The 57,279-nt window shown below is 63.2% G+C and carries 49 protein-coding genes, 2 tRNA genes, 1 other RNA gene and 3 pseudogenes; 31 read left to right on the forward strand and 24 right to left on the reverse strand.

Going from position 1 to position 57,279, the window contains the following annotated elements; genetic code table 11:
- Positions 1 to 26: 26 nt before the first annotated feature.
- A complete protein-coding gene (locus LPW26_RS04360) occupies positions 27 to 260 on the reverse strand; it encodes a hypothetical protein (protein ID WP_238733064.1) in 234 nt (77 codons plus the stop codon).
- Here LPW26_RS04360 and LPW26_RS04365 point away from each other — a divergent pair.
- The 11 genes and pseudogenes from LPW26_RS04365 to LPW26_RS04415 form a co-directional block, all read left to right on the forward strand.
- The gene (locus LPW26_RS04365; RefSeq protein WP_238733065.1) at positions 244 to 1,497 is read left to right on the forward strand and encodes a PQQ-dependent sugar dehydrogenase; all 1,254 of its coding nucleotides are present in this window, start codon (positions 244 to 246) and stop codon (positions 1,495 to 1,497) included. The genes LPW26_RS04360 and LPW26_RS04365 overlap by 17 nt on opposite strands.
- A gap of 228 nt (positions 1,498 to 1,725) precedes the next feature.
- Positions 1,726 to 2,316 carry a c-type cytochrome gene (locus tag LPW26_RS04370; RefSeq protein ID WP_238733066.1) on the forward strand — a complete coding sequence of 197 codons (591 nt, stop codon included), beginning with the start codon at positions 1,726 to 1,728 and terminating at the stop codon, positions 2,314 to 2,316.
- 136 nt (positions 2,317 to 2,452) lie between these two features.
- Complete coding sequence (katE, locus tag LPW26_RS04375) at positions 2,453 to 4,555, forward strand: catalase (RefSeq protein ID WP_238733067.1); 2,103 nt, start codon at positions 2,453 to 2,455, stop codon at positions 4,553 to 4,555.
- A gap of 18 nt (positions 4,556 to 4,573) precedes the next feature.
- Positions 4,574 to 5,449 carry a formate/nitrite transporter family protein gene (locus LPW26_RS04380; protein ID WP_238733068.1) on the forward strand — a complete coding sequence of 292 codons (876 nt, stop codon included), beginning with the start codon at positions 4,574 to 4,576 and terminating at the stop codon, positions 5,447 to 5,449.
- 59 nt (positions 5,450 to 5,508) lie between these two features.
- Entirely contained in the window at positions 5,509 to 6,324 is an 816-nt protein-coding gene (locus LPW26_RS04385; protein WP_238733069.1) for an alpha/beta fold hydrolase, read from the forward strand.
- A 164-nt stretch (positions 6,325 to 6,488) separates the two neighbouring features.
- Complete coding sequence (locus LPW26_RS04390) at positions 6,489 to 7,535, forward strand: acyl-CoA dehydrogenase family protein (RefSeq protein ID WP_238733070.1); 1,047 nt, start codon at positions 6,489 to 6,491, stop codon at positions 7,533 to 7,535.
- Entirely contained in the window at positions 7,532 to 8,479 is a 948-nt protein-coding gene (locus LPW26_RS04395; protein WP_238733071.1) for an AAA family ATPase, read from the forward strand. Before LPW26_RS04390 ends, LPW26_RS04395 begins: the two co-directional genes overlap by 4 nt.
- Positions 8,479 to 9,867, forward strand: a complete 1,389-nt coding sequence (locus tag LPW26_RS04400; RefSeq protein ID WP_238733072.1) for a vWA domain-containing protein — start codon at positions 8,479 to 8,481, stop codon at positions 9,865 to 9,867. The genes LPW26_RS04395 and LPW26_RS04400 overlap by 1 nt, the downstream gene beginning before the upstream one ends.
- 206 nt (positions 9,868 to 10,073) lie before the next feature.
- Positions 10,074 to 10,721, forward strand: coding sequence for a hypothetical protein (locus LPW26_RS04405; RefSeq protein WP_238733073.1), 648 nt, complete (start codon positions 10,074 to 10,076; stop codon positions 10,719 to 10,721).
- A 705-nt stretch (positions 10,722 to 11,426) separates the two neighbouring features.
- Positions 11,427 to 12,686 (forward strand): hypothetical protein, encoded by a 1,260-nt coding sequence (locus LPW26_RS04410; RefSeq protein ID WP_238733074.1) that lies wholly within the window; start codon positions 11,427 to 11,429, stop codon positions 12,684 to 12,686.
- A gap of 68 nt (positions 12,687 to 12,754) precedes the next feature.
- Positions 12,755 to 13,495, forward strand: a pseudogene (locus LPW26_RS04415) (VWA domain-containing protein); the annotation flags it as partial.
- 79 nt (positions 13,496 to 13,574) lie between these two features.
- On the opposite strand, the gene LPW26_RS04420 reads toward LPW26_RS04415, so the two are convergent.
- The 8 genes from LPW26_RS04420 to LPW26_RS04455 form a co-directional block, all read right to left on the reverse strand.
- Positions 13,575 to 15,752, reverse strand: coding sequence for a putative bifunctional diguanylate cyclase/phosphodiesterase (locus tag LPW26_RS04420; RefSeq protein ID WP_238733075.1), 2,178 nt, complete (start codon positions 15,750 to 15,752; stop codon positions 13,575 to 13,577).
- 134 nt (positions 15,753 to 15,886) lie between these two features.
- Positions 15,887 to 16,093, reverse strand: a complete 207-nt coding sequence (locus tag LPW26_RS04425; RefSeq protein WP_238733076.1) for a hypothetical protein — start codon at positions 16,091 to 16,093, stop codon at positions 15,887 to 15,889.
- Between the two features lie 305 nt (positions 16,094 to 16,398).
- On the reverse strand, positions 16,399 to 17,628 hold the full coding sequence (locus LPW26_RS04430; RefSeq protein WP_238733077.1) for a hypothetical protein: 1,230 nt from the start codon (positions 17,626 to 17,628) through the stop codon (positions 16,399 to 16,401).
- A complete protein-coding gene (locus LPW26_RS04435; RefSeq protein WP_238733078.1) occupies positions 17,625 to 18,047 on the reverse strand; it encodes a hypothetical protein in 423 nt (140 codons plus the stop codon). Before LPW26_RS04435 ends, LPW26_RS04430 begins: the two co-directional genes overlap by 4 nt.
- 63 nt (positions 18,048 to 18,110) lie before the next feature.
- The gene (locus LPW26_RS04440; protein WP_238733079.1) at positions 18,111 to 18,293 is read right to left on the reverse strand and encodes a hypothetical protein; all 183 of its coding nucleotides are present in this window, start codon (positions 18,291 to 18,293) and stop codon (positions 18,111 to 18,113) included.
- Between the two features lie 852 nt (positions 18,294 to 19,145).
- Positions 19,146 to 19,220, reverse strand: a tRNA-Arg gene (locus tag LPW26_RS04445).
- Complete coding sequence (locus LPW26_RS04450; RefSeq protein WP_238733080.1) at positions 19,198 to 19,674, reverse strand: winged helix-turn-helix domain-containing protein; 477 nt, start codon at positions 19,672 to 19,674, stop codon at positions 19,198 to 19,200. The genes LPW26_RS04445 and LPW26_RS04450 overlap by 23 nt, the downstream gene beginning before the upstream one ends.
- Before the next feature lie 106 nt (positions 19,675 to 19,780).
- The gene (locus LPW26_RS04455; protein ID WP_238733081.1) at positions 19,781 to 21,412 is read right to left on the reverse strand and encodes a sigma-54 interaction domain-containing protein; all 1,632 of its coding nucleotides are present in this window, start codon (positions 21,410 to 21,412) and stop codon (positions 19,781 to 19,783) included.
- Between the two features lie 705 nt (positions 21,413 to 22,117).
- Here LPW26_RS04455 and nifH point away from each other — a divergent pair.
- The 6 genes from nifH to LPW26_RS04485 all read left to right on the forward strand — a co-directional run bounded on the left by nifH (position 22,118) and on the right by LPW26_RS04485 (position 27,465).
- Positions 22,118 to 22,945 carry a nitrogenase iron protein gene (nifH, locus tag LPW26_RS04460; RefSeq protein ID WP_238733082.1) on the forward strand — a complete coding sequence of 276 codons (828 nt, stop codon included), beginning with the start codon at positions 22,118 to 22,120 and terminating at the stop codon, positions 22,943 to 22,945.
- A gap of 50 nt (positions 22,946 to 22,995) precedes the next feature.
- A complete protein-coding gene (anfD, locus tag LPW26_RS04465) occupies positions 22,996 to 24,564 on the forward strand; it encodes a nitrogenase iron-iron protein, alpha chain (protein WP_238733083.1) in 1,569 nt (522 codons plus the stop codon).
- 12 nt (positions 24,565 to 24,576) lie between these two features.
- Positions 24,577 to 25,017 (forward strand): Fe-only nitrogenase subunit delta, encoded by a 441-nt coding sequence (gene anfG / locus LPW26_RS04470; protein WP_238733084.1) that lies wholly within the window; start codon positions 24,577 to 24,579, stop codon positions 25,015 to 25,017.
- Between the two features lie 12 nt (positions 25,018 to 25,029).
- A complete protein-coding gene (gene anfK / locus LPW26_RS04475) occupies positions 25,030 to 26,415 on the forward strand; it encodes a Fe-only nitrogenase subunit beta (RefSeq protein WP_238733085.1) in 1,386 nt (461 codons plus the stop codon).
- A gap of 82 nt (positions 26,416 to 26,497) precedes the next feature.
- Positions 26,498 to 26,899, forward strand: coding sequence for a Fe-only nitrogenase accessory protein AnfO (gene anfO, locus LPW26_RS04480; protein ID WP_238733086.1), 402 nt, complete (start codon positions 26,498 to 26,500; stop codon positions 26,897 to 26,899).
- Positions 26,900 to 26,934: 35 nt separating this feature from the next.
- Positions 26,935 to 27,465, forward strand: coding sequence for a pyridoxamine 5'-phosphate oxidase family protein (locus LPW26_RS04485; RefSeq protein ID WP_238733087.1), 531 nt, complete (start codon positions 26,935 to 26,937; stop codon positions 27,463 to 27,465).
- A 536-nt stretch (positions 27,466 to 28,001) separates the two neighbouring features.
- Here the strand turns inward: LPW26_RS04485 and LPW26_RS04490 are convergent.
- The 4 genes from LPW26_RS04490 to LPW26_RS04505 form a co-directional block, all read right to left on the reverse strand.
- The gene (locus LPW26_RS04490; RefSeq protein WP_238733088.1) at positions 28,002 to 28,739 is read right to left on the reverse strand and encodes a class I SAM-dependent methyltransferase; all 738 of its coding nucleotides are present in this window, start codon (positions 28,737 to 28,739) and stop codon (positions 28,002 to 28,004) included.
- 311 nt (positions 28,740 to 29,050) lie between these two features.
- The gene (locus LPW26_RS04495) at positions 29,051 to 33,643 is read right to left on the reverse strand and encodes a glycoside hydrolase family 99-like domain-containing protein (RefSeq protein ID WP_238733089.1); all 4,593 of its coding nucleotides are present in this window, start codon (positions 33,641 to 33,643) and stop codon (positions 29,051 to 29,053) included.
- Between the two features lie 165 nt (positions 33,644 to 33,808).
- The gene (locus LPW26_RS04500) at positions 33,809 to 35,269 is read right to left on the reverse strand and encodes a BNR repeat-containing protein (RefSeq protein WP_238733090.1); all 1,461 of its coding nucleotides are present in this window, start codon (positions 35,267 to 35,269) and stop codon (positions 33,809 to 33,811) included.
- 90 nt (positions 35,270 to 35,359) lie between these two features.
- Positions 35,360 to 35,812 carry a hypothetical protein gene (locus tag LPW26_RS04505; protein ID WP_238733217.1) on the reverse strand — a complete coding sequence of 151 codons (453 nt, stop codon included), beginning with the start codon at positions 35,810 to 35,812 and terminating at the stop codon, positions 35,360 to 35,362.
- On the opposite strand from LPW26_RS04505, the pseudogene LPW26_RS04510 reads away from it, so the two are divergent.
- Positions 35,720 to 35,985, forward strand: a pseudogene (locus LPW26_RS04510) (IS5/IS1182 family transposase); the annotation flags it as partial. The gene LPW26_RS04505 and the pseudogene LPW26_RS04510 sit on opposite strands and share 93 nt — an antisense overlap.
- Positions 35,986 to 35,990: 5 nt before the next feature.
- Positions 35,991 to 36,266 (forward strand): annotated as a pseudogene (locus tag LPW26_RS04515) (transposase); the annotation flags it as partial.
- Positions 36,267 to 36,309: 43 nt separating this feature from the next.
- On the opposite strand, the gene LPW26_RS04520 reads toward LPW26_RS04515, so the two are convergent.
- A tRNA-Arg gene (locus LPW26_RS04520) sits at positions 36,310 to 36,386 on the reverse strand.
- A gap of 211 nt (positions 36,387 to 36,597) precedes the next feature.
- Positions 36,598 to 38,076: an ATP-binding protein gene (locus LPW26_RS04525; RefSeq protein ID WP_238733091.1), complete on the reverse strand. Its 1,479-nt coding sequence runs from the start codon at positions 38,074 to 38,076 to the stop codon at positions 36,598 to 36,600.
- A 374-nt stretch (positions 38,077 to 38,450) separates the two neighbouring features.
- On the opposite strand from LPW26_RS04525, the gene rpmH reads away from it, so the two are divergent.
- The 8 genes from rpmH to LPW26_RS04565 all read left to right on the forward strand — a co-directional run bounded on the left by rpmH (position 38,451) and on the right by LPW26_RS04565 (position 45,064).
- Positions 38,451 to 38,585 (forward strand): 50S ribosomal protein L34, encoded by a 135-nt coding sequence (gene rpmH / locus LPW26_RS04530; protein ID WP_008542748.1) that lies wholly within the window; start codon positions 38,451 to 38,453, stop codon positions 38,583 to 38,585.
- 23 nt (positions 38,586 to 38,608) lie between these two features.
- Positions 38,609 to 38,950 carry a ribonuclease P protein component gene (rnpA, locus tag LPW26_RS04535; protein WP_238733092.1) on the forward strand — a complete coding sequence of 114 codons (342 nt, stop codon included), beginning with the start codon at positions 38,609 to 38,611 and terminating at the stop codon, positions 38,948 to 38,950.
- Positions 38,951 to 38,966: 16 nt separating this feature from the next.
- Entirely contained in the window at positions 38,967 to 40,853 is a 1,887-nt protein-coding gene (yidC, locus tag LPW26_RS04540) for a membrane protein insertase YidC (protein ID WP_238733093.1), read from the forward strand.
- A 165-nt stretch (positions 40,854 to 41,018) separates the two neighbouring features.
- Positions 41,019 to 41,669: a ribosome biogenesis GTP-binding protein YihA/YsxC gene (yihA, locus tag LPW26_RS04545; RefSeq protein WP_238733094.1), complete on the forward strand. Its 651-nt coding sequence runs from the start codon at positions 41,019 to 41,021 to the stop codon at positions 41,667 to 41,669.
- Entirely contained in the window at positions 41,669 to 42,040 is a 372-nt protein-coding gene (locus LPW26_RS04550) for a DUF423 domain-containing protein (RefSeq protein WP_238733095.1), read from the forward strand. Before yihA ends, LPW26_RS04550 begins: the two co-directional genes overlap by 1 nt.
- Positions 42,041 to 42,180: 140 nt before the next feature.
- On the forward strand, positions 42,181 to 43,077 hold the full coding sequence (gene argB, locus LPW26_RS04555) for an acetylglutamate kinase (protein WP_238733096.1): 897 nt from the start codon (positions 42,181 to 42,183) through the stop codon (positions 43,075 to 43,077).
- A 287-nt stretch (positions 43,078 to 43,364) separates the two neighbouring features.
- Positions 43,365 to 44,369, forward strand: a complete 1,005-nt coding sequence (locus LPW26_RS04560; RefSeq protein WP_406676991.1) for a DUF1036 domain-containing protein — start codon at positions 43,365 to 43,367, stop codon at positions 44,367 to 44,369.
- Entirely contained in the window at positions 44,366 to 45,064 is a 699-nt protein-coding gene (locus LPW26_RS04565) for a pyrimidine 5'-nucleotidase (protein ID WP_238733098.1), read from the forward strand. The genes LPW26_RS04560 and LPW26_RS04565 overlap by 4 nt, the downstream gene beginning before the upstream one ends.
- Positions 45,065 to 45,136: 72 nt before the next feature.
- Here the strand turns inward: LPW26_RS04565 and LPW26_RS04570 are convergent, their stop codons facing one another.
- The gene (locus LPW26_RS04570) at positions 45,137 to 45,439 is read right to left on the reverse strand and encodes a GIY-YIG nuclease family protein (protein ID WP_238733099.1); all 303 of its coding nucleotides are present in this window, start codon (positions 45,437 to 45,439) and stop codon (positions 45,137 to 45,139) included.
- A gap of 155 nt (positions 45,440 to 45,594) precedes the next feature.
- Here LPW26_RS04570 and dapD point away from each other — a divergent pair, with 155 nt between their 5' ends.
- Positions 45,595 to 46,440, forward strand: a complete 846-nt coding sequence (gene dapD, locus LPW26_RS04575) for a 2,3,4,5-tetrahydropyridine-2,6-dicarboxylate N-succinyltransferase (protein WP_238733100.1) — start codon at positions 45,595 to 45,597, stop codon at positions 46,438 to 46,440.
- Between the two features lies 1 nt (position 46,441).
- On the forward strand, positions 46,442 to 47,599 hold the full coding sequence (dapE, locus tag LPW26_RS04580) for a succinyl-diaminopimelate desuccinylase (protein ID WP_238733101.1): 1,158 nt from the start codon (positions 46,442 to 46,444) through the stop codon (positions 47,597 to 47,599).
- Between the two features lie 141 nt (positions 47,600 to 47,740).
- Here dapE and truA read toward each other — a convergent pair whose 3' ends face one another.
- From truA to def, 3 genes are all read right to left on the reverse strand, one after another.
- Positions 47,741 to 48,478 carry a tRNA pseudouridine(38-40) synthase TruA gene (truA, locus tag LPW26_RS04585; protein ID WP_238733102.1) on the reverse strand — a complete coding sequence of 246 codons (738 nt, stop codon included), beginning with the start codon at positions 48,476 to 48,478 and terminating at the stop codon, positions 47,741 to 47,743.
- Positions 48,479 to 48,675: 197 nt separating this feature from the next.
- Complete coding sequence (gene fmt, locus LPW26_RS04590) at positions 48,676 to 49,608, reverse strand: methionyl-tRNA formyltransferase (protein ID WP_238733103.1); 933 nt, start codon at positions 49,606 to 49,608, stop codon at positions 48,676 to 48,678.
- 75 nt (positions 49,609 to 49,683) lie between these two features.
- On the reverse strand, positions 49,684 to 50,211 hold the full coding sequence (def, locus tag LPW26_RS04595) for a peptide deformylase (RefSeq protein WP_238733104.1): 528 nt from the start codon (positions 50,209 to 50,211) through the stop codon (positions 49,684 to 49,686).
- Positions 50,212 to 50,360: 149 nt separating this feature from the next.
- Between def and LPW26_RS04600 the strand changes: the two genes are divergently transcribed.
- Positions 50,361 to 51,614, forward strand: a complete 1,254-nt coding sequence (locus LPW26_RS04600) for a DNA recombination protein RmuC (RefSeq protein WP_238733105.1) — start codon at positions 50,361 to 50,363, stop codon at positions 51,612 to 51,614.
- Between the two features lie 307 nt (positions 51,615 to 51,921).
- Complete coding sequence (locus tag LPW26_RS04605) at positions 51,922 to 53,295, forward strand: AmpG family muropeptide MFS transporter (RefSeq protein WP_238733106.1); 1,374 nt, start codon at positions 51,922 to 51,924, stop codon at positions 53,293 to 53,295.
- Positions 53,296 to 53,443: 148 nt separating this feature from the next.
- On the opposite strand, the gene LPW26_RS04610 is transcribed toward LPW26_RS04605, so the two are convergent.
- From LPW26_RS04610 to ffs, 5 genes are all read right to left on the reverse strand, one after another.
- Positions 53,444 to 53,869, reverse strand: coding sequence for a hypothetical protein (locus LPW26_RS04610; protein ID WP_238733107.1), 426 nt, complete (start codon positions 53,867 to 53,869; stop codon positions 53,444 to 53,446).
- 20 nt (positions 53,870 to 53,889) lie between these two features.
- Positions 53,890 to 54,495 (reverse strand): recombination mediator RecR, encoded by a 606-nt coding sequence (recR, locus tag LPW26_RS04615; protein ID WP_054164718.1) that lies wholly within the window; start codon positions 54,493 to 54,495, stop codon positions 53,890 to 53,892.
- A gap of 100 nt (positions 54,496 to 54,595) precedes the next feature.
- Positions 54,596 to 54,916, reverse strand: coding sequence for a YbaB/EbfC family nucleoid-associated protein (locus tag LPW26_RS04620; RefSeq protein ID WP_238733108.1), 321 nt, complete (start codon positions 54,914 to 54,916; stop codon positions 54,596 to 54,598).
- A 31-nt stretch (positions 54,917 to 54,947) separates the two neighbouring features.
- Positions 54,948 to 56,795: a DNA polymerase III subunit gamma/tau gene (locus tag LPW26_RS04625; RefSeq protein ID WP_238733109.1), complete on the reverse strand. Its 1,848-nt coding sequence runs from the start codon at positions 56,793 to 56,795 to the stop codon at positions 54,948 to 54,950.
- Between the two features lie 160 nt (positions 56,796 to 56,955).
- Positions 56,956 to 57,052: signal recognition particle sRNA small type (ffs, locus tag LPW26_RS04630), an RNA gene on the reverse strand.
- Positions 57,053 to 57,279 lie beyond the last annotated feature (227 nt).

Here is a 57,279-nt window from a genome sequence, read left to right on the forward strand (position 1 = left end):
ACTCACTGCATGTATCAAGGCGAGCATCAGTTCGGGCGATCGAACTTCACGTTGCACCGCATCGATCGCAATGCAGCGAACTCATCGACGTTCGTTTGTTGCGATTGATCATCAATCGTCTTCTCACCCGCCGCCATTGTGCTAGCCTTCGTCGGCAGGCGCACGAACGCCGCTGACGACGCATCAGACGTCGCAAAACAAACGAGCGGCTGCATCGTCGGCCGTGGCGAGGGAGTGAGCGCGATGAAGTCGGTCTTCACACGATCCGTTGTTGCGTGCGCCGCCGTCCTGGCGATCGGGGCGGCTCATCAGGCCAGCGCGCAGGGCCTCAAGAAGTACGAATCCGGCACCAAGGAATTCTGGACCAACCCACCGCCCGACTGGTTCCTCGGCGACGAGACCGAGGCGCAGAAAGGACTCGCGCCGCCGTCCGGTCCGCCGACCGGCGCGTCCGACGCCGAACTCGCCGCGACCATCAAGAAGATCAAGCTGCCGCCCGGCTTCAAGATCGAGGTCTATGCGTCCGGCGTGCTGTCGGCGCGGCAGATGGCGTGGGGCGACAACGGCACGTTGTTCGTCGGCTCGTTCGGCGTCGGCAGCGTCTATGCGATCACCGACAAGGACGGCAAGAAACAGGTCAAGACCGTGCTCAAGGGGCTGAAGATGCCGACCGGTCTGGCGTTCCAGAACGGCGCGCTCTACGTGGTCGATATCGACAAGCTGATCCGCTACGACAACGCCGAGGCCAATCTCGACAATCTCGGCCAGGGCAAGGTCGTCTACGACGACATGCCGTCCTATGTGGCGCACGGCTGGAAGTATCTGGCGCCCGACAAGGATGGCTGGTTCTACGTGCCGTTCGGCCCGCCCTTCAACATCGGCATTCCGCCGACATCGCTTTCGCAGATCCGCCGCGTCGATCCGAAGACCGGCAATGCCGAGATCGTCGCGCTCGGCGTGCGCAACTCGGTCGGCGGCGACGTCGATCCGCGCACCGGCAAATACTGGTTCACCGAGAACGCCCGCGACTGGATCAGCGACGACATGCCGAGCGACAAGCTCAACATGATCAGCAAGCTCGGCGAACATTTCGGCTATCCGCATTGCCACCAGGGCGACATGCCGGATCCGAAATTCGCGATGGGGCACCAGTGCTCGGAATTCACGCCGCCGGTGCTCAACCTCGGCGCCCACGTCGCGCCGCTGGGGATGAAGTTCTACACCGGCGATCAATTCCCCGCCGAGTACAAGAACAACATCTTCATCGCCGAACACGGCTCGTGGAACCGGCACAAATACACGGGCGCGCTGATCAAGCGGGTGATCGTCGATCCGGACGGCAAGAACGCCAAGCAGGAAGACTTCGCCACCGGCTTCATCGAAGGCGACCAGGGCTATCTCGGCCGGCCGGCCGACATCGTGCTGGCCAAGGACGGCTCGATGCTGATCGCCGACGACTGGGCCGGCGCGATCTACCGCATCAGCTACTCGAAGTGAGTTCGCGCTGATTGCACCAACGTTCGTCATTCCGGGGCGCCGCGCAGCGGCGAACCCGGGCTCCATACGCCCGGTGCCCGCGTTTCCGCACGACCGCTGTCGACCTGCTCCACCGCGAGCACAGTGGTTATGGATTCCGGGCCTTCGCCCCGGCCGGCTGCGCCGACCGGAACGAATCCCGGAATGACGAACTTTAACGACAACTCTGAGCCAACAGAGAGACCACGCATGCCTCGCCTGCTTCCGACGCTGTCGCTTGTCCTCGGCTTTGCTCTTCTCACCACGCCGCTCGCCGCCGGCGACATCGAGGCCGGCAGACAGAAGGCCGTCATCTGCGGCTTCTGCCACGGTGCCGACGGCATCTCGCAGATGGAGTACACGCCCTCCCTCGCCGGCCAGCCCGACCTCTACATCCAGTGGCAGCTGGTTTTCTTCCGTGCCGGCACGCGGCAGAACGCCAACATGACCTCGGTGGTCGAAGACCTCAGCAACGAGGACATCCGCAATCTCGGCGCTTACTTCGCATCGCTGCAGCCGATGAAAAATCCCAAGCCCGATGAAAATCCGGAGCTGTCACGCAAGGGCGCCGAAGCCGCGGTCGGCCGGCGCTGCGCCTCGTGCCACACCGACAATTACGCCGGCATCAAGGGCACTGCGCGGCTCGCCGGCCAACGCGAGGAGTATCTGGTCAAGGCACTCAACGAGTTCAAATCCGGCCAGCGCTCCGGCGGCTCGATGGCGGCGATGGCCGACGTCGCCTACCCGCTCAGCGAGGAAGAGATCTACGCGCTGGCGCACTATCTGGCGCATTTGAACTAGGAACCATTCGGCGTTCTCGCCGTCATCACGGCGACGGACGAGTCTCGCGCATTGGTGTGGATCGGCTCATGGCAGCGACGGCATCCATCGCCGCGCGGGCGCTCGCCATTGTTTATCCCCCGCGCACGAGGTTCCCATGGCCGACAAACATCCCGATCTCAAATCCGCCAAGCTGGCCGACGCCTCGATCCATCGCGGCCCCGGCGGCGAGACGCATCAGGTGGCCGATAAGGATCATCCTGTGCTGACGACACGGCAGGGTGTGCCGGTCAGCGACGATCAGAACAGCCTGAAGATCGGCCCTCGCGGTCCGACGCTGATGGAAGACTTTCACTTCCGCGAGAAGATTTTCCATTTCGACCACGAGCGGATTCCCGAGCGCGTCGTTCACGCCCGCGGCTTCGGCGCTCACGGCTTCTTCGAGGCCTACGAGTCGCTGGCCGATATCACCGCGGCCGATCTGTTCCAGCGCGCCGGCGAGAAGACGCCGGTGTTCACGCGCTTCTCGACGGTGGCCGGCAACAAGGGCTCGGCCGATCTGGCACGCGACGTCCGCGGCTTCGCGGTGAAGTTCTACACCAAGCAGGGCAACTGGGATCTGGTCGGCAACAACATCCCGGTGTTCTTCATCCAGGACGCCATCAAGTTTCCCGATCTGATCCACGCCGCCAAGCAGGAGCCCGATCGCGGCTTCCCGCAGGCGCAGACTGCGCACGACAATTTCTGGGACTTCATTTCGCTGATGCCGGAATCGATCCACATGGCGCTGTGGATCATGTCCGACCGCACCATCCCGCGCTCGCTCCGGTTCATGGAAGGTTTTGGCGTCCACACCTTCCGGCTGATCAACGCCGAGGGCAAATCGACCTACGTCAAATTCCACTGGAAGCCGAAGCTCGGCATGCAGTCGGTGGTGTGGAACGAGGCGGTGAAGCTCAACGGCGCCGATCCGGACTTCCATCGCCGCGACATGTGGGATTCGATCCAGGCCGGCAACTATCCGGAATGGGAGCTCGGCCTGCAGCTGTTCGACGATGCCTTCGCGGACGAGTTCGAATTCGACATCCTCGATGCCACCAAGATCATTCCCGAAGAACGCATCCCGATCCGCATTGTCGGCCGGATGGTGCTCGACCGCACGGTCGACAACTTTTTCGCCGAGACCGAGCAGGTCGCATTCCAGACCGGCAACATCGTGCCGGGTATCGACTTCACCAACGATCCGCTGCTGCAGGGCCGCAACTTCTCGTATCTCGACACCCAGCTGAAGCGGCTCGGCAGCCCGAACTTCAACGACCTGCCGATCAACGCGCCGAAATGCCCGTTCCACACCCTTCAGCAGGACGGGCACATGACGCTGAACAATCCGCGTGGACGCGTCAACTACGAGCCCAACTCCTGGGCCGTCGATGGTGGACCGCGCGAGACGCCGAAGGGCTTCCGCAGTTTCCCGGCCGAAGACACCGGCGAGCGGCGCCGGGCTCGCGGCGAGTTGTTCGCCGATCACTACAGCCAGGCGCGGCAGTTCTTCGTCAGCCAGAGCGAGACCGAACAGACCCACATCAAGGACGCGTTCGTGTTCGAGCTCAGCAAGGTCGAGACGCCGACGATCCGCGCCCGCGTGGTGTCGCATCTCGTCAACGTCGACAAGGCGCTCGCCCAGTTGGTAGCTGACGGTCTCGGCATGAAGCTGCCGGCCGCGGCCGAGCCGGCCCGCAAGGTGATCACCGATCTGCCGCCGTCGCCGGCGCTGAGCATCATCAACAATGCGCTCGGCAGCTTCGAGGGCCGCAAGCTCGGCATTCTGGTCAGCGACGGCGCCGACGCCAAGCTGCTCGCGGCGCTGGAAGCGGCCGCCAAGCAGCACGGCGCGCTGGTCGAACTGATCGCCCCCAAGGTCGGCGGCTTCACCGCCTCGGACGGCAAGCTGCGCCCGGCCAAGCAGAAGGTGAACGGCGGACCGTCCGTGCTGTACGACGCCGTCGCGATCCTGCTGTCCGAAGAGGGCGCAAAGCAATTGCAGCAGGAGGCGACCGCGCGCGACTTCGTGGCCGACGCGTTCGCCCACGCCAAGTTCATCGCCACCACCAAGGAGGCGGCGCCGCTGCTCGAGAAGGCCGGCGTCGAACCCGATGGCGGCGTGATGAGCCTCGGCGGCGCCAAGGATGCCGAACGCTTCCTCGAGCTGTGCACACAGCTGCGGTTCTGGGAACGCGAGCCGAAGGTGCATGCGGTGTAAGCCTGCTTCGGCCGGCCGATGACCAACCGTCCCGACCGCGCCGCCGATCAGGCGGCCAAGACCCGCGATGCAGAGATGTCTGCATCGCGGGCGAATATTTCGAACCGCGAAGTCGAGGACGTCGAGGCGCGCTCCAGTCCGCGCACCCCCGTGATCTACGAAATCGTCCGCCGCTCCGGCGAGGAAGAGATGGAGCGCCCGCTCACCTCGCTGTGGTGGTCCGGCCTCGCGGCCGGCCTGTCGATCAGCTTCTCGCTGCTGGCGCAGGCGATCCTGCAGCTCCACATTCCCGATGCGCCGTGGCGGCCGCTGATCACCAGCCTGGGCTACTCGGTCGGCTTCGTCATGGTGGTGCTGGCGCGCCAGCAGCTGTTCACCGAGAACACCATCACGGTGATCCTTCCGGTGGTGGCCGAGCCGACCGCACGTAACTTCGGCCGTGCCGGCCGGCTGTGGGCGATCGTGCTACTCGCCAACCTGGCCGGCACGCTGTTCGCAGCGGCGTTCTGCAGCCTGACGCCGGCGCTGACTCCGGAACTGAAAGCAGAGGCGATCGAGATCAGCCGGGTGATCCTCAGCCACGGCGCGCTCGACACCGTGTTCAAGGGCGTCGCGGCCGGTTTTCTGATGGCCACCATGGTGTGGCTGCTGCCGAGCGCGGAGAGCGGCCAGCTCGGCGTGATCGTGATGATGACCTGGCTGATCTCGGTCGGCGGCTTCGCCCACATCATCGCCGGCAGCATGGAGGCATTCATGCTGGTGCTGAACGGCGCGGCGGGTCCGCTCGAAGTGACGACCGGCTTCCTGCTGCCGGCGCTGCTCGGCAACATCATCGGCGGCACCGCGCTGTTCGCGCTGCTGGCTTATGCGCAGGTGATGAAGGAGATCCGTTAGCCGGAACGCAGTCCTGTTCGTTCCGTTGTCGACACGATCAACGAGAGGGAAAATCACGAATGACGTATGTCGAGACCAACGGCGCCCGGATCCATGTCAAGACGGCAGGGAGCGGGCGCCCGGTTCTGCTGATTCATGGCTGGCCGCTGACCGGCGACATGTTCGAGTATCAAACGCTGGCGCTGCTCGAGGCCGGTTACCGCGTCATCACCTACGACCGCCGCGGCTTCGGCCTGTCGAGCCATCCGGCCACCGGCTATGACTACGACACGTTCGCCGACGATCTGGCCGCAGTGATCGAGAAGCTCGATCTGCAGGCCGTCAATCTGGTCGGCTTTTCGATGGGCGGCGGCGAGATCGCGCGCTACCTGTCGCGCCACGGCAGCCAGCGCATCGCCAAGGCCGCGCTGATCGGCTCGGTGGTGCCGTATCTGCTCAACACGCCCGACAATCCGGACGGCGTCGACGCCAGCGTGTTCGCCGACATGAAGGCGCAGATCCGCAAGGATCGCTTCGCGTTTCTGCAGAGCTTCGCCAAGCAGTTCTACGGCGTCGGCTTCGTCACCAGCCCGGTGAGCCAGGGCATTCTGGACTGGAGCTTCATCCTGGCCGTGATGGCGAGCCCGAAGGCCACGATCGATTGCGTCGACGCGTTCGGCAAGACGGACTTCCGGCCGGACCTCAAGGCCTTCACCATGCCGACGCTGATCATTCACGGCACCGCCGACAAGACGGTCCCGATCGACGCCGCCGGCCGCGCCGCCGCGCGCGGCATCCCCAACGCCAAGCTGATCGAATATGACGGCGAGCCCCACGGCCTGTTCGCGACCGCGCCGGACCGCCTCAACGCCGACCTGATCGAATTCATCGGCTGATCTACTTTTGCGCGGCGGCGGGCTCGCTTGGCCGCCGCGCATTCCACTTCCCGGAAATACAACAAACGCCTCGCCGTCGGCGCGCGCTTGTTCTACACAGCACGGTCATGACACGGCTTCAGGCACCCGGATCACCCTCGCGCGGCAGCAACGATGCCGTCGACATGCGTCTCGCGCGCTGGCGCGACATCATGGAAAAACCCGCGGGCGACGATCCGTTCGCGCCATTCGCACAAGCCGGGATGTTCGACATCGGCCTGCCCGGGGGCGACGCCGCGCTCGACAGCTACGCGGCGATCGCGCGCGCCGAGCAGGCGATCGTCGCGGCCACCGGCGAACTCGGCCTCGCCACCGCATTCGCCGGCCGGCAACTGATCGCGCGGTTCTTCATCGGCCAATTCGCCAGCGCGGCGCAGCGCAGTGATCTCTTGCCGCGGATCGCCGCCGGCCGCTGCTGGGCGGCGGTCGCGATCTCCGAGCCCGGCGCCGGTGCGCATCCGAAACATCTGCAGACCACGGCGCAACGCCGCGGCGACGAGATTGTACTTAACGGCCGCAAGGCGTGGATCACCAACGGGCCGGTCGCCGATATCTTCCTGGTGCTGACGATCACCAGCACCGAGGACGGCCGCAAGCGCTACGGCCTGTTCGCCGTGCCGCGCGATACGGCCGGGCTGACGATGACGCCGATGCCGTCGCTCGACGTGCTGAAGCCGGCCTCGCATTGCGAACTCAGCCTGGACAATTGCACGGTGCCGGCCTCGGCGCAGATCGGCGACATGAAAGACGCCTATCCGGCGATGGCGCTGCCGTTCCGCGATATCGAGGACACGCTCGGTAGCGCCAGCATGGCGGGCTTTCTCACCTGGCTGGTGCGCGCCGCCGCGACTCACACCGAACTCAACGACGATCATGCGTTGCGGCTCGGGCGTCTCGCCGGCCTGGTGGCGCTCGCCGGTGATACCAGCCGCGCGGCGGTCGCGGCGCTCGACGACGGCACGCCGCCGGTGCCGGCGCGGCTGATCGGCGTGCGGGCGCTCGCCGCCGGCATCGTCGACGACCTCCGCGCCCATCTCGCCGTCGCGCGCGCCGACGAACGCGTCAGCCGCGCGCTCGCCGCTTACGACGTGCTGGCGAATGTCGCCCGCGAGCCGCGCAAGCAGCGACAGATCAGCCTCGGCCAATCCCTTTGGAGCGAACCCCAAGAATGAGTAACGACCTGCCGATCGAATCCATCGACGCCGTCACCGCGGGCCTCGCATCGGTGGGCTATATCGCCAGCCGTCAGATCGCCACCGCGATCTATCTGGCCGAACGGATCGAGAAGCCGATCCTGGTCGAAGGCCCGGCCGGCGTCGGCAAGACCGAACTCGCCAAATCGCTCGCCGCCTGGCGCGGCCTGAAGATGATCCGGATGCAGTGCTACGAAGGCCTCGACGAGGCCAAGGCGCTGTACGAATGGAAATACGCCAAGCAGCTCTTGTACACCCAGATCCTCAAGGACAAGCTCGGCGAAGTGCTCGGCGACGCGCAGTCGCTGTCGGCCGCGCTCGACAAGTTGCATGATTTCGGCGACGTGTTCTTCTCCAAGGAATTCGTCGAGCCGCGCCCGCTGCTGCAGGCGCTGGAACAGCCGAACGGCTGCGTGCTGCTGGTCGACGAGATCGACAAATCGGACGCCGAGTTCGAATCGCTGCTGCTCGAAATCCTGTCCGACTATCAAGTCTCGATCCCCGAACTCGGCACCATCAGCGCCACCGTCAAGCCGCTGGTGCTGCTGACCTCGAACGGCGAGCGCGATCTGTCGGACGCGCTGAAGCGGCGCTGCCTGCATCTGCATATCGGCTTTCCGGAGCAGAAGCTCGAAGAGCGCATCGTCGAAAGCCGCGTGCCGGGCGCTTCGGAGACGCTGCGCAAGCAGCTGGTCGGCTTCATCAACCAGGTCCGCGCGCTGGACCTGAAGAAGCTGCCGTCGGTGAGCGAGACGATCGACTGGGCGCGCGTGCTGGTGCTGCTGCAATCGACCGAGCTCGACCATCAGACTGTGAAGGACACGCTCAACGTCCTGCTCAAGTACGAAGCCGATATCGAAACCACGATTCCGCAGGTCGCCGGCTTCGTCGCCAAGGCCGGCCGCTCCGGCACCTTCGGCTGATGCGCGAGGAGCTGCACCGCTTCTTCCGGGCGGCGCGCGGCGCCGGCGTACGCGTTTCGCCGGCCGAAAGTATCGACGCGATGCGCGCGGTCACGCAGGTCGGCTTCGCCGATCGCGGCCTGCTACGCGACACCCTGCTGGTGACGCTGGCCAAGAGCCAGGACGAGAAGCAGGCGCTGGCCGAGTGCTTCGACCTGTTCTTCAGCCGCCCCGAGCCGAAGCCGCCGCCGGACGAGAACGAGGAGTCATCGTCCGACGAGTCCTCGGAATCGCAGGCGCAGAATGCTGCGCCCGGATCGCCCGGCCAGGGCGGCGGCGACGGCGCGGCGCAGCCGGAGCTCGGCGAACTGGCGCAGATGCTGCTGGGGCAGGATCGCAGCGCGGTCGCCGCGGCGCTGTCCGGTGCCGCCGCCGCGGCCGAACTGTCCAACATCCGTTACTTCACCCAGCGCGGGCTGTTTCAGACCCGGATGATGGACGCGCTCGGCATCGGCCGGCTGCGCGACGATCTCGACGCGCTGAAAGCCGCCAACTCCGGCGAAGCCGAACGGCTCGCCGCGGCGCTCGACGGGCTTCGCGACAGCGTGCGCGAGATGGTGTCGCAGGCGCTGGTGCTGTACGGCCGCGAAGAGACCGAGAACCTGCGCCACGAAATCCTGCGCAACGCGCCGCTGGCGCGGCTCGAGCGGCGCCAGGTCGAGCAGATGAAGGCGCTGATCCGCGCCATCGCGCGGCGGCTGCGCGAGCGCTATTCCAAGCCGCGCAAGCGCCAGCGCCGCGGCCATCTCGACGTCCGCCGCACCATCCGCAAGAACGCCGCGTGGGGCAGCGTGCCGTTCCTCACCGCGTGGAAGCGCCGGCACCGCGACCGTCCGAAGATCGTGGCGATCTGCGACGTGTCAGGCTCGGTGGCGCAGGTCTCCGACTTCTTCCTGCTGCTGATCCACAGCCTGCACGAAGTGGTCGACGACGTCCGCTCCTTCGCATTCTCCGGCCACCTGATCGAAGTCAGCGACATCCTCGACCGTCAGGAGCCGGAAGCGGCGATGCGCGAGATCATGTCCAAGGTCGGCTTCGGCTCGTCCGATTACGGCAATTCCTTCGCCGATTTCGAAAAGCGCTATTTGCGCAGCGTCACGCCGAAGACCACCGTGATCGTGCTCGGCGACGCCCGCACCAACAATCTCGACCCGCGCACCGATTTGCTGCGCCAGATCTCCGACCGCGCCAAGCGCGTGGTCTGGCTCAATCCCGAAGGCCGCATGGGCTGGGGCTGGGGCGACAGCGAAATGCCCCGCTACGCGCCGTTCTGCAACGTCGTCCGCCAATGCGCGACGGCCAAGCAGCTGGAGCGCGCGGTGTCGGATATCGTGGCGTCGTATCAGTAGGGGAAAGGAATGCCGCATAGTCCCGCGGCGGGTGATGCCGAAAATCGAACATTATATGATCGCTTCAAGCGCCTTCAACGGCCCCGGCTGAACCACAACCATGCGTCCGCACCACACTTTTTGGCTGGCGCGGCAACGGGGCCCTTGTGGCCGCCGGCGAGAGACGCGATGAAGAGCACCATCGGCCGACGAGTCCCGCCGCACCGATGGCAGTTGTAGCCGGAGGAAAAGAGGGGCTCGCTCAGCTCGAGGAATGTCTGTTAATCTGGCCCGTCGAGATCGGTTGGCACAGTTTAATGTTCGAGACATCTATTGCATTGAAGTGGGACTACGAGACCATGAGGTTGGCCGCCGCCAGGGAGGCCGTCGCGGCTCTTGGCCTGCTCCTGCCCTCGACGGAGGGGCGCATCTACCATTTCTTAGACAAACGCCTAACTGATCACCCGACGGCCCGCTGCCGTGCTTGGCGCAAGCACGGAGAGCAGATGACGATGGAACAGAAGAAGGCTAACGGGATCAATCCGCGAACCTTCTATAGTCGCGCCGCCTTCGCTGAGTTGACCGAAGCAGGTCGCGGACGCCCGTTGGCTGCCCACGATATGACATTGCTGCGCGCACAATTCACAGTATTTCGGTATTCCGCAGTAATTGATTCGCGGCAGGTCTTGGAAGCATATCCAAATAGCTTCTACGAACACGAAACGCTCAATTCTGAATGCCCGGCGTGCAACCGACTCGACGGCCTACAGACGCCTGCAGATGCGATCGCGCTATTCCCCCCCGCGGGATGCATTTGCGAGACGGCGAACTACCGCGTCAAGCCACAGATCGATTGGCTCGAAGACATAGACTAACCGGTATCGGCTCGCTGATAAGCTGAGAACGATTAGTCCATCTTAGGACAAACTCCGCCCGAGCGACGTGGTCACCATCTCCATGATTTTGTGATCGATGCCAGGCCGGCGACCTAACCAATCGCGGGTTCCTATTAAAGCGGCTCTCGGTCGGGAGAAATGAAATCTGTCCAAAGCATATAGAGGCCGAAGAGCGCTGGAAACGCGCCTATTTTAAGAGCAAGCCCCTTGCCACCCTCGATAAGCCACTCGTAAGAGCACCAAAGTCCGCCAACGATGAGCGCTAGGTAAATTGTAAGAGCGAACCATTTCCTCATCGCACCCGCCTCCAGTTACGCTACGAGATTAATCGATGACCTTGAAGAGCGCATAGAAGTCGACGGACTTTCTGCCTCGACATCCGAACTAGCAGAGGACAACTTTGGTTGATTGGCGCGCGAGCCAAGGATGCGTTCGAACACTTCAACGAAGCGTCTCGATGAATCGTTCATCGACAACCAAATAGAATGCTTCTTTCTATGTCCCATGATTGATGATACTAACTCCTCAAATGAGGTCATGGGATAGATCTTTTGGATCGCGGTCCCCAAGACGCTGCAATTCGTCCTGCTGGGTGAGGTTTACTCATTCGGCGCTGTTCGCGAGATAGCCACAGAGATTGAACGTAGCTGCATCCGCAGCCTCACAGGCAGGTGGCAGGCTCTGATGGAATTATTTAAGCCCCTCGTCTCGAGTCGAGAACTTCACCCCAATTTTGTCAATACTTTACGCGCGCCGTCAGCGAGCGTGCGCAAGGTCCTATTGGAGTGGGCAAAAGGCTTTCCGGACCGCGATGGGAAGTTCATCAAGGAATTCCAAACGACATACAATTCGTCCTTTTGGGAGCTGTATCTCTTCGCCGTCTTGAAAGAAATTGGTATCAAAATCGACTTCGAATTCAATGCTCCGGACTTTGTCGCGGCCGATGAGCCTCTTGCGATAGAGGCAACGATTGCAAGCCACGCGCGCGACGACACTCCCGAATGGGAAAAGCGTTTCGAGGACATTGTCGATATGGATGTGTTCGACGCCCAAGCGAAAGCCGCCATTCGCGCATCCAACGCCTTCTGGGCAAAGTCGAACGCGTACCTGGAGCGTTATTCGAAATTGCCGCATATGGCCGGGCGCTCTTATGTCATCGCCATATCGAACTACGGCACACCAGACTTCAACTTGCTGGGCGATATTCCAATGCAGCACGTGCTGTATGACAACTTCGACCTTGGTCATTTGACGAAAGAGAACGGCGCAAGAGTGTCGCTAGGTCTATTCAAGACCGGTGAGTTCGCTCACGTCAGCGCTGTTCTGTATTCTTCCGTTGCGACTTTTGGGAAGGCGCGGGCGCTTTGCGTCGACGCGAATGAGTTCGTATTTGAGGCGTACCGCATCCGAAACAACATCGAGCCCATTCTTATCAGGGCCCACAAGAAGGACTATGAAGAATCTCTCACAGACGGTTTGCGTCTGTTCACGAACCCGTACGCGACTACACCGATCAACGTCAATCTTTTCGACGATTGGGGCGTTCGCACGTTTGAGGCGAACAAGAATGGCGACTTTCTTGTGTCGTGCCATCCGGATGGCGATCTTTGCGCAAGACAGACGTATCAGATGGTGGGGCCGGGAAAGGCCGTAACGCCAAATATGATCGAGATGCCGGCCTATGTGACGCATGCCAAAACGGCACGTATTGCGGCTGGCTTGTCGCAGAATGCCCTCGCGGCGATGGTGTCCGAGCGATGCGATAGGGGCTTTGAGTTCGATAAGGCTCTCGTAAAGCATATCGAGGCCTGTAAGCCGTTGTCCTTCATCGAGATTGAAAATTATGTAAGCGCGCTTCTGTCTCTGCCGCAGACGTCCTGCGTTCCAGATATAGTCTTCAGCCTTCGGAAGAGGCCGCGCCCTCCAGCGCGGGGGTTCCGATGACGGCGATAAATTTCGTGATTTGAAGACAGGGACTTGGTCCTTACGACGAGCAGGGAGCTTGTAAGCAATACGAAATCCTGCGCAACGCGCCGCTGGCGCGGCTGGAGCGGCGCCAGGTCGAGCAGATGAAGGCACTGATCCGCGCCATCGCCCGGCGGCTGCGCGAGCGCTATTCCAAGCCGCGCAAGCGCCAGCGCCGCGGCCATCTCGACGTCCGCCGCACCATCCGCAATAACGCCGCGTGGGGCAGCGTGCCGTTCCTCACCGCGTGGAAGCGCCGCCATCGCGACCGTCCGAAGATCGTGGCGATCTGCGACGTGTCAGGCTCGGTGGCGCAGGTCTCCGACTTCTTCCTGCTGCTGATCCACAGCCTGCACGAAGTGGTCGACGACGTCCGCTCGTTCGCATTCTCCGGCCACCTGATCGAAGTCAGCGACATCCTCGACCGTCAGGAGCCGGAAACGGCGATGCGCGAGATCATGTCCAAGGTCGGGTTCGGCTCGTCCGATTACGGCAATTCCTTCGCCGATTTCGAAAAGCGCTATTTGCGCAGCGTCACGCCGAAAACCACCGTGATCGTGCTCGGCGACGCCCGCACCAACAATCTCGACCCGCGCACCGATTTGCTGCGCCAGATCTCCGACCGCGCCAAGCGCGTGGTCTGGCTCAATCCCGAAGGCCGCATGGGCTGGGGCTGGGGCGACAGCGAAATGCCCCGCTACGCGCCGTTCTGCAACGTCGTCCGCCAATGCGCGACGGCCAAGCAGCTGGAGCGCGCGGTGTCGGATATCGTGGCGTCGTATCAGTAGGGGTGTCGCTTCGTGGAGCGCTTCGTCGATTGATCGAAGCGCTCTGGCTCGGTCGAGGCGTGGTTGAAGAGGCCACGATCTAAGACGCGGGCTTGGCCACGGGCAGGAACTTCTGCTCGAATTCGCGTGCCGTGACCGGTTTGCCGAAGAGATAACCCTGTGCCTGCGGACAGTTGTTCTCCTTCAGGAAATCGAGCTGAGCCTGGGTCTCGACGCCCTCGGCGATGACTTCCACGCCGAAGCTCTTTCCCAGATAGAGGATCGCGTTCACCACCGCGGCGTTTTCCGGGTCGGAGTTAACGTTGCGCAGGAAGCCTCGGTCGATCTTCAGGCGCGAGACCGGGTAGCGTTTGAGCAGGCTCAGCGATGCGAAACCGGTTCCATAGTCGTCGAATGCGAGACCGACACCAAGGGCGCGAAGATCGTCGAGCAGCTTCTGGGTCCCGGGCTCGTTGCGCAGGAAGACGTTTTCGACGATCTCAAGCTCCAGCGCCTCGGCCGGCAAGGCGGCTTCGGCGAGAACCCTACGCACGGCTGCAAGCAGCCCGGCATAGCGAATCTGCGCCTCGAACAGATTGACGCCGATGCGGAAGCCGGGGGCCCGTGAGCGCCACCTTGCGGCTTGCATGCACGCTGTACGAAGAATCCACTCTCCAATCTCGGGGGCGGATGCCTTGTTGGCCAGGACATCGATAAACGAAGCCGGAGTCAGCAAGCCACGTTCGGGATGGTTCCACCGGAGCAGCGCTTCGGCGCCGGTGAGGCCCCCGTCGATCGTCGAGACCTGCGGCTGATAGAACAGTTCGAATTCACCTCTCACGAAGGCCTGTTTGAGCTCCTGCTCGAAAGTCCGTCGCGCAACCGCATATTCGCGCAATGCCGGAGCGAAAAATTCATACCGCCCTTTTCCGGCGGCTTTGGCCCGATAGAGCGCGAGGTCGGCAGCCCCCAGCAATTCCTCGGGGCGCTGGCTGTGCTGCGGGGCGAGGGCGACGCCGATGCTGACGCTCACCTCGATGCGCTTGCCGACAAACTCATAAGGCTCGGAGATGGCCGACACGAGGTCGGTCGCGACTCTCCTGGCTTCGCGCTCATCATTCCCCGGCAGCAGCGCGACAAACTCGTCGCCCCCCAGCCGGGCCACCATGGTCGCGTGCCTGCAGGTTGCCTTGAGACGCACGGAGACCTCTTTCAACACGGCATCGCCGGCCGCATGCCCGAGCGTGTCGTTGACCTCCTTGAAGCCATCGAGATCGAGAAGAAGAACGGTGGATGCCTTGCCGGCCGCCAGCGCGTCTCCCAGGCATTGCCTCCAGACACCGCGATTGGGAAGGTCCGTGAGCGGGTCAAGCGAGGCAAGCCGGAACAGGCGCTCCTCGTTCTGCCGCCGTTCGGTGAGGTCTCGAACGATGGCACCGACGCTGGTCGTGTTGCCTTCCTGCCAGGTCGAGAGCGAGAACTCCGCCGGGAATTCGCTGCCGTCCTTTCTGAGGCCAGACAGTTCGATCGTCCGATCGGAGAGTTCCATCTTCTCTCCGTGACGTAGCCGGTCGAGTTCGGCCTCGTAGATGCCCAGCCAGCTATCGGGGACGATGATCTCGCCAGGATGATTGACCATCTCGTCCGCGGTGTAGCCGAAAAGCCGTTCGGCCGACCTGTTCCAGAAAGTGACCTCTCCTTCGGAATTGGAGCAGATGATGGCATCGGGCGATGTGGCGGCTATGTTCTCGAAGCGAGCCTGGCTGACCGTTCTGATATAATCCAGCCTGCGCGCATCCATGCGGTCCATGACCAGAGCCGCGACGTCGGTCAGATTTCGTCGGTCTTCAGCGGTGAAGCTCTTCCTCGGCTCGGTATCGATCAGACAGACCGTGCCGATCTTCTCCCCGGTCGGGGTTGCCAGCGGCTTGCCGGCATAGAAGCGGATAAAGGGAGGGCCCAGGACGAGAGGGTTGGACGCAAAACGTCGATCATTGGTGGAATCGAGGATCACGAAGATATCGTCCTGCATGATCGCGTGCGTGCAGAAGGATATCTCGCGGCTCGTATCACAGACATCGAAGCCGATATGGGCCTTGAAGAACTGGCGATCCCGATCGAGGAGCGAGACAAGCACGATCGGCACGTCGAACAATCGTGCGGCTAGCCTGGCCAGGCGATCGAAGTCCTCTTCCGCCGGCGTGTCGAGCAAACGATACTCGTTCAACGCCTTCAGGCGGATCTCTTCATTGTCCGGTATTGGGTAGGGCGTCGCCAAGCCCGTTTCTCCTCGATCCCTCCGGCATTCTCTCCACCGGTCCGATGAAGACTGAAACGCACGAAAATGAGATTTGTTGTCAAGCGGACGAGAAGTCTGCCTTACAAGATTAGCCGAACGTTATGAAGCCCGGCTTAACCGTTTGAACGCAGGCCCCGACGACGCCGCTCGACCGTCATCTCGGCGCTCTGCTCCCGCTCAAACTCTTTGCGCTCCCGAAGGTAGCCGAGACAGGAACTGATCGCGCACGGCATGAAGATGCCCGAACCGCCAGCACCGTTCGCCTCGATCGCGGCCGGATCGAAGCTGGTGCTCGCCTCGATCGCGCTCGTCATCACCATCAGATCGATGATCTTGCCTTGTTCATATCGAACTTTCGATCACATCCATGTTCGCAGTTTTATTCTGAATGGCGCGCCAGATAGTAGCGCCGGAACCGGCGCGGGTCGTCGGGCACAGCGCCCCCCGAACAGGTCATCGCAGGGACAAGCCGTCCCGGTGGCCGGTTTTCGTAATGCTGTCAGCAGCTGGCGCGCCATTCAGAACAAAACTGCGAACTCATATGTTATTGAAATTGCGTTACGATCTCATCGGTCAGCCTGAGGATATCAATCGCTCGATATCACCGCGGCGTTTACCCAGGACGCTAGTTCTTGATGGTAAGCCCTCCCCGAACATCGCGGACCCGCGTTCCGTTGCCCGGCAGGAGGCCGTCACGATAAGTGGCGCTCAGCGCAAATACACCGGCATCGTCGAGATTGTATGTCGCGTCGGCCTGGAAATAGCGAATATCCTTGTCCGCGTCGCCGCGGGCAAAGCTCGACAGATAGCGATACTGAACACCGAAGACGAAGTTTCGCAGGTAGCCATCCGCGAAGAAAATGTCGGCTCGCAGGATCGGCCCTCCGCGGGTGTAGAAATCTCCGGTATGAAGATTCGTGAGCGGACCGGCGTTCACGACCTTTTCCGATTCGACCCGAAGAATCGGTTGCCAGCGGAACTGCATCGGCGTGCCGAAGACCCTCGGCGCGACGCCGATGGCCCACTCGAGCTTGTACGGTTGCCATTCGGCGAATGCGCCGCCGATCCGGCTCTCCCCTCTGGAGTCGGTTTTCCAGTAACCGCCGTAGCGGACGTACTGCGAGGGGAAGAGTGAACCCGGCGCCTGTTCGATTTCCGTTTCACCGATGAATTTGAAAGCCAAGTAGTCGGTATCGGCTTTCTTGTTGGATCGGTTGCGGGTCTGATCGAATTCGAAGCCCGGTGCCCACAGCATGCGGGTGACGCCGAGATCCTGAAGCGGATTGTCGGAATCCGCCGACAGAGACAGCACGTTCCAGCCGATCAGGGCGCCTTTGCCGGAGAGCACACCGTTACGCTTCTCATAGTCTTCGGTGTAGCTGAACTGGGTGCCGTTTGCGCGCTCGCGCGGGGCAATCGGATTCAACAGCGAATAGGTTGAGTAGGCATCGCGGAACAGGACGGGCAACGATACGGCCGTCGGCTTGACGTAGCGCCTCTTGACCTCTTCTGCCGACACGGCCTGCGGACGCTCGGGTGTAGGGGCGCTGGCAATGTCTCTGAGGTCGACGACAATGCGGTCGGCCCGATCCTTCTTCGCCTGCTGGGAGAGCGCAATCGATTTGGCGAGCGCTGCTGGATTGCCGGCCTTACCCAGGCACTTGTCATCGAACTTTGCAAATTCTGGATCGGCGATGTTGTCCGCGAGCGCCTTAAATTTCTCAGGCGGGATCACATTCCGTCCAGCCAGCCGCACGCTGCATTTCGCGAACACATCGTCCTTCGCAGCAAAGACCGGCGTCGCCGCGAAATAGACAAGCGTGATCGCACTCCACAATGATCCAAGCTTGCTCATAGGCCAAACGCTTCGTTGATGAGTTCAGCGACGTCGCCGACGGTGTCGGCGCCCTGCATGGCGTTGCGATCCAGCTTCTTGGGTATCGGATAGCCTGCGCCCGCAAAGCACGCTTCGATGTTGCCGGCGAGTACACGCTTGCCTCCCAGGTCGAATTTGTACTTGTCTGCCAGGCTGTCGTTTTCGCTGATCTCACTGACTGGAAAGTGGGTGATCCGGCTGAGGCAGATCTTGAGCTGCGCGTAGACCTCCGGTTTCGTGTCGATCGGATCGTCATGCCTGATCGAGAGGCCCTCAAGCCGTTCGAGGAGGACAGCATTCGTGGGCTGCGCGGCTGCGGGTTTCTTCGCGGTCTTCGTGACTGCTTTTTTTGCCTTTTTCGTCTTCGAGGCAGCGCGCTTCTTTGCCGTTTTGGCCATCGAAATATCTCCAACATACTTGCATCAAAAAAGGCGAACGCCTGCGTCAACGGGCGTCAGAAATCATTTCTTCGTTTCAGCAGACTTCTGCTCGCCCTTTGGGGGCGACGCGGTAATGTCCTTCTGAGCCTGATGGGTCACGACGTAGACCGCGAATGCCATAAAGACGATGGATGCCGCCAGCGCAGTGACGGAAGGGCCGAGTTTGCCGAGTGCTTCGACGAGCTTCGGCAGCTTGTCGATCACCGCTATCGGGTCGAGGCTTTCGGCAGTAACTGTCTTCTAATTTACTGAGACACGCCGCTGGGCGCGTCGATCTGTTTTTGTTGCATAGACGAAGAAGAGATAGGCAACGGTCGAAAATACGAGACTAAGTCCGACAATAAATTCAGTGAATGTAATCATCGAACGCTCCACGCTCGGTGTCACGAGACCATCCTATGCGCGAAAATGGGAGGTCCGCAACCTTTATTCAAAAGGAATGTTATCCTCAGTTACTCAGGGCGCCGCTCCGGTCGCCGGCTAGAACCGCCGGCGCACTACTTCCATTCAAATCCCGCACCAGGCGTACCGGACGCTGGACGAGATCGTTCTGACTAACCTCAGGCAGCGCGTACTGGCTCCCCGACCGGATCGCCGATCTTCTGAAGTCGCCGATGGAGCGGCAAGCAACCAAGAGCGAGTCTGCAAACCGCAGGTTACTCGATCTGCAAGGCGAACTTAGCGATGCCGAAGACTTCCTAAGCGTCTTCACCGTTCGATCGAAGACGGCATCGTCGAGCATGACGACGTCCAGCGAGAACGTACTACCGCTCTCAGATCGCAGCGCGAACACGCCAAATCGGCGCTGGACAATGCCCGTGCGCGATGCGGTACCGCAGCCGTCATCGATCCAGGAAGATCCACGCCGTAGCGCGGCTATGAAATGAAAAGCTCAATGCCGGGGACATCAACACCGCGAAGGGCAACATCCACTCGATCATCGATGCCAACGAGGTCGATGATCAGGCCATCCGTATTGTCGGCTGCATGGATATCCTCCAGCCGCCATTGCCGATAACATACCCAGAACGGGAACGTTGGTGTCTTTGACTTGAATGGCGCGCCCGAAACGATTCGAACCTCCGCCCCAGATGCGTAGTCTGCTGCTCTATCCAGCCGAGCTCCGGGCGCGTCCCGGCGGGATCGCGCAGAGAGAGCCCGCCGCCCCCGAAGCATCCAGATCGCCGCCGCACTCCGCCGGACCCGACGCGCGCTCGATGATCGGACAGCCGGCTTCGGCGGCGCGCGGGGCGAGCAGGTAGCTCAGCGCTTCGAGATCCGACGCCAGCAGGATGCGGGCTTTGGCCTGCATCGACCGGAAGATGCTCAGCACCGCGCGGCCATTGTCGGTGAGGGCAGCGCCGCCGCCGCGCTTGCCGCCGACGATGCGGTCGACCAGTGGTTCGCCGAAATGGCTGTTGAGATCGTCGATCAGCTTCCAGGCGTTGGGATAGGCCATCCCCATGCTGCGCGCCGCGCCGGAGATCGAGCCGAAGCGCTCGATCGCTTCGAGCAGTTGCACCTTGCCCGGACCGATGATCGGGACGATGCGGAGCTGGATGCTGAGGTCGGCCTTGTCGGTCATCGCGTCCTCCACTCCGGCAACGGCGGCGAGCCCGTCCCGTATTCGGCCGATGATGCGGCAGCGGCGCGCCGCCGGTCCCTGCTCATTTCGGCTAACAGCGGCGCCATCACGGCTTCACCCTGGCGGCCTGCCTGGCCAGATAGGAGCGGCGGAACATCCGATAGTCGATGCCGTAGCGATCGAGCCGGAGCCCGAGCACGCGCCGCGTGAGCCCGAGCTCCCTGGCGGCCTCGGTCGTGTTGCCGTGATGCGTCTTGAGGGCATCGATGATCATCTCGTATTCGACCGCCTCGACCTTGGCTTCCAGGCTGCAGCCGAAATGGGTGCCGCTCTCGCCGGAGGTCTGCAGCGACGGCGGCAGATTGTAGCCGTGGATCACCGCATCGTCCGACATGATCACCGATCGCTCGATGACGTTCTCGAGTTCGCGCACGTTTCCGGGCCAGTGATACGCCATCAGCATGTTGAGCGCGGGCGTCGAGATCCGCTTGACCTCCTTGCCCGCCGCGACCGCGCTGCGCGCCACGAAATGATCTGCCAACAGGATGACGTCGCTGCCGCGATCGCGCAGCGGCGGCATGGTGATCGGAAACACGTTGAGCCGGTAGTACAGATCCTCGCGAAACGTGCCCTTCGACACCATGTCGAGCAGGTCGCGGTTGGTCGCCGCGATGATCCGCAGATCGACCTTCACGGGCCGGTTGCCCCCGACCCGCTCGAAGGTGCGCTCCTGCAGCACGCGTAGCAGCTTGGCCTGCATCGACGGACTGAGCTCGCCGACCTCGTCGAGGAAGATTGTGCCGCGATCGGCCAGTTCGAACCGCCCCTTGCGCATGCCGACCGCGCCGGTGAACGAGCCCTTCTCGTGACCGAACAGTTCGCTCTCGACGATGGTCTCCGGCAATGCCGCGCAGTTGAACTTGATGAAGGGGCCGTCGGCACTCGGGCTGTTGTAGTGAATTGCGTTCGCCGCGAGTTCCTTGCCGACGCCGCTCTCGCCCAGGATCAGCACCGTCGTCCTGGTCGACGCGACCTTCTGGATCAGATCGTACACCGCCTGCATCGGCTTGGAGTTGCCCAGAATGTTGGACGGCTTGAAGCGCTCCTTCAATTCGCCCTGCAGCCGCGAGTTCTCGTTCTCCAGCCGCACCTTGTCGACGTTCTCGATCAGATACAGCTCGACCGCGGAGGCGATCATCGACGCGATGGTCGACAGCACGTCGACGTCCTGCTTCAGCAGGCGGCGATTGCGGTAGCTGCGCTCGGCCCCGATGGTGCCGAGCACCTTGCCGGCGTGCACGATCGGCACGCAGACGAAGGCGGTGTTGGCCGAGCTGTCGCCATGCGCTCTGGTGCGATCGAGAAAGCGCGTATCCTCGCGCAGATGCGGCACGATGATGGTCTTGCCGGACGCTACCACTTGCCCGGTGATGCCTTCGCCCGGCGCATAGATGCCGCGCGCCTTCTGGTCCTCGGAGAGTCCGAAGCTTTGGTGAATGAAGATGGTCTGGGATTCCCGGTCGTAGAGCGTCACGACTCCGCGATGCACCCGCAGCTGCGTCCGCATGATCGACAGGATCAGCTTCAGCGTCTTCGCCAGATCCTCGCACTCGGTGATGATCTTGCTGACGCGGCACAGCAGCGGCAGCACGTTGACGCGGCACTCGCCGGTGAAGCAGTGGCTGAATTCTTCGGAAAGGTCGTCGACCTCGACCTGAACGGCTTCGTTTCGGCTCATCGCAATCGCCTCGGCTGCACCGCCTCAGCGGAGCAATATCGAGGCCAGACGTTGAAAGTCCTAACTCATTGATTTTACACGATAGCGCTATTGTTCGAAAACGGACAACGCGACATTGTTCGATGTCGGACGCGGCATGTTAGCGGCATGACGAACCAGCGAAAGCCTACGACAGGCGTGGATCTCCGCCTGCGAAACACTGCAACACGGTCGCCTGAACGGTGGTCACCGCTATAGTCCGATCGACATCATCAGATCGCACGCGCGCGAACGTTTGGGGTGGTGGGAATGACCGATTGGTCCGATCGGCGCACCGGCGCGCGTCGCCGCGCGAACTGACCGCAGCGTCGCTTTCGACTCCGGAACGCACACGACCGAACATTCTCGCCCGTCGATCGAGCGCCTGCCCTCCCTCGCCCCATCATAACTAACACATCGTCCGCGACGATCGGCATCGGGATTCGCCAACGATTCCACACGCGCTCAAAACGATCGTCGCTCGCTGCGACACGAACGACCGCGCGTCACCGCTCCCCGCTGGGTTCCAGCGCCTCGCGCTGCATGTCCGGAGTGATTCCGAACCGAATTGTTAGTTCCGACAGATCCATCACTTCGGACCGCCGCTGGCACGGTCGTTGCTGTTCCTGATGCCGAGGCGATGGATCACTCATCGTCCCGATCAATTCATCGCAGGAGCTTCGAACCATGACCCGCAAGGTGGCGATCTACGGCAAGGGTGGCATCGGCAAGTCGACGACCACGCAGAACACGGCGGCGGCGCTCGCCTTCTATCACGACAAGAACGTCTTCATTCACGGCTGCGATCCCAAGGCGGACTCGACCCGCCTGATCCTCGGCGGCAAGCCGCAGGACACCGTGATGGACACGCTGCGCACGCTCGGTGCCGAGAAGGTGACGCTCGAAAACGTGGTGAAGAGCGGTTTCAAGGACATCCGCTGCGTCGAATCCGGCGGGCCGGAGCCGGGCGTCGGCTGCGCCGGCCGCGGCGTCATCACCGCGATCGACCTGATGGAGGCCAACAAGGCCTACACCGACGATCTCGATTTCATCTTCTTCGACGTGCTCGGCGACGTCGTGTGCGGCGGCTTCGCGATGCCGATTCGCGACGGCAAGGCGCAGGAAGTCTACATCGTCGCCTCCGGCGAGATGATGGCGATCTACGCGGCCAACAACATCTGCAAGGGCCTCGTCAAATACGCCAAGCAGAGCGGCGTGCGACTCGGCGGCATCATCTGCAACAGCCGCAAGGTCGACGGCGAGCGCGAATTTCTCGAGGAATTCACCGCGGCGATCGGCACCAAGATGATCCACTTCGTGCCGCGCGACAACATCGTGCAGAAGGCCGAATTCAACAAGAAGACCGTCACCGAATTCGATCCCGCCGCCGACCAGGCCCATGAATACAAACAGCTCGGCGCGGCCATCATCGACAACAAGGACTTCGTGATTCCGAGGCCGCTGACGATGGATCAGCTCGAATCGATGGTCGTGAAATACGGCCTGATGGACTGACCTGCGCTCTCCGCGCCTGACGGCGTACTTCCCCGCACGAGGACACCACGATGCCATATCACGAGTTCGACTGTTCGAAATGTCTCCCCGAACGACAGAAGCACGCCGTCACCAAGGGGCCCGGCGATGATCTCGCCACCGCGCTTCCGCTCGGCTATCTCAACACCATCCCCGGATCGATCTCCGAGCGCGGCTGCGCCTATTGCGGTGCCAAGCATGTGATCGGCACGCCGATGAAGGACGTGATTCACATGAGTCACGGCCCCGTCGGCTGCACCTACGACACCTGGCAGACCAAGCGCTACATCTCCGACAACAACAATTTCCAGCTCAAATACACCTTCGCCACCGACGTGCGCGAAAAGCACATCGTGTTCGGCGCCGAAGGCCTTTTGAAGCAGAACATCGTCGAAGCGTTCAAGGCCTGCCCCGACATCAAGCGGATGACGATCTACCAGACCTGCGCCACCGCGCTGATCGGCGACGACATCAACGCGGTCGCGGCCGAGGTGATGGAGGAGATGCCGGACGTCGACATCTTCACCTGCAACTCGCCCGGCTTCGGCGGCCCGAGCCAGTCCGGCGGCCACCACAAGATCAACATCGCCTGGATCAACGACAAGGTCGGCACCGTCGAGCCGCAGATCACCTCCGACTACGTCATCAACTACGTCGGCGAATACAATATCCAGGGCGACCAGGAGGTGATGCTCGACTACTTTACCCGGATGGGCATCCAGGTGCTGTCGACCTTCACCGGCAACGGCACCTATGACAGCCTGCGGGCGATGCACCGCGCGCATCTCAACGTGCTGGAATGCGCCCGCTCGGCCGAATACATCTGCAACGAACTGCGCGTGCGCTACGGCATTCCGCGACTCGACATCGACGGTTTCGGCTTCGAAGCGCTGTCACAGTCGTTGCGCAAGATCGGCATGTTCTTCGGCATCGAGGACCGGGCGGAAGCGATCATCGCCGAAGAGACCGCGCGCTGGAAGCCGGAGCTCGACTGGTACAAGGAACGGCTAAAAGGCAAGAAGGTCTGCCTATGGCCGGGCGGCTCCAAGCTGTGGCACTGGGCGCACGCCATCGAAGAGGAGATGGGCGTCAAGGTCGTCTCGGTCTACACCAAGTTCGGCCACCAGGGCGACATGGAGAAGGGCATCGCGCGCTGCGGCGAGGATGCGCTGGCGATCGACGATCCCAACGAGCTCGAAGGCCTCGAGGCGCTGGAGAAGCTGCAGCCGGACATCATCTTCACCGGCAAGCGGCCCGGCGAAGTCGCCAAGAAGGTCCGCGTCCCCTACCTCAATGCCCACGCCTATCACAACGGCCCCTACAAGGGCTTCGAAGGTTGGGTGCGGTTCGCCCGCGATATCTACAACGGCATCTACTCGCCGATCCACCAGCTCTCCGGGCTCGACATCTCCAAGGACGAGATCCCGACCGACCGCGGCTTCGTCACGCAGCGGATGCTGTCGGACGCGCATCTGCCCGAGGAGATCGCCAAGTCGGAGGCGCTGCGCCGCTACACCGGCAAGGACGACATCATCGCCGACCTCCGCAAGAAGAACCCGCCCTACTTCACCCCCATCGTCAAAGCCGACGCGGCCGAGTGAGACCAGAACCCCATGACCAGGATCACCTACAAAGTCGCCTCGGAACATCCGTTCCCTGCCGACGCCGCCGCTGCGGCCGCCTCGCTCGCCGCCTATCAGGCGCTGGACGACGTCACCAAAGCCCGTGTCGACCAGATGGTCGACTGGATCATGAAGAACTGCCTGTGGCAGTTCCACTCCCGGACGTGGGACCGCAAGCGCCAGAACGAGGGCATCCTCACAATCGCCGCCAGGCTGCTCGCCGGCGAGCCGTTCACGCCGCAGACGCCGGAAGACCGCTGCTACTGGGTCGATTCGGTGACGCTGCAGCGCGCCTATCAGGCGAACTTGCCGTGGCTCGCCGCGATGTCCAAGGACGACATCGCGGCGCTGATGAAACAGCTGCACACCCGCGTCGACTATCTCACCGTCACCGGCTCGCTCAACGAAGAGCTCACCGACAAGCACTACTGATTGGATCCTGCCATGAACTGTCAATTCAAGCCGAAGGACCGGATCGGCACCATCAATCCGATCTTCACCTGCCAGCCGGCCGGCGCCCAATACGCTTCGATCGGCATCAAGGACTGCATCGGCATCGTCCACGGCGGCCAGGGCTGCGTGATGTTCGTTCGCCTATTGATCTCGCAGCACCTCAAGGAGAGCTTCGAGATCGCATCCTCGTCGGTGCACGAGGACGGCGCGGTGTTCGGCGCGCTCGACCGTGTCGAGGAAGCGGTTGACGTGCTGTTGATGCGCTATCCCCACGTCAAGGTGGTGCCGATCATCACCACCTGCTCGACCGAAGTGATCGGCGACGATGTCGACGGCGTCGTCACCAAGCTGCAGGAAGAGCTGCTCGACGTGAAGTATCCGGACCGCGAGGTGCACCTGATCCCGATCCACTGCCCGAGCTTCGTCGGCAGCATGGTGACGGGCTATGACGTCGCTGTCCGCGACTTCGTCAAGCACTTCTCCAAGAAGGACAGACCGAGCCTGAAGATCAATCTGATCACCGGCTGGGTCAATCCGGGCGACGTCAAGGAACTCAAGCATCTATTGGCCGAGATGCAGGTCGAGGCCAACGTGCTGTTCGAGATCGAGAGCTTCGATAGTCCGCTGATGCCGGACAAGAGCGCGGTGTCGCACGGCTCGACGACGATCGCGGACCTGACCGCGACCGCCGATGCGCAGGGCACCATCGCGCTCAACCGCTACGAAGGCGGCACCGCCGCGACCTGGCTGCAGACCCGCTGGGACGTGCCGGCGGTGATCGGCCCGACCCCGATCGGGATCCGCAACACCGATACGTTCCTGCGCAACGTCAAGGAGATGACCGGCAAGCCGATCCCGGAATCGCTGGTCAGGGAACGCGGCATCGCGCTCGACGCGATCACCGACCTCGCCCACATGTTCCTGGCCGACAGGAAGGTGGCGATCTACGGCAATCCGGATCTGGTGCTCGGCCTCGCCGAATACTGCCTCGATCTGGAGATGAAGCCGGTGCTGCTGCTGCTCGGCGACGAGAACGCCGGCTACGCCAGCGACCCGCGGATCGCGGCGCTGAAGGCCAACGTCGACTATCCGATGGAGATCATCACCAATGCCGACCTGTTCGAACTCGAGGAGCGGATCAAGAACGGCCTCGAACTCGATCTGATCCTCGGTCACTCCAAGGGCCGGTTCGTAGCGATCGACTACAACATCCCGATGCTACGCGTCGGCTTCCCGACCTACGACCGCGCCGGCCTGTATCGCTACCCCGTCGTCGGCTACGCCGGCGCGACATGGCTCGCCGAACAGATGGCCAACACGTTGTTTGGCGACATGGAGGTCAAGAAGAACCGCGAATGGATCTTGAACGTGTGGTGACCACGCTCAGGATCTGGTCCGGCGGCGGCTTGCCATGTCCGCCGCCGGACTCCTCGTTCCACTGACGGCCGCGGGACCAATGATGAAGATCGCAGCTTACGTCGACGCCGAGGGCGAGATCACCAGGGTCTCGGAAAAGGGCGTGATCCTGCTGTTCGAGCAGAGCGGCGAGGTCTGGAAAGTTCGCAAGACGATCCGCTTCGTAGTTCGCCCGGACGATGGGCTCGCCGAGATCCATGTCGCGCTCGCCGCCGTCGTCGCCGAGTTGGAGGACTGCCGGCTATTCGTCTCTCGCAGCGTGCGCGGTGTCGTCAATTCGCTGCTGCAGGAGATGGGCGTGCAGACCTGGCAATCGCACGGGCCCTTGTTCACCCAGCTCGAAACCATCGCCCGCCGGGAGAACGAGCGCGCACAGCAGACGTCCAGGGACGCCCGCGCTGCGCGGCGCCACCACCGCCGCCATCACCCCGAAAGCACAGGCTGAAGCCCGTGCGCCGCCCACCCCTCCAGGAGATTCCGATGACCGACCCTGCCAGCGCGATCCTCAACCGGCCGATGCGTCGGCGCAGCCGCGAGATCACCGACCGCACCGAGATCGACGCCATCCTGACCGGCGACAAGGTGATGCATCTGGCGCTGGCGCGGGATGACGTGCCGTTTCTCGTGCCGGTGTTCTACGGCTTCGACGGCGCGGCGTTGTACTTCCACTCCGCCAGCGCCGGCACCAAGATCGAGATTCTGAAACAGAACAACCGCGTCTGCTTCGAGGTGACGACCGAACACGGCGTCGTCACGGCGGATGCCGCCTGCGATTTCGAAGCGCAGCATCGCACCGTGATCGGCTTCGGCCACGCCTGCTTCGTCGACGATCAGGCCGAGAAGGTGAAGGCGCTCGACCTCATCGTCGGCCGCTTCACCGACCGCAAATTCGACTATCCCGCCGAGAAGCTTGGTATCACCAAGGTGATCCGGATCGACATCGACAGCATCAAGGGCAAAGCCTACGGCTTCGGCAACCCGCGCCCCGAGGAGCCCGGCGAGACGGAGTAGCACTGCCGGAAGCCGCGCGCGCCTTGGCGCTCGCCTCACCCCAGCCCCACGCACGTCATTCCGGGGCGCGAGCGTAGCTCGCGAACCCGGAATCCCGAGATCGTGGCGCGCAGCGGCCGCCTAGATTCCGGGTTCGCCCGCTACGCGGGCGCCCCGGAATGACTCGGGGAGAGGGCTGCGTTCAGAACCACCCATGGTGCGCGCGGACCTTGTAGTGGCCGCCGATCACCAAATACTCGCTTTCACCTTCACCGCAACGGGCGATCGGCTCCGCACCCCGACCAGCTCCGCCAACCGCCCGTTGCCCGACATACGCCGAGCGGCTTACAAACCGCCGAGACTCAAACTGTAGCTGGATGAAAGTTCAGTGGCAGGTCACGACTACCGCAGAATACGCATGGCTACCAACATCGACCTGAAACCAATAGATATTAGCTGCGATTGCTTTAACTGGAGCTCAACTCCCGGAATCAAATTGGACCCTAAATGATCCCTGTTTCACCGAGTTACTCAGTGAAAATCGATCATTTCACAACTCACGCCGCCTTCAGAATGAATATGACTTGGTTATCAGTCGCTACGTTCTCAATCGCCGACTCGACCTCGAAATTTGTCTCACGAAACATTTCCAGGAGATGATCACGCCGATAACGTACCACATGAAGCGGACCATCACACGTGAAACTCATATCGCCTGGATTCACAATTACATCGTCTTCCTGCTGGCCGACAAACGCGGTCAGGAATACTTTGCCTCTCGGACGAATGAACTCGCGAAAAAGCGCAATCAACTCGCGTGCATCAGGGACATCAAGATGCGAAAAGACAGAATAACAATAGATTAAGTCGAATCTATAATTAATTACACTAGCCCATTTATTGATGTTCATTCTTCCAGAACGGTTATACCGATCGTTTTGGATATCAAGATGACGGTAAGTGAATCGTGTATTGCGTGCTGCGATCTGAGTGGATGCCCACTCTATTGCGTCCAACCGAACGTCTAGACCCAAGTAGCTCGATGGAACCGAGAACCGCGAGAAGCCGTAGTACAAACGACTACACCCGCATCCGAAATCGAGCATGCGAGCGTCCGTGACCTGCGCGCTTCGTTGCAGGAGAGTGACGTCCGTTTGAGCAAACCCCAGGAAATCCGCATCACGCACAAAAAGCGGTCCTGCAGCACGAAGTTGCAGGGGCGGCAATGGCACCCCATCACGGCAGTGTTGCGAGAGCGCGCGTCGAAGGCTGAAACGGAAATCTGACCATGTCATCCTTGGGTCCCTTTCAAACCTAATTCGATGCACTTTACGGACCCCATTGCTGCGGGCCTGTAGGAGAGCCATACGCCGTACTACCTAGGCTCACAGTCCTGCGATCTGCTACACTTGGTTCGACCAACCGGACCTATCCAACACGGCCGCTTGAACACCCAAGGATAGGCGACACAGAAAAGCGCAGACACTCCAGAATATGCCGTCAGGGGGAGCCACAGAACCCGGCAACTCGAACTCAAGATGACGGACCCCGCCGAGGCGAGCCATCGGCACCACTTGTGATACCAGTTTTCAGGCTCGATCTTGATCTAGCCGTCGAACGTGCCGTCGTCTCGTGCGAGGAGCCTATCACGCAGGCGCTTTGATGCTGTTCTGAGGGACTCCATCTCTATGCCCGCAAAAGCCGTTTTCACGAGGGAAGCATAGTCCGGGTAACGTCTGGTCACAACGTCCAGACCGGGCTGGATGAGCCGCTTCTTCTCCACTTCGCCGAAGCTGGCCGTTCGCACGTGATAAACAAATGACCACGGAGAGATGACATGGGTCCAGCCAGCCTTAAAGGAGCGCATGCAAAAATCGTTCTCCTCGCCGTATCCTCGCGGGAACGCTTCCTCGTCGAACGCCCCGCATTCGGCAATCATCGCCCGGCGAATGTACATGCAAAACCCCGAGCCGGTCGGCACCTGCGGTGGCGTGCAGACCTGTGTTTCCTGTAAGAGTAGGAGCGCGTAATCTCGGTGGCTCATGTGGTCCGGCTTGGGACAATAGTGATTGAAGGTTGGGAATGAGAACGCGCCAGCGTTGTCGCTCATCGCGGTCACTGTTCCGACCTGCGGTTCGCGGTAAGCCGCCATCCGCATCCCCTGAAGCCAGTTTAATGTCACAATGGTGTCGGAATTCAGAATGACCACGTCGTCATCACCGGCCAAATCGAGTCCGAAGTTAACCGTCTTCGTGTAGCCCTTGTTCGGTTCGTTGTGCCAAATCTCTATTCCCTCCACGGCTTCAAACGCTTTCAGCATCGGAACGACAGTAGGATCGGGCGAACCGTCGTTAATCACGATGACACGCACGCGTGAAAGATTGGTGTTCAGAATAACGGATTCGATGCAGCGCCGCGCATCACCAGGCGCATTGTAAACGGGGATCACGATGCTTACCCTGGCCGGTGGAGTGACTCTGGCAGGCATTTTCACTCGCGTTTTACACTCTGCTAATTCTAGGCCGGAGGCAATCGCAAGGATCTTCGTGTACCCTTCCCTAAGCGCATTGCTGAGGGCTGATTTGGAAAAGCACTCGATAATCCGGGACCTACCCGCCTCGCCCATAGCAGTGATCTGTTTGGTGTCCGCGCAAATAGCGGTAACGACTGAGACGACGCCCTCTACGTCGCGATATGAGACCAGAAAGCCGGTCTCCCTGTGCACGACAAGTTCGCGTAGAGCGCCCCAGTCGTAGGCGATAACGGGTCGACGCGCGGCCATCGCCTCGGCAACTGTGCGCCCGAATGATTCGGCGAACGAGGACAAATTGAGGAGCACGTGGAACTTGCCCATCGCCGAACGTGGATCCTCGACGTAACCAGCGAACTCGATGTTGGCCGGGCGCTCACCGCGCGAGACTTCTGCGGCCCAAGTCTCGATCTGCTCGTTGCGAGGGCCGACAACCACGAACCTAGCGCGCGGGGCTGTCTCGGCGCAGCGGCGTGCCGTCTCAACGAAATCAACGATGCCTTTCTTCGGGATATTTGAGCTAACGATGCCGAACTTGACCGTTTTTCCGAATTTGTTCCCTATGTTGAAACGATCTGGATCCACCGCGTTCGGTACGTAGAGCGTGCGATCATTCTTGGAGAATAGGTCACAGGTCGCGCGAGAGTTGCCAATCACCCAATCGTAGCTGTCAAACACGCGCTTGACGATATCCGACACGGGAAGGCCAATCGCGTCGCGGAGCGGATCGTCAAGTGAAATCAGCTCACGCACATGGCACACACTGGTACGGCCCATTCGCCGCGCTGCCACCGCTGGCTCGATTAGCATCATTGTGTTGCAGTGGACGATGCTTACGTCGTGCCGCACGATCAGTTCAGCGAAGCTGTTGACAAGCCAAGCGTAGGGTGGCCTGTCGTTTTTCCACTGCGGCGTCGCAATTACGTAGAGGCCCACCGTGGTCTTAAGCAACATCTCCATGTAGCGTGTGTTGTTGCCGCTTGGCAGCGTGACAAGGAGATTAAGCGGCAAGGCGCTCAGCGCCTCGACAACATCAAGAAAGCTCCGCTCCCCCCCGAAGAGCGAATGGCCGGCGATATGGGCACACAGCATGACCGTCGGCTGAGACGGATCATGAGTTACTTGCCCGGCGTGCCAGATCGGCTCCACTGACCCAAGGAATGAGCCAAGCGCGAGCGAGCCTGCACGTTCAAGCGCTCGGTCGAGCGCAACCTTGCCAATTCCCCTGGGTGGCGCCAGGAGGGTCGCGCCGGCGGCGGCAGCAGCCGATGGGATAGCCTCAAGGCTTGACATTCCCCAGCGCTCGTCGGGCTCGAGATATGTGCCCTCGGCCCACTCATTCCAAGCGTTCACGAAGACCATGCTCGCGGGCGCGTTGTTGTGCTGCCGCTCCTGCGCGAAGATATTCTTCATCCAACGACGGAAGCCGTAAGGCGTCGCTCCGTGGAAGACGCGTGCATCGGTCAGTCGGCGTGCAGTGTTGTCCCACGCAAGCATCGCACCGCGATGCACTGGCCAGTCGTAGCCGGAATCGAAACGCGCGATATCGCCGTCGACTACGGCGTCGTAGGAAAATATCTCACCGTTGAAGCTCCCAGTGAGATCAAGCACCTCGCCACGAAGGTCGACACGCTTCGATTCGTGTGGCGGGAAGATTACGTAGCTGTCGAGGCCGTGTTCTTCAGGTTGACCTGTGAGCGGCTCGAGACCGAAACGCACCGCGCATAAATGGATCTCGCCAAGACCAGCCGCGCGGCACTCCTCACGCCACATCTGCGCCGTCTCCCGCCACTCAGGGATTATCGAGATACGGTATACAAGAAAGACCGGCTTGCCCTCATGGCGGATCCAGCGTGGGTCCCTCATATAATTGATGAGATCACGAATTAGATCGCGATTACTTTCAATCGAGTAATTTTGTTCAAGAAGAACGTACTTGTTTTGGCCATCCCAGTTTCGAGACCAATTTTCATTAGCCCAGCATAAACAGAATCCTATGTCGACGCTGGACTCGAATAAGGTCTTGAATGGAAGATCAAGAATTTTCTTTCCGTCGAACCAATAATAGTAGAAACAGAAGCCATGAACTCCGAACATTCTGGCGAGACGCGCCTGCTCGGCATGAACAGCCTCAAGGCGTAGATCGTAGTAGCCAAGGTCGGCTGGACGGCGGGGTTGGTAATGATGGCGGAACGACTGCCGGCCGCGCACAACGTTGGTCCATTCAGTGAATCCTGGGCCCCACCAGCGATTGTTCTCCTCCACTGGGTGAAACTGGGGCAGGTAGAAGGCGACGACTTTGACCTCCCGAGACTTTGTTGGGAGCGTCAGTTGTGCCGTCCTGGCCAAGGTCATGCCCGCTTCGTGAGCTGCGTAAGATAGCACGCCGAGAACACTGCGCCGACCGGGGAACTTGCCGCTTGCAATTTCGTCCTGGCTCAACGTCGATCCAAGAGCCCTGACGAGATAAGGCTTGACGAGGACTACGGGACCATCGGCGCGCATAGCATCGTTAGACGGGCGAAGGCCGAGGCGTGGCAGTGCAATGTTCATCGCGTGTCTGGTGGATTCGTCGTATGAGGTTCCACCCGTCGTCACCGTGGCAGCAATCAGCCCACAGTTCGCATCCTGCACGAAAGAGCTAAGCTGGCCGAGTATCTCAGCCCGCTCGGCGTCGCCGTGTGGGCCCTCGTCACATATCCAAGCGATGGCACGGTAGCTGTCGAGCACGCCAGAGGTCGCAATGCGCAAGAATTGCGCTGCGTCGCCCTCCTCGTCTGCCCTGCCTAAGTAGTTGAGCGAGACAACGCCGGCTGGCAGCGACGCGACGTCGAAGTCTTCGCGTCCGCTGAGGAAGAGATCGTAGCGAAGGTCCTCTGGGAGCGTTCCCAGCGTTCGGACGGCCCGTGCCCACTCCTCCGCGTTCCTCGCATTGAGGATAACGGCGAACGGGGCAAGACGCTTGAGGCCGCGCTGCATAAAAGTGTCGAGCGCAGGCCGGTAGAGCCAAGAAGCACCTGCCGCGATCTCGGCGTAGCTACGACAAAGAAAGTCGAGGCCAGAAGGATGGACGGCCTCTTCGTGGACGACTGTGCCGTCCCCAGCGAGCAGCCTAATTGACCCGATCTTCGCCGCCAATTCAGCACCACCGGGTTTGAGGGCGGCCCTGATCTCGTCTGCGGAAACGTGAAAGCCAAGTCTCGGACCCTTCTCCCAACCGGGAAAAGGGAGATCCTCACGCACCTTGTTAATTGTGGACTCAATTAGCGCCGCGCCAACTTGGAGCTGGGCAATGCGACCACTGGTCGGCGAAGGAAGATACAACCAGCCGAAAATGCCATCTTGACTGACCGAATCGATCGCTCCCATTGGCGTGAATGGGCGCACCTTGTCATTGTTGTAATCTAGTTCTGTCGTCGTCGATTGTTGCAAAATCTTGATACGGTAAGGAGGCTCTGAGCGCTCGCAGAGGGCCATGAACGCAACCGGGCTAGGCAGACCCGAGCGGTCAAGGTCAGGCCGCCTGAAAAGCCTGAAGCCGACCGCCGCCGCACCGTTCAGTAGAAAGCCCGAGACGTCTTCCGCGCCGGACTCCAGTGACACCCAGCCACTGATCAATATAAAGTCTGAGCCCTCCGCGATCGACTCGACATTATATTTATAAATCATCCCAACCAGTCCCCTCAGCGTACAAGTATAACGTGAATGCTTTTTGCCATCTTGGGCGCGTCACATTCTAAGCGGCCTCAAAATTCTAACAATAGAAGGACGAATGCGCGGCTGTGAAGGGACGCGCACCTTGGAGACTACCGCCGATTGAGACAACCGTTGATGTCACCGCCAGCCGTTTATTCCCGGTGTTGCAAATCGAAGAGTTGCTGGCGGGGGCGCACATGCGTGCGGTGCGGCCGGAGTGCAGGGCAGACTTTGGTCGCGGTTCGGGGTCTGGGCGAACCAGTGAAGATGCCCCACCACTGCGCCATCAAACCCCGAAGACAGTACCGGGTGGCGTACATGGATTGGTGCGGCCATTCCTTTCGGGAGCTCGGGTAGGGGCACTGAAGCTCCTTGTGATTCCCTCGCTGCCACCGAGGTGTCCGATAAAGTCATGCTACGCAAATCGATTCCAAACTGGCGAACTTCGTCTGGTGGAAAGCGCAGCTTAACATGCAAATACCAGTTGGACTGAGCCACCGAGAAAACGGGGAGTCCGCTCACCGTACCACCGCCCACGGCCAGCGTTCGCCGTTTCGAACTCGCAAGTTCCAGAACCTGCCAAGCTTCATTATTCGCATAGGCCAAGTAAAGCGAGTCGGTTCCAGCTTCACCGTAGCGCAAATAAAGTATCAAGGGTCTACCTTCGGGCGTCAGATACAGTTGAGCAGAATTCAGGAGTCCGGAATGAGGACCCGGTTGGTCGATCACGTCGCCAGATTCTGGACTAACAGGCCCTCGCTTGAACGCGCCGCTCAGACCGCGCCACGATTGGAAGTCGCTCGTCTGAACGTAAGAAATCGCAAAGTTTGACGATAGATCAGGGCTACGACGCCAAACCACCGCCACATGCGTTATCCCCTGAGAGTCAGCAACAAAAGCGGAGGGATAGGCGCTTGTCTGAGCGATAGAGTCCTTCTCTGCGAAGACCGCGCCGACGCGTACCCATTTTGTGCCAGCCCATCTGTTGACGTACCAAGTGCCGGCCCCAGACGAACCATTCCTGTACAAGAATGCAAGCCGTCCTGTACGATCGCGAAGGAAAGTTGGGTACGTCACCCTATCCTCCTCTTTGCCGACCATGTCCGCAACCGCGATCGCACTTAAATTGTCGGACTTGCCGCTGGCATAAAAGAGTGGGCTATTATGATGATTTCCGGTCACGTGAAGGACACCATCCTGCGAGACAGCAACGGAAACGGTATTGTGCGCATCCCATCCGCCGAAGCGGGATGGCAAGTGACGACGACAGACACTTCCGGTGTGCAAGTTGAGTGCTGCGATCGTTAAATACCTGCTTTCGTCGTAGTACGCCACGACGAGTTCGCCTTGCGGTGTCACGGCGCTACCCGGAAAGACACGTGTGCCTGTCCAGGTCTTGCCAATTTCGTAGATTGCGGTGCCACGATGCGAAGTGGGTGACGTGATCGCACAAACGATCGATTGCGCCGATACCTTACGAGCAAATAAAGGACTAGTAGCAAGCAGGGCGAAGAGACCAACGATCAGAACTGATTGTGTGGTCAGTTTCTTGGTGAGTCGGGAGATAAACCGGAGACGGGTTGCAGGTGTGTGTGTCATGATCGGACCCCGCCGAGTGGTCCAGAGCAACGTTAGCGTATAGACGGCCTCGACGCCAGCGCGGGCGGTGGTCGGCTAACGGCACGGAAATCAGGTTAACGGGCTTGGGAGGTGTGTTTTAATTTGACGGGTATGACGTGATTCCCGGGGTGCCCTAATTTGACCGGTAGCGCCGTCATGGGAGCCATGCCCGATACAATCCTCGACAAGGAGCTCCCGCGGGCGCGGCTCAGCTTGTTGTTGCAGCACTTTTCCAAGCGTGACGGCGAGCATGCAGTCTATGCGACGTAAGTTGTCATCCGTAAAGAGCACATAGGCCGTCGAGCGAAAATCCGTTTTCGGCGGCGGCAAGCATTGATGCTTGCCAGTTTTTCTGGCTTGCTGGGGCTGCTTTTCTGGCAAATTGATTTGTCGCTCGCGTCGTGATTCCATCGCCGCAGACAGGGAGCGATGGGGATTTTCACGCGGCCGAAGGAGCGTCGGGAGAGCGGGCAGAACGATCTGTTCAAGGCCCGGCTCGATCAGATCGTCAACCTCAATCATGCCGCTGGCGAAGTTCGCCGTCGCGATCGATTGGCGGTTTCTCGAACAGCGGTTCGGCGCGGTCTATGACGACGATCCGGGCCGGCCACCGCTGCCGACGCGGTTGATGGCCGGGCTGGCCATCCTCAAGCACATGCACGATCTGTCGGATGATGTGCGAACGCTGGGTGGACGCGCACGCATCAAGCCCGGCCATCTGCAGCAGAACGGCCGCCACAAACGCATGCACCTCACCCTGAAAAAGGAAACCACTCTTCGGCCGCATCTGCATGGACCGAAAAAAGATCAACGTCTCGACCGTGCTCGCCGGTCAGGCAATCGGAATCAGGGAAGTCGACGACGGCATTTGGCTCGTCAGCGTCATGCAATATGATCTGGGCTTTATCGACCTGGAGCAGAGAACCCTGCCGACAATCGACAATCGTTCGGCAGGAGATTATCACCCATGTCTTAGGTACGATCTGTCACCTATGCCTCAAGGCCGGACAGGTATACTTTGGCGCGCCCGAAAGGATTCGAACCTCTGACCCCCAGATTCGTAGTCTGGTGCTCTATCCAGCTGAGCTACGGGCGCGTCTGCTGCGGTCTCGCGGGGTGGACCCGGAGCCGCCAGCTGTCCGCAGCGGCGAGGCGCTGCGAAGGCCGCCATAGCTAGCGGCTCCGCTCCGGCTTGGCAAGCGCCGGGATGGCTCTTTTTGTCACCCATTTTTCATGACGCCGACAGGCTGCAGGAAACGCCCGCAAGGCGGCGGCGATCGCAACCGGCCCGAGCGGGCGCCGACCGCTCAGGCCCTGGCGCGTTCGTTGCGGAGGCTGTGCAGGTCGACCGGGCGGTCGGGGATCGAGATCCGGAAGGTGGCGCCGAGCGTGCCTTCGACCAGATTGATCTCGCCGCCATGGGCGCGGACCAGCTCGGCCGCGATCGCGAGGCCGAGGCCGGAGCCGCCGGCCCGCGCCGAGCCGTGGAACGCCTCGAACAGATGGTCGCGGGCCTTCTGCGGCACGCCGGGACCGGTGTCGGACACTTCCAGGATCGTGACCGAGCCTTCGCGGCGGCCGATGATTCGGATCTGCTGCAGCGAGGCGTCGCCGCGCGGCTGGCTTTCCAGCGCCTGCGCGGCGTTGCGTACCAGATTGAGCAGCACCCGGAACAGCTGGTCCGGATCGGCGTCCATCGTCAGCCCGCGCTCGATCGCCGTCACCCAGGTGACGTTGCCGTCCGCCGCGAGGCCGGCGGTTTCGCGCACCTCGTTGACCACCGGCTCGATCAGGATCATGCGGCGGTCCGGCGCGGCTTCCTGGGCGCGGCCGTAGGACAGCGTCGACTGGCAGAACGCGATCGCCCGCTCCAGCGAGCGCACCAGCTTCGGCGCGAAGCGCTGCACCCGCGGGTCGGGCACGCTGGAGAGCTGGTCGGACAACAGCTGCGACGATGCCAGCAGGTTGCGCAGATCGTGGTTGATCTTGGAGACCGCGAGGCCGAGCGCGGCGAGCCGGCTCTTCTGATGCAGCATCGACACCAGATCGCGCTGCATGTCGGACAATTCGCGCTCGGCAAGGCCGATCTCGTCGCCGCGCGGACCGGGAATCACGATCGACGCCGGGCTTTCCGGATCGCGGCGGAAATTGACCATATTGGCGGTCAGCCGCCGCATCGGCCGCACGAACAGGAAATGCAGCGCCAGATAGATCAGCGCCGTGGTCAGGCTGGTGATGGTCAGCGACACCAGCAGCAGATTGCTGGAGAAGCGGTACATCGCCACCCGCAGCGGCGCCTCGTCGATCACGACTTCGATGAACTGAGCATTGCCTTCGGCCGGCCCCATCACCCGGATGGTCTGGTTGCCGCTCTCCAGCATCACCACGAAGGCGTCGATGATCGCCCCCCACGGCGTCACGTGACGCATGTCGACGACGTGGTCGACCGTGGTCGGAAGATTGGAACTGGCCAGCAGGCGGCGCTGCTGACCCATCTTGATCGCCACCGCGCGGGCGTCGATACTGTCGAGCACCTGACGCGCCAGCGTGTCCGGCACCATGCCGGACGGCGAGGCGTCCAGCACCAGCGCGGCCGTATTGGCGGCGGCGAGCCGATCATTGAGCCGATTCAGCCGGAAATTGGCGATCGACGGCACATAGATCAGGATTTCGGCGATCAGGATCAGCGGAATCGTCAGCAGCAGCAGTTTCCCGGACAAGCCGATCTTCGGCTCCAGGCCCCGCCGCCATGCGTGCGTTTCCGGCTTCTGATCCGCTGCCTGCACCGCCGTCGCCCTGCCTCCGTCGCGTGGATTCCGCCCAGATATATATGTCAAGATGCGCCCGCGCCCACCGAAGGTCAAATTACCGTTCACCCATCTACGCACCAGACCGGCGTGGCGTTGCCGATTGCCACGATCCGCCGCACCAAGCTGGCGAAACGACCGGCGCGAACGCCGCAAAACCGCCGTCCACCGCAATTGACGAGAACAGGTCGCTCCCGTATAAGCCGCGCCAACTGTCCGCGATGGCCCGGCTTGCCCGGGGCGGTTCATTTTGGGCTGCTTTCGGCTCATGCGTGAGCCCTATCGTCGGGCTTACCTCAACCTTTCGAAGCTCTTACTTTCGAAGCTCTTACCGGGTCAGCGGAGAACTTGCCGTGAAGCGGACTTATCAACCCAGCAAACTGGTGCGCAAGCGCCGCCATGGCTTTCGCGCCCGTCTCGCCACCGCTGGTGGCCGCAAGGTGCTGGCCGCGCGCCGCGCCCGCGGACGCAAGCGTCTGAGCGCCTGAGCGGGCCCCTCCGAGATCAGATCGTGGACCGGTTACGGCAGCGGGCGGACTTTCTCGCCGTTGCCAACGGGCCGCGGATCAACGGGCCTGCCTTTTTACTGCAGAGCCGACGCCGCGACGACGATGGTCCGATCCGCGTCGGCTTCACCGTGACCAAGAAGATCGGCACCGCGACCGAGCGCAACCGGATTCGACGCAGATTGCGCGAAGTGGTGAAGCGCACGGACCGCGGTTTCATGCTGCCGAACAGCGATTATGTTCTGATCGGCCGCCGCGCGGCGCTCAGCCGCGACTTTGCTGTCATGCTCGGCGATCTCCGCTCCGCGCTCGACCGCATTGCGCGGCGGTCGCCAAAACCGGATTGAAGCGAGACCTGAGCCGATGACCGACAATCGCAACACCATCCTCGCCGTCATTTTGTCGGGCCTCGTGTTGCTCGGCTGGCAGTACTTCTTCAACATCCCGCAGATGGAAAAGCAGCGCGCCGCCCAGCAGGCGCAGCAGCAACAGGAGGCGGCCGCCAAGCAGCAGGCGCAGTCGCCCGCCGCGACGACGCCGGGTGCGCCCCCGGCTCCGGCCACGCCTGGTGCTCCCGGCGCTCCGACCGCCCCGGGCGCGACGTCTCCGGCCGCCAACGCCCCGACGCTCAGCCGCGAGGCTGCGATCGCGGCATCGCCGCGCATTAAGGTCGAGACTCCGCGGCTGTCGGGCTCGCTGTCGCTGAAGGGCGCGCGGCTCGACGACCTCGCGCTGATCCAGTTCCGCGAAACCGTCGACCCGAAGTCGCCGCCGATCCATTTGTTCTCGCCGTCCGGCAGCGCCAATCCGTACTACGCCGAATTCGGCTGGGTCGGCGCCGCGGGGTCGAACGTCAAGCTGCCCGACCAGAACACCGCGTGGGAACAGGAAGGCTCGGGCGCGCTGACGCCGACGAGCCCGGTGACGCTGAAATGGGACAATGGCGAAGGCCTGACGTTCCACCGCCAGATCGCGGTCGACGACCATTTCCTGTTCACCGTGAAGGACGACGTCACCAACACCGGTGGCGCCGCCGTGACGCTGTATCCGTTCGCGCTGATCTCGCGCCACGGCACGCCGCACGTCGAGGGCTACTACATCCTGCATGAAGGCCTGATCGGCTATCTCGGCGAGCAGGGCCTGCAGGAAAAGACCTACGCCAAGATCGACGAAGCCAAGGTGGTCGACTTCAAGAACGTCACCAACGGCTGGCTCGGCATCACCGACAAATACTGGGCCTCGGCGCTGCTGCCGGACACCAACGCGCAGCTGCAGGCGCGGTTCTCGTCCAACCAGGTCGGCGCCACCCGCACCTACCAGACCGATTATCTCGAAGACGCCAAGACGGTTCCGATCGGCGGCACCGCGACCGCGACCGCGCGGCTGTTCGCTGGCGCCAAGGAAGCGCGCGTCGTCGGCATCAACTTCCCGTTCGCGGGTCTGGGCGGCTACAATCAGCAGCTCGGGCTCAACCATTTCGACCTGCTGATCGACTGGGGCTGGTTCTACTTCATCACCAAGCCGATGTTCCTGGCGCTCGACTTCTTCTTCCACCTGGTGGGGAATTTCGGCGTCGCCATTCTGCTGGTGACGGTGCTGGTCAAGCTGATCTTCCTGCCGCTCGCCAACAAGTCCTACGCCTCGATGGCCAAGATGAAGGCGATCCAGCCCCAGCTCGTCGCCCTGAAGGAGCGTCATCCGGACGACAAGGTGAAGCAGCAGCAGGAGATGATGGAGATCTACCGCAAGGAGAAGATCAATCCGGTCGCCGGCTGTCTTCCCGTCCTGCTGCAGATCCCGGTATTCTTCTCGCTGTACAAGGTTCTGTTCGTCACCATCGAAATGCGGCACGCGCCGTTCTTCGGCTGGATTCGAGATCTTTCGGCAGCCGATCCGACCAACCTGTTCAACCTGTTCGGACTGGTGCCGTTCGATCCGACCTCGATCCCGGTGCTCGGCCACTATCTGGTGCTCGGCGCCTGGCCGCTGGTGATGGGCTTCACCATGTGGTTCCAGATGAAGCTCAATCCGCAGCCGCCGGATCCGACGCAGCAGATGATCTTCGCCTGGATGCCGGTGATCTTCACCTTCATGCTGGCGCACTTCCCGGCCGGTCTGGTGATCTATTGGGCCTGGAACAATACGCTGTCGGTGATCCAGCAGGCCTACATCATGCGCCGCAACGGCGTGAAGGTGGAGCTGTTCGACAACCTCAAATCGTCGTTCAGCAAGAAGAAGAAGACGGCGTGACGTTCGCCACGGGCCGTCATTCCGGGGCGCGAGCGTAGCTCGCGACCCCGGAATCCCCGCAGTTGTTACAACGCGAGATTCCGGGTTCGCGCGCCAAGGGCGCCCGCCCCGGAATCACCACTACTCTGGGTGCACGTCCGCGCCATACTCGGACTTGGAAGCCCGATGACCGACAGCCATGATCCCGACCTGATCGAACGCGGCCGCAAGATGTTTGCGGGCGACTGGCATTTCATCTGGGCGTCGCCGTCGATCGAGACGCTGCCGCCGATGGGCAGCGTCGAGATCGCGTTCGCGGGCCGCTCCAATGTCGGCAAGTCCAGCCTGATCAACGCGCTGACCGGCCGCAACGCGCTGGCCCGCACCTCGCACACGCCGGGCCGCACCCAGGAGCTGATCTTCTTCGAAGGTCCGCCCAACGCCGGGCTGCGGCTGGTCGACATGCCGGGCTACGGCTACGCCGCCGCCTCCAAGTCCAAGGTGGCGTCGTGGACCACGCTGATCCACAAATTCCTGCAGGGCCGCGCCACGCTGGCCCGCGTCTACGTGCTGATCGACGGCCGCCACGGCCTCAAGGACGTCGATCTCGATATTCTGAAGACGCTCGATAAATCCGCCGTCAGCTACCAGATCGTGCTGACCAAGGCCGACCAGGTCAAAGCCGCCGACCTCGCCGGGCGCCTCGAGGCCACCAAGCTCGTGCTGGCCAAGCATCCCGCGGCGTTCCCCGAGGTGCTCACCACTTCGTCGCGCACCGGCGATGGCATGCCTGAGCTGCGCGCCGCGATGATTCGACTGCTCGACGAGCGCCGCTGATGGCCACGCTGACCCGCCTGCTGATCGTGTTCGCCGGCCTGTTCGGCGCCGCCGGGGTGGCGCTTGCCGCCGCGGCCGCGCATGTGCCGGACGCTGGCCGGCTCGGTCCGGCCTCGTCGATGCTGCTGTTTCATGCCAGCGCCGTGCTGGCGGCGACCTTGCTGGCCGAACACAGCCTGATCCATCGTATTCCAGGCCTTGCCGCCACGTTCGGTTTGCTGCTCGGCACCGCGCTGTTCGCCGGCGACCTGACGCTGCGCCAGTTCGCCGGCCACGGGCTGTTCCCGATGGCCGCTCCGACCGGCGGCACGCTGCTGATCGGCAGCTGGCTGCTGCTGGCGATCGCCGGCGCGTTCGCGCCGCGCCGCTGAGGCGGCGAAACGGCCCGCGGGCCACGCATGGGCTGGTGAGCGGTCTGCTCTAGGATCGGCCGCGCCGAAATGCTAGCGGTTCGTCGCACCGCTCAGTCTCAGAATCATCCCGCCCAGAATCATCCCGAGAGTCCCGTTCAATGACCGACGTGCCCGTCATCAGCCCGCTCGACCAGGCTCGGATCCTGTCCGAGGCGTTGCCGCATATGCAGCGCTACGACGAGGAAACCATCGTGATCAAATACGGCGGCCACGCCATGGGCGCCGAGGAAACCGCCAGGGCATTCGCGCGCGATATCGTGCTGCTCGAACAGACCGCCGTGAACCCGGTTGTGGTGCATGGCGGCGGCCCGCAGATCGCCACCATGCTGAAGCGGCTCGGCATCAAGTCCGAATTCGCCGCCGGCCTGCGCATCACCGACGGCGCCACCATCGAGATCGTCGAGATGGTGCTGGCCGGTTCGATCAACAAGCAGCTGGTCGGCTACATCAACGAGGCCGGCGGCAAGGCGGTCGGCCTGTGCGGCAAGGACGGCAACATGGTCACCGCCACCAAGGCGACAAGGACCATGGTGGATCCGGATTCGCGGATCGAGGAAGTGATCGACCTCGGCTTCGTCGGCGAACCCGAGAAAGTCGACCTGACGCTGCTCAATCAGCTGATCGGCCACGAGCTGATTCCGGTGCTGGCGCCGCTGGCGAGCTCCGGCGACGGCCAGACCTTCAACGTCAACGCCGACACCTTCGCGGGCGCCGTCGCCGGCGCGCTGAAGGCCAAGCGCCTGCTGCTGTTGACCGACGTGCCCGGCGTGCTCGATCAGAACAAGAAGCTGATCCCCGAACTGTCGATCAAGGACGCCCGCAAGCTGATCGCCGACGGCACCATCTCGGGCGGCATGATCCCCAAGGTCGAGACCTGCATCTACGCGCTCGAACAGGGCGTCGAAGGCGTCGTCATCCTCGACGGCAAGGTCCCGCACGCCGTGCTGCTCGAACTGTTCACCAACCAGGGCACCGGCACGCTGATCCACAAGTGATGCGCCGCGGCGCCGCCGAAACAACTTGTATCCGTCATGGCCGGGCTCGTCCCGGCCATCCACGTCTTTGTTCCTGGCTTGCGCTCAAGGCGTGGATGCCCGGAACAAGCCCGGGCATGACGAAGGCGCGTAGTTCGGCTCGTCTGCTAATCGCACAACAGTCTATCCACCACCACAGCCCTTATCCTGAGGAGACTGGCTGCGCCCGAAGGGCGAAGCCAGTCGTCTCGAAGGATGGCCGCGCGGCCGCATGGTTCGAGACGACGCGCTTCGCGCGCCTCCTCACCATGAGGTCGTGCTTGTGGCGGACGCTTTTCGCCGGGGCGTCCGCGCTGATGATCAGCGCAACCGCCGCCCATGCCGATCTCAAGCTCTGCAACCGCATGAGCTACGTGATCGAGGCCGCGATCGGCATCGACGACAAAACCAGCACGGCGACACGCGGCTGGTTCAAGATCGATCCGGCGCAGTGCCGCGTCGTGCTGCAGGGCGCGCTGACGGCCGACCGCGTGATGCTGCATGCGCGCTCGCTCCCGGTCTATGGCGCGTCCCCGGTGCCGCAGAACGGCACCGACCGGCTCTGCGTCGCCTCCGACAATTTCGTCATCGCCGCCGCGCGGCAGTGCCGCAGCGGCCAGACGCTCGCCGGCTTCACCGAGATCAAGCCGACCCAGACCGAAGACGGCACGATGGTGGCGTATCTGGCCGAGGACAGCGAATACGACGACGAACAGGCCAAGCTCGCCGCCATCCAGCGCCTGCTGGTGATCGCCGGCTACGACGCCTCCCCGATCGACGGCGTCGACGGCCCCAAGACGCAGGCCGCGCTCGCGAACTTCCTGCGCAAAAGCGGGCTCAAATCGGACGCCGTCAACGCACCGGATTTCTTCGACACCATCATCAAGGCGCTCGAATCGCCGTCCGCCACCGGGCTGACCTGGTGCAACGACACCAGGAGCCGGGTGATGGCGGCGGTCGCCGAAGACGACGGCAAGACCATCACCAGCCGCGGCTGGTACCGCGTCGAAGCCGGCAAATGCCTGCGCCCCGACCTATCCGCTCAGCCCAAGCGCGTGTTCAGCTTTGCCGAAGCGGTCGACGACAACGCCCGCCCGGTGCTGATCAAGGGCAAGGCCCTGAACTGGGGCGGCGCGACGCTGCTGTGCACGCGCGACAGCAAATTCGAAATCAGCGAGCAGGGCGACTGCTCGGCGCGCGGCCTCAACGCCGTCGGCTTCGCGCCGGTCGATCTGTCCCGCGGCGGCCAGACAATCAGGTTCACCACGCCATGATGCAACTCGGCCAACGCGGCTTCGATCACGTCGAGACCTGGGTATTCGATCTCGACAACACGCTGTACCCGCATCACGTCAATCTGTGGCAACAGGTCGACGTCCGGATCCGCGATTTCGTCGCCGACTGGCTGAAGGTGACGCCGGAAGACGCGTTCAAGATTCAGAAGGACTACTACAAGCGCTACGGCACCACGATGCGCGGCATGATGACCGAGCACGGCGTCAGCGCCGATGATTACCTGGCCTATGTGCATGCGATCGACCACTCGCCGCTGGAGCCGAACCCGGCGATGGGCGAAGCGATCGCGCGGCTGCCCGGCCGCAAGCTGATACTGACCAATGGATCAGTCGCCCACGCCGGCAAGGTGCTGGAGCGGCTCGGCATCGGCCATCACTTCGAAGCGGTGTTCGACATCGTCGCGGCCGAACTGGAGCCGAAGCCCGCGGCCCAGACCTATCACCGCTTCCTGACGCTGCACGGCGTCGATCCCGCCAAAGCCGCCATGTTCGAAGACCTCGCCCGCAACCTCGCGGTGCCGCACCAACTCGGCATGACCACCGTGCTGGTGGTGCCCGATGGCAGCCAGCAAGTGGTCCGCGAAGACTGGGAACTCGAAGGCCGCGACGCCGCGCATGTCGATCACGTCACGGACGATCTGACGGGGTTTCTGGCGAAGCTCGAGGTGCGGTGAGCCGCAGCGTCACCACAAATCCCAAGTCATCGCCCGGCTTGACCGGGCGACCCAGTATCCCAGTGCGTTCGCTTATCCCGTTCGAGCAATCCCCGGATACAGATCATTCCAATCCGGATTTTGCTGTTCGATCAACTGCACCTTCCAGTCGCGCGGCCATTTCTTAAGTCGCTTCTCACGTTGGATAGCGTGCTTAACGTCGTCGAAAATCTCGAAGTAAACCAGCCGGTCAACGCCATAGTCCTTGGTGAAGCCGGGCACTTGTTTCGACTTGTGCTCAGCCACGCGCCTAACCAGGTCATTGGTGACGCCGGTGTAGAGCGTGCCGCCGATGCTGCTGGCCAGGATGTAGACGTAGAACTGCCGCACCGCCATCTCCTACGACCGATGCTCTGCGATACTGGGTCGCCCGATCAAGTCGGGCGATGACGTGGGAGAGTGGGGTGATCGCCTTGACTCCTGACCGGCGAATCCGGACAAAGCGGAAACACCCGCGTTTATTGTCAACGTCTGCCCCCAAGGACCTCCCGATGTCGCTGTCTCATCTCGAATCCACCATCAACACCGCTTTCGACGCGCGCGACACGGTCAGCGCGGCGACCAAGGGTGAGGTTCGGGATGCGGTCGAGCAGGCGCTCGAGTTGCTCGACAAGGGCGAGGCGCGGGTGGCGGAGCGCGAGGCGTCCGGTACCTGGAAAGTCAACCAGTGGCTGAAGAAGGCGGTGCTGTTGTCGTTCCGGCTGAACGATATGAGCACCATCGCGGGCGGCCCCGGCGGCGCCAATTGGTGGGACAAGGTGCCGTCGAAGTTCGAGGGCTGGGGCGAGAACCGTTTCCGTGAAGCCGGCTTCCGCGCCGTGCCGGGCGCGATCGTGCGCCGCTCCGCCTTCATCGCCAAGAACGCCGTGCTGATGCCGTCCTTCGTCAATCTCGGCGCCTATGTGGACGAGGCCACCATGGTCGACACCTGGTCGACGGTCGGCTCCTGCGCGCAGATCGGCAAGCGCGTGCACATCTCCGGCGGCGTCGGCATCGGCGGCGTGCTGGAGCCGCTGCAGGCCGGCCCGGTGATCATCGAGGACGACTGCTTCATCGGCGCCCGCTCGGAAGTCGCCGAGGGCGTGATCGTCCGCAAGGGCGCGGTGCTGGCGATGGGCGTGTTCCTCGGCGCCTCGACCAAGATCGTCGACCGCGAAACCGGCGAAACCTTCATCGGCGAAGTGCCCGAATATGCCGTGCTGGTGCCCGGCACGCTGCCCGGCAAGCCGCTGAAGAACGGCAATCCCGGCCCGGCCACCGCCTGCGCGGTGATCGTCAAGCGCGTCGACGAGCGCACCCGGTCGAAGACCTCGATTAACGAATTGCTGCGAGACTGATGTGACCGCGACCGCGCTCGATATCGCGCAAGCGCTGCTGCGCTGCCCGTCGGTGACGCCGGCAGATGCCGGCGCGCTCGGCGTGCTGGAAGCGCTGCTGACGGACGCCGGCTTCGCCGTGCACCGCGTCACCTTCAGCGAGCCCGGCACCGCCGACATCGACAATCTCTATGCGCGGATCGGCACCACCACCCCGCATCTCTGCTTCGCCGGCCACACCGATGTGGTACCGCCCGGCGAGGACAGCGCGTGGAGCCACGGCGCGTTCTCGGGCGATGTGGCGGATGGCCTGCTGTACGGCCGCGGCGCGGTCGACATGAAGGGCGGCATCGCCTGCGCGGTGGCGGCGACGCTGGACTATCTGGCGGCGAACGGCGGCAACCCCAAAGGTTCGATCTCGTTCCTGATCACCGGCGACGAGGAAGACGTCGCCGTCAACGGCACCGTCAAGCTGCTGCAATGGGCGGCGGAGCGTGGCGAAACCTTCGATCACTGCATCGTCGGCGAGCCGAGCAATGTCGAGACGATCGGCGACACCATCAAGATCGGCCGGCGCGGCTCGCAGTCCGGCGTGCTGATCGTCGATGGTCAGCAGGGCCACGTCGCCTATCCGCATCGCGCATCGAACCCGGTCCCCGATATCGCCGCGCTGATTACTGCGCTGAACGACGAGCCGCTCGACGCCGGCTCGGCGCAATTCCAGCCGTCCAATCTCGAATTCACCTCGGTCGACGTCGGCAATCCGGCCACCAACGTGATCCCGGCGCAGGCCCGCGCCAAGTTCAACATCCGCTTTAACGATCACCACACGCAAGAAACGCTGCGCGCGCTGGTCGAGCAGCGGCTCGCCGCCGCCTGCGGCAACCGCATCCGCGCCCGGATCGACTGGCTGCCGTCGAACGCCGACGTGTTCGTCACCAAGCCCGGCGCCTTCACCGATCTCGTCTCCGCATCGATCGCCGACGCCACCGGCCGCACGCCCGAGTTCAACACCGGCGGCGGCACCTCGGACGCGCGCTTCATCGCCAAGTACTGCCCGGTGGTCGAATTCGGCCTGGTCGGCCAAACCATGCACCAGATCGACGAACGCACCCCGGTGAGCGATCTCGACAAGCTCACCGCGATCTATCGCGGCGTGCTGGAGAGATACTTCAAGTAATCAACACGCCGTCATTCCGGGGCGCTCGCAACGCGAGCGAACCCGGAATCCCGCAGTTGTGGAAACGACAGAATCGCAGAACATCCCGTCATTCCGGGTTCGCGCTACGCGCGCCCCGGAATGACGGGCGCGTGGCTTAGACTAGTAATCCACCTGCACCAGATACAAACCATCCGGCGGCGCCACCGGGCCGCAGGCGGAGCGCTTGCGTGCGGCGAGTGCGGCGGCGAGATCGTCCGCGGTCCAGCGGCCCTCGCCGACCCACACCAGCGATCCGACCATCGAGCGGACCTGGCTGTGCAGATAGGAGCGCGCCGAAGTGATCACGTCGACATTGTCGCCGTTGCGGATCACATCCAGCACGTCGAGCGTCTTGTCCGGCGACAATGCCTGGCACTCGGTGTCGCGGAAGGTGGTGAAGTCGTGCTTGCCGATCAGCACCTGCGCGGCGCGGTGCATCGCGTCGGTGTCGAGCCGCTTCGGCACGCGCCAGACCTTGCCGATCTCCAGCGCGAGATTGGAGCGGCGGTTGACGATGCGATAGCGATAGTGCCGGCGGATCGCCGAGAACCGCGCCTCGAAATCATCCGGCACCAGCTCGGCCGACAGGATCGCGATCGGATGCGGCCGCACATGGGCGTTCAGCGCGTCGCGCAGCTTATCGGCGCGGAACGGTTTTGGAATATCGACATGCGCCACCTGCCCGAGCGCATGCACGCCCGCATCGGTGCGGCCGGCGCCATGCACCCGCACCGCCTCGCCGCAGGTCGCCAGCGCCGCCGCCTCCAGCGCGCCCTGCACCGACGGCAGCGCCGGCTGCAACTGCCAGCCGCAGAACGGCGCGCCGTCATATTCGATGGTGAGTTTGTAGCGGGGCATGGCTTTCTTCTGTTGGCCGCTGAGCAACTCCAACGAACCACGTCATCGCCCGGCTCGACCGGGCGACCCAGTATCGCAGAGCGTCAGTAACAGATCACGAGCGCTCTGGGATACTGGGCCACCCGCTTTCGCGGGTGGTGACGGCTGAGGATGGGGTGGGCGCCCCTGCGACGACGCTTAGCGCACTCGTCCGGTCTTCAACTCACCCGCACGCCCTTCGCCATCGGCGTGCCGCGTAAAAATTCGTCCGCGCTCATCGGCTGCTTGCCGGCGCGCTGCAGTTGCAGCACGCGGATCGCGCCGCCGTCGCAGGCGATGGTGAGCTGATCGTCAATCACCTCGCCCGGCGAACCGGCTCCCTCCGCCAGCGCACAGCGCAGCACCTTGATGCGCACCGCCTCGCCCTCGATCGGCAGTTCGCACCACGCGCCGGGGAACGGCGAGAGGCCGTGGATATGGCGCAGCACGGCGCGGGCCGGTTGCGCGAAGTCGATCCGGGCTTCGGCCTTGTCGATCTTGGCCGCGTAGGTGACGCCGTCCTCGGGCTGTTTGCTGAGCTGCAGCCCGCCGCGCTCCAGCGCCGCCATCGCCCGCACCATCAGGTCGGCGCCGAGCCGCGCGAGTGCGTCGTGGACGTCGGTGACGGTCATCGCGTCGGTGATGGCGATCCGCTCGGCCATCGCGACGTCGCCGGTGTCGAGGCCGGCGTCCATCTTCATCACCATCACGCCGGTTTCGGCATCGCCCGCCATGATGGCGCGGTTGAGCGGCGCGGCGCCGCGCCAGCGCGGCAGCAGCGAGCCGTGCAGGTTGTAGCAACCGAGCGGCGGCGTATCGAGGATCGGCTGCGGCAGGATCATGCCGTAGGCGACCACCACGGCGGCGTCGGCCTCATGGGCGCGGAAATTGGCGAGCGCCTCGTCGGTCCTCAGCGTCTTCGGCGTCAGCACCGGCGCCTGCAGCCGATGCGCGGCGAGCGCGACGGGGCTCTCCTGCAGCTTCATCCCGCGCCCCGCCGGCTTCGGCTCGCGCGTGTAGACCGCCGCGATGTCGTGGCCATGCGCCGCCAGCGCCATCAGCGTCGGCACCGCGAAGTCGGGCGTGCCCATGAAAATCAGGCGAAGCGGCATGGCGTACGATCCCGGACAGGTCTGGCGAGGAGGCTAAGCGGCCGCAACGCGCCCGCCGGTCAGCGGCGCGAACGCTCAGACGTATTTGATGCCGCGCTTGGCGGCCTTCTCGAACTTGCGGACCACCATCGCCTTTTTCAGCTTCGAGATATGGTCGACGAACAGCACGCCGTTGAGGTGGTCGATCTCGTGCTGGATGCAGGTCGCGAACAGGCCGTCGGCGTCCTCTTCCTTCACGTTGCCGTCGAGATCGGTGTAGCGGATCCGCACCGTCTTCGGCCGTTCGACCTCGGCGTAGTATTCGGGGATCGACAGGCAGCCTTCTTCGTAAATGTTCAACTCGGCCGACGAGCCGATCACCTCGGGATTGATGAAGGCGCGCGGCTCGCTGGCGCCGTTGCCCTCCTTGCGGACCAGATCCATCGTGATCAGCCGCACCGGCTCGGCGATCTGGATCGCAGCGAGCCCGATGCCCGGAGCATCGTACATGCTCTCGAACATATCGTCGGCGAGCTTGCGGATCTCGCTCGTCACCTCGGCGACGGGCTTGGAGATTTCACGCAGTCGTTTGTCGGGCAGAATGATGATTTCGCGCAGGGCCATAGCGGCGATTTAAGGCGCAGCGCTGGCCCGGTCAATCCGGGGCGGACCGGAGAAGGTGCCACTTTCGGCCCGGCCGACGCTTAAAACTCTATTCAGTTTAATGTTCTCTCTTCGTTCGCAAAGACGAGTCCTTCTGCTACGGTCGGTCCATGAATGAAGTGCTGTTTGTGCTGGGGGATGCGCCGGTCAGCGTCGGTGCGGCGCTGGTCGGGATGGCGGCGATGGCGCTGCTGGTGCTGCTGGCGATCGTCGCCGTGATCGCGCGCGGGTTGCAGGGCGGCAATGCGGCCACGCTGGCCCAGGCCCGCCGCGCCGCCGACCTGGAGCATCGGCTGTCGGACCTGATCCGCTATCAGAGCGAAGCCAACGGCCGGGTCGACGCGATGGGCCGGGCGCTGGCCGGGCGGCAGGCCGAGCTGGCGCGCGCCGTCAGCGAGCGGCTCGACACCGTCACGCACCGCGTGGGGCAGTCGATGGCGCAATCGACCCGGCACACCATGGAAAGCCTGCAGGCGCTGCACGAGCGGCTCGGCATCATCGACCGCGCCCACGACAACCTCACCGAACTGACCGATCAGGTGACCACGCTGCGCGACGTGCTGGCCAACAAGCAGGCGCGCGGCGCGTTCGGCCAGGCGCGGATGGAGTCGATCGTGCAGGACGGGCTGCCGAAGGGCGGCTACGCGTTCCAGTACACGCTGTCGACCGGCAAGCGGCCCGACTGCGTGGTGCTGCTGCCCGACCAGCGGCCGCTGTGCATCGACGCCAAGTTTCCGCTCGAGGCGGTGACGGCGCTGCGCGAAGCACGCAGTGACGCGGAGAAGAAGGCCGCGGCGCAGCGGCTGCGGGTCGACGTGATGCGGCATGTCGACGACATCGCCGGCAAATATCTGATCCCCGGCGAGACCCAGGACACCGCGCTGATGTTCGTGCCGTCGGAATCCGTCTACGCGGAAATCCACGACGGCTTCGACGATGTCATCCAGAAGGCCTATCGGGCCCGAATCGTGCTGGTGTCGCCGTCGCTGCTGATGCTGGCCATCCAGGTGATGCAGCAGATCCTGAAAGACGCGCGGATGCGCGACGCCGCCGACCAGATCCGCACTGAGGTGCTGCATCTCGGCGACGATCTGGCGCGGCTGCGCGAGCGCGTCACCAAGCTGCAGACGCATTTCGGCCAGGTCAATGACGACGTCCGGCAGATCCTCGTCTCCGCCGACAAGATCGAACGCCGCGCCGCACGGATCGAGGAACTGGATTTCGCGGCGCCCGAAGCCGCCGCGCCGATAGCGTCGGCCGAAGCGCCCGCCTCGGCACCCAGCCACGAGGCGCCGCTGGCACCCGAGCGCACCGAACTGTTCGGCTCCCGCGCCTTCAAGATCGACGAGGTTGCGTCGAGCTGAAACCTCGCCCCAACGACACCGTCATCACCCGCGAATGCGGGTGAGCCAGTATCCCAGAGCGCTGCTTGCTTTACGACGAAGCCGCCCCGGGGATCCTCTTCGCGCCCCAATGCAAGCACGGGTTACTGGGTCGCCCGCCTGCGCGGGCGATGACGGGTGATGGTGCGGTGACGCTTCGGGCAACATCTCCGCGAGCCGCGGCCGCAGCCGCAGCCGTGGACGCACGCAGACGCCAGCGCCGGCGCCGGTGCCGGCCCGGATGGCGGGGTGGAATGACCGGTTGCCCTCGAATCTGCTACGACCCGGTATGACCTCTGCAGAGACCCCGCCCAACCCTTCGGTCGCATCCAGCGACGCGCCCAAGCCGACCTGGCGCGAGGCGTTTGCCGTGTATCTGCAGCCGCGCGTGCTGATCGTGCTGTTTCTCGGCTTCTCGTCGGGGCTGCCGCTGGCGCTGTCGGGTTCGACGCTGCTGGTGTGGATGCGGGAGTCGGGCGTCGATCTCGGCACCATCGGGCTGTTCGCGCTGGTCGGCACGCCCTACACGCTGAAATTCATCTGGGCGCCGCTGGTCGACGCACTGCATGTGCCGCTGCTGTCGCGGCTGTTCGGTCGCCGCCGCGGCTGGCTGGTCGCCACGCAGCTGATGCTGATCGCCGCGATCCTGCTGCTGGCGCTGACCGATCCGGCGCGCGCGCCGGTGTTCGTTGCGCTCGGCGCCCTGCTGGTCGCCGCCGCCTCTGCCACGCAGGACATCGTGGTCGATGCGTTTCGCGTCGAGAGCCTGCCGGAGAACGAGCAGGCCGCCGGCATGGCGTCCTACGTCGCGGCCTATCGGATCGGCATGCTGATCTCGACCGCCGGCGTGCTGTTCCTGGTCAGCGCCTATGAGGGCACCGGGCTCGCACGCTCCACGGCCTGGATGTGGGGCTATGCGACAATGGCCGGCATGGTGCTGATCGGCACCGTGACGGCGCTGCTGGCGACCGAGCCGGAGCAGTCGCGCCTCGCCGAAGCCGCGACCAGCGGCGAGAGTGCCTTTACCCGCGTGGTCCGCGCGGCGGTCGGCGCCTTCTCGGAATTTCTCGGCCGCAAGGATGCGCTGGCGGCGCTCGCCTTCGTGGTGCTGTTCAAATTCACCGACGCATTTTCCGGCACGATGACGGCGCCGTTCGTGATCGACCTCGGCTTCACCCGCAACGACTACGCGGCGATCGTCAAAGGCGTCGGCCTTGCTGCGACGCTGATCGGCGGCTTCGCCGGCGGCTATCTGGCACGGCGCTATTCGCTGGTGACGAGTCTGTGGATCGGCGCGGTGCTGCAGGCGGTGTCGAATCTCGCGTTCGCCTGGCTGGCGACGGTCGGCGTCAACCAATGGGCGCTGGCGCTGGCGATTTCAGTCGAGAATTTCACCGGCGCGATCGGCACCGTGATCTTCGTCGCGTATCTGTCGGCGCTGTGCCAGAATCCGCTGCACACCGCGACCCAATATGCGCTGCTGACGGCGCTGTCGGCGGTCGGGCGGACTTATTTGTCGGCCGGCGCCGGCTACGTGGCGCAGGCGACCGGCTGGCCGCTGTTCTTCATGATCAGCGTCGCAGTGGCGGCGCCGAGCCTGGTGCTACTCGCCTGGCTGCAACGCCGCGGGCATTTTGCTGGGTTGGGGCCGGTGAGGGTTTAAGCAAGACGCTTTCCGCACGTCATTGCGAGCCAACGGGTCGGCGCTTCGCGCCGCCCGATGACAGGCTCCGCGAAGCAATCCAGAGGCAGTGCGCGGAGCTGGATTGCTTCGTCGCTTCGCTCCTCGCAATGACGGCGTGAGGGCCCGCTTAGTTCGCCAGGCTCCACTTGGTGACCACGGCCTCGCTGTATTGCCCGGCCTCTTCGGCGCAGGCGACGGCTTCGACCTTCAGCGACACCTGCTTGCCGAGATGCGATTTGAGCTGCGCCGCCTGGCTGTCGCTGGCGGGCACGATCTGGAAGGTCTCGGGACCGTTCTCGAGATTGCACAGGCCGGCCGGCGGCGGCAGGCGGCGCGGTTCGCTGACCAGCTGATACACCGGCCCCTTCTTGCCCTTGCCCCTGGCTTTCGAGCGCATCGCGGTGAGTTCGCCGCTGAGCAGGCCGCCGACCTTCATGGCGGTCGGCTTCGGCAGCGCCGCCTGACTGTCGGTGCCCTGCGCCGCCGCGGGAGAAACAGTGAGGCAAGCAAGCGCGGCGAGAATCAGCGAGGGCTTGAGCAGTCGGTCGATCATCGGGTCCACTTCCACATCGTTCAGAACAAGGTCCGCTGCCGCATCGCGGCCGACAGCGTGCCTTCGTCGAGATAGTCGAGTTCGCCGCCGACCGGCACGCCATGGGCGAGCCGCGTCACTTTCACGTTGGCGTCCTGCAGGAGATCGGTGACGTAATGTGCTGTGGTCTGGCCGTCGACCGTGGCATTGAGCGCCAGAATGATCTCGCTGACCGCGGGATCATGGGCGCGCGCCACCAGCGCATCGATGGTCAGATCGTCGGGGCCGACGCCGTCGAGGGGGGACAGCGTCGCGCCGAGCACGTGGTACCGACCGTTCGTGGCAGAAGCGCGTTCGAGCGCCCACAGATCCGCGACGTCGGCCACCACCACGATGATCGACGGGTCGCGCCGCGGATCGGTGCACACCGTGCAGGGATTTTGCGTGTCGATGTTGCCGCAGGTCTTGCACACCTGGATCTTGTCGATCGCGACCTGCAGCGCGGCGGCGAGCGGCCCCATCAGCGCGTCACGCTTCTTGATCAGATGCAGCGCGGCACGCCGCGCCGAGCGCGGGCCCAATCCGGGCAGCCGCGCCAGCAACTGGATCAGACGTTCGATCTCGGGGCCAGCGACCGCAATCGCCATCGGGACGGCACCATTCGTGGTGTTGAATCAGAACGTCGGCAGGCGCGGTGCGCGGCTGCCGATCGGCGACGTGGGATTGCGAATCGATATCGCAGAAAGACTAACCCAGACCGAGCCCGGGCGGCAGGCCGAGGCCGCCGGTCAGCGACTTCATCTTCTCCTGCATGGCGGCTTCCGCCTTGCGGTGGGCGTCGCTGAGGGCGGCGACGATCAGATCTTCAAGCACTTCACCTTCGTCGGGCTTGAGCAGCGACGGATCGATCGAAATCCCGCGCACTTCCATCTTGGCGGTCATCCGCACCTTGACCAGCCCGCCGCCGGACAGCCCCTCGACCTCGATCTGGTCGAGTTCGTCCTGCATCGCCTTCATCTTCGACTGCAGTTGCGCGGCCTGCTTCATCATGCCGAGGAAATCAGCCATGATCGGGTTCCTTCTTGAGAGAGCTTGAAAACTAAAAGTCGTCGTCTTCGTCGGCCGGCTCGACGGCGCCTTCGATAGCAGCATCGTCCGCAGCCGGCTCGGCGGCGAGCCGCCGCACCTCCATCACCTTGGCGCCGGGAAAGCGCGCCAGCACTTCCTGGACCCTGGGATCGTTCTCGGCGACGCGTTCGCGCTCGTTCTTGATCGCCTCGTTCTGCGAGCGCAGCGTCGGCTGGCCCGGCTCGTTCGACACGATCACGGTCCAGCGCCGGCCGGTCCATTGCTCGAGCTTGCGCCCGAGGTCGCTGACCAGCGCGCGCGAGGCCGTGCGCTCCAGCGCCAGTTCGAGCCGGCCGTCCTCGATCCGCACCAGACGCACGTCGGCTTCGAGCGCCATCCGGGTCATCACGTCGCGTCGCTCGGAAGCGAGCGCGACGAGTTGCGGAAAGCTGGTGATCTTCAGCACCGCGGCGTCGGGCTGCGCGGCAGTGAGCGCGCTCGGCTGCGGCCGCGCCATCGATGGCTGGCTCATGGTCGCGCCGCCACGCGACGACATCGCGACCGGCGCCGAATAACTCGGCGTGGCGGAGGTCATGGCAGAGGGCGCCGCGGACGGTGCACCGCGCGGGGCACTGCCGCCGGACGGCAGTGAACCGCCGCCGCCCTGCTCGATCATCCGGATCGCTTCGTCCGGCGTCGGCAGATCGGCCGCATAGGCGATCCGCACCAGCACCATCTCGGCGGCCGCGGCGGGACGCGTCGCGCCCTGCACCTCGGCGATGCCCTTCAGCAACATCTGCCACATCCGCGACAGCACCCGCATCGACAGCTTGGTGGCGAACTCGCGGCCGCGCATCCGCTCGGTCTCGCCGAACGCCACATTGTCGGCGATCGCCGGCACGATCTTCACGCGGGTGACGAAATTGACGAATTCAGCCAGATCGCTGAGCACCACCACCGGATCGGCACCGGTGTCGTATTGATCGCGGAATTCGGCGAAGGCGGCCGCGATATCGCCGCGCGCCAGCGCGTCGAACAGCTCGATCACGCGGGTGCGGTCGGCAAGGCCGAGCATCTGCCGGACCTGATCGGCGCGAACAAGCCCCGCCGCATGGGCGATCGCCTGGTCGAACAGCGACAGCGAATCGCGCACCGAGCCTTCGGCCGCGCGGGCGATGATGCCGAGCGCCTCGGGCTCGACCTCGACGCCTTCCTTCTGGGCGATATTGCCGAGATGCGTCATCAGCACGTCGGCCTCGACGCGGCGCAAATCGAAGCGCTGGCAGCGCGACAGCACCGTCACCGGCACCTTGCGGATCTCGGTGGTGGCGAACACGAATTTGGCGTGCTCCGGCGGCTCCTCCAGCGTCTTCAGGAAGGCGTTGAACGCCGCCGTCGACAGCATGTGGACTTCGTCGATGATGTAGACCTTGTAGCGCGCGGAGGCCGGCGCGTAGCGCACGCTGTCGTTGATCTGGCGGACATCGTCGACGCCGGTGTGCGAGGCGGCGTCCATTTCCAGCACGTCCATGTGCCGGCTTTCCATGATCGCCTTGCAGTGCACGCCATGCACCGGCATGTGGATGGTCGGCCCCTTCACCGAGCCGTCCGGCATCTCGTAATTCAGCGCGCGCGCCAGGATACGGGCGGTCGTCGTCTTGCCGACGCCGCGGACGCCGGTGAGGATCCAGGCCTGCGGAATTCGCCCGGTGTCGAACGCGTTGGAAACGGTGCGCACCACCGCTTCCTGGCCGATCAGATCCTCGAAGCTGTTGGGACGATATTTACGCGCCAGCACCCGATAGGCGCCGGCCGGAGCGGCTGCTTCGGTGGCGGCCGGAGACGTCGGGGTGTCGGCGGGAACGCCAGAATCGCTCATCGATCAGTCCGCAATGCTGTGCGTGTCGGGGCCGGATTGCGGAACGCAGCGGGGTGATGGCGGGGCAGGTTCATGCGGCTGACCGGATCACCCCACGCAGACCCGGCTTCCGCCGGGGAAACACCACCTTCGGACGGCCGGCGCGCGGCCGAAAAAACAGGTAGGAGACTGACGAGCGACCCGATCCGGACCTCGTTAGGGCTGCTTCCTTCCGGACCTGACCCGGTTGGCGAGTGGCTCGTCCACCGCCAATCTCCCGGTCCCTATTTGGAGCCAAACCCGACCGAATGCAAGCCGCCCCGGCCGGCTTTGGACCTTCGGCTAAGCCGGGGCAGAAACGACCGGACCGGCGCGCAGCCGGCATGCGCCAGACGACGCTCCCGGCGCGTCCCGCCGCTTCCGCCGCCGCGGCGGGCTTGATATGGATGCGTCCGGACGCGCCCCACCGCACGCAAGAGCCCGCCCATAACGGGCCGATGGAACC

Origin of the sequence: Rhodopseudomonas infernalis (assembly GCF_022271405.1) — a bacterium.
GTDB classification, from domain to species: Bacteria; Pseudomonadota; Alphaproteobacteria; order Rhizobiales; family Xanthobacteraceae; genus Rhodopseudomonas; species Rhodopseudomonas infernalis.

What these genes read in the sequence shown, in the direction of transcription:
- LPW26_RS04365 (WP_238733065.1), top strand. Translation starts at nt 244, where the DNA reads ATGAAGTCGGTCTTCACACGATCCGTTGTTGCGTGCGCCGCCGTCCTG.
- LPW26_RS04370 (WP_238733066.1), top strand. Translation starts at nt 1,726, where the DNA reads ATGCCTCGCCTGCTTCCGACGCTGTCGCTTGTCCTCGGCTTTGCTCTT.
- katE (WP_238733067.1), top strand. Translation starts at nt 2,453, where the DNA reads ATGGCCGACAAACATCCCGATCTCAAATCCGCCAAGCTGGCCGACGCC.
- LPW26_RS04380 (WP_238733068.1), top strand. Translation starts at nt 4,574, where the DNA reads ATGACCAACCGTCCCGACCGCGCCGCCGATCAGGCGGCCAAGACCCGC.
- LPW26_RS04385 (WP_238733069.1), top strand. Translation starts at nt 5,509, where the DNA reads ATGACGTATGTCGAGACCAACGGCGCCCGGATCCATGTCAAGACGGCA.
- LPW26_RS04390 (WP_238733070.1), top strand. Translation starts at nt 6,489, where the DNA reads ATGCGTCTCGCGCGCTGGCGCGACATCATGGAAAAACCCGCGGGCGAC.
- LPW26_RS04395 (WP_238733071.1), top strand. Translation starts at nt 7,532, where the DNA reads ATGAGTAACGACCTGCCGATCGAATCCATCGACGCCGTCACCGCGGGC.
- LPW26_RS04400 (WP_238733072.1), top strand. Translation starts at nt 8,479, where the DNA reads ATGCGCGAGGAGCTGCACCGCTTCTTCCGGGCGGCGCGCGGCGCCGGC.
- LPW26_RS04405 (WP_238733073.1), top strand. Translation starts at nt 10,074, where the DNA reads ATGGCAGTTGTAGCCGGAGGAAAAGAGGGGCTCGCTCAGCTCGAGGAA.
- LPW26_RS04410 (WP_238733074.1), top strand. Translation starts at nt 11,427, where the DNA reads ATGGAATTATTTAAGCCCCTCGTCTCGAGTCGAGAACTTCACCCCAAT.
- LPW26_RS04425 (WP_238733076.1), bottom strand. Translation starts at nt 16,093, where the DNA reads ATGGTGATGACGAGCGCGATCGAGGCGAGCACCAGCTTCGATCCGGCC.
- LPW26_RS04430 (WP_238733077.1), bottom strand. Translation starts at nt 17,628, where the DNA reads ATGAGCAAGCTTGGATCATTGTGGAGTGCGATCACGCTTGTCTATTTC.
- LPW26_RS04435 (WP_238733078.1), bottom strand. Translation starts at nt 18,047, where the DNA reads ATGGCCAAAACGGCAAAGAAGCGCGCTGCCTCGAAGACGAAAAAGGCA.
- LPW26_RS04450 (WP_238733080.1), bottom strand. Translation starts at nt 19,674, where the DNA reads ATGACCGACAAGGCCGACCTCAGCATCCAGCTCCGCATCGTCCCGATC.
- LPW26_RS04455 (WP_238733081.1), bottom strand. Translation starts at nt 21,412, where the DNA reads ATGAGCCGAAACGAAGCCGTTCAGGTCGAGGTCGACGACCTTTCCGAA.
- nifH (WP_238733082.1), top strand. Translation starts at nt 22,118, where the DNA reads ATGACCCGCAAGGTGGCGATCTACGGCAAGGGTGGCATCGGCAAGTCG.
- anfD (WP_238733083.1), top strand. Translation starts at nt 22,996, where the DNA reads ATGCCATATCACGAGTTCGACTGTTCGAAATGTCTCCCCGAACGACAG.
- anfG (WP_238733084.1), top strand. Translation starts at nt 24,577, where the DNA reads ATGACCAGGATCACCTACAAAGTCGCCTCGGAACATCCGTTCCCTGCC.
- anfK (WP_238733085.1), top strand. Translation starts at nt 25,030, where the DNA reads ATGAACTGTCAATTCAAGCCGAAGGACCGGATCGGCACCATCAATCCG.
- anfO (WP_238733086.1), top strand. Translation starts at nt 26,498, where the DNA reads ATGAAGATCGCAGCTTACGTCGACGCCGAGGGCGAGATCACCAGGGTC.
- LPW26_RS04485 (WP_238733087.1), top strand. Translation starts at nt 26,935, where the DNA reads ATGACCGACCCTGCCAGCGCGATCCTCAACCGGCCGATGCGTCGGCGC.
- LPW26_RS04490 (WP_238733088.1), bottom strand. Translation starts at nt 28,739, where the DNA reads ATGACATGGTCAGATTTCCGTTTCAGCCTTCGACGCGCGCTCTCGCAA.
- LPW26_RS04495 (WP_238733089.1), bottom strand. Translation starts at nt 33,643, where the DNA reads ATGATTTATAAATATAATGTCGAGTCGATCGCGGAGGGCTCAGACTTT.
- LPW26_RS04500 (WP_238733090.1), bottom strand. Translation starts at nt 35,269, where the DNA reads ATGACACACACACCTGCAACCCGTCTCCGGTTTATCTCCCGACTCACC.
- LPW26_RS04505 (WP_238733217.1), bottom strand. Translation starts at nt 35,812, where the DNA reads ATGATTGAGGTTGACGATCTGATCGAGCCGGGCCTTGAACAGATCGTT.
- yidC (WP_238733093.1), top strand. Translation starts at nt 38,967, where the DNA reads ATGACCGACAATCGCAACACCATCCTCGCCGTCATTTTGTCGGGCCTC.
- yihA (WP_238733094.1), top strand. Translation starts at nt 41,019, where the DNA reads ATGACCGACAGCCATGATCCCGACCTGATCGAACGCGGCCGCAAGATG.
- LPW26_RS04550 (WP_238733095.1), top strand. Translation starts at nt 41,669, where the DNA reads ATGGCCACGCTGACCCGCCTGCTGATCGTGTTCGCCGGCCTGTTCGGC.
- argB (WP_238733096.1), top strand. Translation starts at nt 42,181, where the DNA reads ATGACCGACGTGCCCGTCATCAGCCCGCTCGACCAGGCTCGGATCCTG.
- LPW26_RS04560 (WP_406676991.1), top strand. Translation starts at nt 43,365, where the DNA reads ATGAGGTCGTGCTTGTGGCGGACGCTTTTCGCCGGGGCGTCCGCGCTG.
- LPW26_RS04565 (WP_238733098.1), top strand. Translation starts at nt 44,366, where the DNA reads ATGATGCAACTCGGCCAACGCGGCTTCGATCACGTCGAGACCTGGGTA.
- LPW26_RS04570 (WP_238733099.1), bottom strand. Translation starts at nt 45,439, where the DNA reads ATGGCGGTGCGGCAGTTCTACGTCTACATCCTGGCCAGCAGCATCGGC.
- dapD (WP_238733100.1), top strand. Translation starts at nt 45,595, where the DNA reads ATGTCGCTGTCTCATCTCGAATCCACCATCAACACCGCTTTCGACGCG.
- truA (WP_238733102.1), bottom strand. Translation starts at nt 48,478, where the DNA reads ATGCCCCGCTACAAACTCACCATCGAATATGACGGCGCGCCGTTCTGC.
- fmt (WP_238733103.1), bottom strand. Translation starts at nt 49,608, where the DNA reads ATGCCGCTTCGCCTGATTTTCATGGGCACGCCCGACTTCGCGGTGCCG.
- def (WP_238733104.1), bottom strand. Translation starts at nt 50,211, where the DNA reads ATGGCCCTGCGCGAAATCATCATTCTGCCCGACAAACGACTGCGTGAA.
- LPW26_RS04600 (WP_238733105.1), top strand. Translation starts at nt 50,361, where the DNA reads ATGAATGAAGTGCTGTTTGTGCTGGGGGATGCGCCGGTCAGCGTCGGT.
- LPW26_RS04605 (WP_238733106.1), top strand. Translation starts at nt 51,922, where the DNA reads ATGACCTCTGCAGAGACCCCGCCCAACCCTTCGGTCGCATCCAGCGAC.
- LPW26_RS04610 (WP_238733107.1), bottom strand. Translation starts at nt 53,869, where the DNA reads ATGATCGACCGACTGCTCAAGCCCTCGCTGATTCTCGCCGCGCTTGCT.
- recR (WP_054164718.1), bottom strand. Translation starts at nt 54,495, where the DNA reads ATGGCGATTGCGGTCGCTGGCCCCGAGATCGAACGTCTGATCCAGTTG.
- LPW26_RS04620 (WP_238733108.1), bottom strand. Translation starts at nt 54,916, where the DNA reads ATGGCTGATTTCCTCGGCATGATGAAGCAGGCCGCGCAACTGCAGTCG.
- LPW26_RS04625 (WP_238733109.1), bottom strand. Translation starts at nt 56,795, where the DNA reads ATGAGCGATTCTGGCGTTCCCGCCGACACCCCGACGTCTCCGGCCGCC.